At 40.6% G+C, this 57,671-nt stretch carries 58 protein-coding genes (2 of these 58 cut by a window edge); 27 read left to right on the forward strand and 31 right to left on the reverse strand.

Going from position 1 to position 57,671, the window contains the following annotated elements:
* From EQG61_RS04645 to EQG61_RS04660, 4 genes are all read left to right on the forward strand, one after another.
* Positions 1-641, forward strand: partial view of a S8 family serine peptidase gene (locus tag EQG61_RS04645; RefSeq protein WP_129460745.1) — the 3' portion only. Its footprint begins 958 nt before the window's first position; 641 of the gene's 1,599 nt are visible here — the last part of the coding sequence; its start codon lies beyond the left edge, outside the window; its stop codon occupies positions 639-641.
* A 10-nt stretch (positions 642-651) separates the two neighbouring features.
* Positions 652-1,590 (forward strand): NAD(P)H-dependent flavin oxidoreductase, encoded by a 939-nt coding sequence (locus EQG61_RS04650; RefSeq protein ID WP_129460746.1) that lies wholly within the window; start codon positions 652-654, stop codon positions 1,588-1,590.
* Between the two features lies 1 nt (position 1,591).
* On the forward strand, positions 1,592-3,199 hold the full coding sequence (pafA, locus tag EQG61_RS04655) for an alkaline phosphatase PafA (RefSeq protein ID WP_129460747.1): 1,608 nt from the start codon (positions 1,592-1,594) through the stop codon (positions 3,197-3,199).
* A gap of 78 nt (positions 3,200-3,277) precedes the next feature.
* Positions 3,278-4,186, forward strand: coding sequence for a YitT family protein (locus EQG61_RS04660; RefSeq protein ID WP_129460748.1), 909 nt, complete (start codon positions 3,278-3,280; stop codon positions 4,184-4,186).
* A gap of 35 nt (positions 4,187-4,221) precedes the next feature.
* On the opposite strand, the gene lysA is transcribed toward EQG61_RS04660, so the two are convergent.
* On the reverse strand, positions 4,222-5,427 hold the full coding sequence (lysA, locus tag EQG61_RS04665) for a diaminopimelate decarboxylase (protein ID WP_129461016.1): 1,206 nt from the start codon (positions 5,425-5,427) through the stop codon (positions 4,222-4,224).
* Positions 5,428-5,766: 339 nt separating this feature from the next.
* On the opposite strand from lysA, the gene sucC reads away from it, so the two are divergent.
* A complete protein-coding gene (sucC, locus tag EQG61_RS04670; protein WP_129460749.1) occupies positions 5,767-6,960 on the forward strand; it encodes an ADP-forming succinate--CoA ligase subunit beta in 1,194 nt (397 codons plus the stop codon).
* A gap of 212 nt (positions 6,961-7,172) precedes the next feature.
* On the opposite strand, the gene EQG61_RS04675 is transcribed toward sucC, so the two are convergent.
* From EQG61_RS04675 to EQG61_RS04690, 4 genes are all read right to left on the reverse strand, one after another.
* Positions 7,173-8,147 carry a hydrolase gene (locus EQG61_RS04675; protein ID WP_129460750.1) on the reverse strand — a complete coding sequence of 325 codons (975 nt, stop codon included), beginning with the start codon at positions 8,145-8,147 and terminating at the stop codon, positions 7,173-7,175.
* A 95-nt stretch (positions 8,148-8,242) separates the two neighbouring features.
* Positions 8,243-8,446 carry a YgaP family membrane protein gene (locus EQG61_RS04680; protein ID WP_129460751.1) on the reverse strand — a complete coding sequence of 68 codons (204 nt, stop codon included), beginning with the start codon at positions 8,444-8,446 and terminating at the stop codon, positions 8,243-8,245.
* Positions 8,447-8,538: 92 nt separating this feature from the next.
* Positions 8,539-8,943 carry a DUF1456 family protein gene (locus EQG61_RS04685; protein ID WP_129460752.1) on the reverse strand — a complete coding sequence of 135 codons (405 nt, stop codon included), beginning with the start codon at positions 8,941-8,943 and terminating at the stop codon, positions 8,539-8,541.
* Positions 8,944-9,100: 157 nt separating this feature from the next.
* The gene (locus EQG61_RS04690) at positions 9,101-9,901 is read right to left on the reverse strand and encodes an alpha/beta hydrolase (protein WP_129460753.1); all 801 of its coding nucleotides are present in this window, start codon (positions 9,899-9,901) and stop codon (positions 9,101-9,103) included.
* 50 nt (positions 9,902-9,951) lie between these two features.
* Between EQG61_RS04690 and EQG61_RS04695 the strand changes: the two genes are divergently transcribed.
* Together EQG61_RS04695 and EQG61_RS04700 are read left to right on the forward strand one after the other, a co-directional pair.
* A complete protein-coding gene (locus EQG61_RS04695; protein WP_129460754.1) occupies positions 9,952-10,353 on the forward strand; it encodes a TerB family tellurite resistance protein in 402 nt (133 codons plus the stop codon).
* Positions 10,354-10,502: 149 nt separating this feature from the next.
* Positions 10,503-10,934, forward strand: a complete 432-nt coding sequence (locus tag EQG61_RS04700) for an Hsp20/alpha crystallin family protein (protein WP_129460755.1) — start codon at positions 10,503-10,505, stop codon at positions 10,932-10,934.
* A gap of 44 nt (positions 10,935-10,978) precedes the next feature.
* On the opposite strand, the gene EQG61_RS04705 is transcribed toward EQG61_RS04700, so the two are convergent.
* The 6 genes from EQG61_RS04705 to EQG61_RS04730 all read right to left on the reverse strand — a co-directional run bounded on the left by EQG61_RS04705 (position 10,979) and on the right by EQG61_RS04730 (position 18,471).
* Positions 10,979-11,416, reverse strand: a complete 438-nt coding sequence (locus EQG61_RS04705) for a PaaI family thioesterase (RefSeq protein WP_129460756.1) — start codon at positions 11,414-11,416, stop codon at positions 10,979-10,981.
* Positions 11,417-11,419: 3 nt separating this feature from the next.
* Complete coding sequence (locus EQG61_RS04710) at positions 11,420-12,235, reverse strand: peptidase associated/transthyretin-like domain-containing protein (protein ID WP_129460757.1); 816 nt, start codon at positions 12,233-12,235, stop codon at positions 11,420-11,422.
* Between the two features lie 29 nt (positions 12,236-12,264).
* The gene (gene uvrB, locus EQG61_RS04715; RefSeq protein ID WP_129460758.1) at positions 12,265-14,265 is read right to left on the reverse strand and encodes an excinuclease ABC subunit UvrB; all 2,001 of its coding nucleotides are present in this window, start codon (positions 14,263-14,265) and stop codon (positions 12,265-12,267) included.
* Between the two features lie 244 nt (positions 14,266-14,509).
* Positions 14,510-15,172: a thiamine diphosphokinase gene (locus tag EQG61_RS04720; RefSeq protein ID WP_129460759.1), complete on the reverse strand. Its 663-nt coding sequence runs from the start codon at positions 15,170-15,172 to the stop codon at positions 14,510-14,512.
* 106 nt (positions 15,173-15,278) lie between these two features.
* A complete protein-coding gene (locus EQG61_RS04725; RefSeq protein ID WP_129460760.1) occupies positions 15,279-16,097 on the reverse strand; it encodes a DUF4249 domain-containing protein in 819 nt (272 codons plus the stop codon).
* Positions 16,098-16,101: 4 nt separating this feature from the next.
* Complete coding sequence (locus tag EQG61_RS04730) at positions 16,102-18,471, reverse strand: TonB-dependent receptor (RefSeq protein ID WP_129460761.1); 2,370 nt, start codon at positions 18,469-18,471, stop codon at positions 16,102-16,104.
* Between the two features lie 126 nt (positions 18,472-18,597).
* Here EQG61_RS04730 and EQG61_RS04735 point away from each other — a divergent pair, with 126 nt between their 5' ends.
* A complete protein-coding gene (locus EQG61_RS04735; protein ID WP_129460762.1) occupies positions 18,598-19,308 on the forward strand; it encodes a hypothetical protein in 711 nt (236 codons plus the stop codon).
* A gap of 50 nt (positions 19,309-19,358) precedes the next feature.
* Here the strand turns inward: EQG61_RS04735 and EQG61_RS04740 are convergent, their stop codons facing one another.
* The 4 genes from EQG61_RS04740 to EQG61_RS04755 all read right to left on the reverse strand — a co-directional run bounded on the left by EQG61_RS04740 (position 19,359) and on the right by EQG61_RS04755 (position 22,491).
* Entirely contained in the window at positions 19,359-20,582 is a 1,224-nt protein-coding gene (locus EQG61_RS04740) for an NADP-dependent isocitrate dehydrogenase (RefSeq protein WP_129460763.1), read from the reverse strand.
* Positions 20,583-20,798: 216 nt separating this feature from the next.
* Complete coding sequence (gene rplS / locus EQG61_RS04745; protein ID WP_129460764.1) at positions 20,799-21,149, reverse strand: 50S ribosomal protein L19; 351 nt, start codon at positions 21,147-21,149, stop codon at positions 20,799-20,801.
* Positions 21,150-21,308: 159 nt separating this feature from the next.
* Positions 21,309-21,986: a tRNA (guanosine(37)-N1)-methyltransferase TrmD gene (gene trmD, locus EQG61_RS04750; protein ID WP_129460765.1), complete on the reverse strand. Its 678-nt coding sequence runs from the start codon at positions 21,984-21,986 to the stop codon at positions 21,309-21,311.
* A 55-nt stretch (positions 21,987-22,041) separates the two neighbouring features.
* On the reverse strand, positions 22,042-22,491 hold the full coding sequence (locus EQG61_RS04755) for a DUF1569 domain-containing protein (protein ID WP_129460766.1): 450 nt from the start codon (positions 22,489-22,491) through the stop codon (positions 22,042-22,044).
* A 73-nt stretch (positions 22,492-22,564) separates the two neighbouring features.
* Here EQG61_RS04755 and EQG61_RS04760 point away from each other — a divergent pair, with 73 nt between their 5' ends.
* The gene (locus EQG61_RS04760; protein ID WP_129460767.1) at positions 22,565-23,497 is read left to right on the forward strand and encodes a peptidylprolyl isomerase; all 933 of its coding nucleotides are present in this window, start codon (positions 22,565-22,567) and stop codon (positions 23,495-23,497) included.
* A 61-nt stretch (positions 23,498-23,558) separates the two neighbouring features.
* On the forward strand, positions 23,559-23,855 hold the full coding sequence (locus tag EQG61_RS04765; protein WP_129460768.1) for a c-type cytochrome: 297 nt from the start codon (positions 23,559-23,561) through the stop codon (positions 23,853-23,855).
* A 51-nt stretch (positions 23,856-23,906) separates the two neighbouring features.
* Here the strand turns inward: EQG61_RS04765 and EQG61_RS04770 are convergent, their stop codons facing one another.
* Both EQG61_RS04770 and EQG61_RS04775 read right to left on the reverse strand, forming a co-directional pair.
* Positions 23,907-24,275: a PUR family DNA/RNA-binding protein gene (locus EQG61_RS04770; protein WP_129460769.1), complete on the reverse strand. Its 369-nt coding sequence runs from the start codon at positions 24,273-24,275 to the stop codon at positions 23,907-23,909.
* A gap of 67 nt (positions 24,276-24,342) precedes the next feature.
* The gene (locus EQG61_RS04775) at positions 24,343-26,106 is read right to left on the reverse strand and encodes an ABC transporter ATP-binding protein (protein WP_129460770.1); all 1,764 of its coding nucleotides are present in this window, start codon (positions 26,104-26,106) and stop codon (positions 24,343-24,345) included.
* A 193-nt stretch (positions 26,107-26,299) separates the two neighbouring features.
* Here EQG61_RS04775 and EQG61_RS04780 point away from each other — a divergent pair, with 193 nt between their 5' ends.
* The 3 genes from EQG61_RS04780 to yajC all read left to right on the forward strand — a co-directional run bounded on the left by EQG61_RS04780 (position 26,300) and on the right by yajC (position 28,721).
* On the forward strand, positions 26,300-27,403 hold the full coding sequence (locus tag EQG61_RS04780; RefSeq protein WP_129460771.1) for a Glu/Leu/Phe/Val dehydrogenase dimerization domain-containing protein: 1,104 nt from the start codon (positions 26,300-26,302) through the stop codon (positions 27,401-27,403).
* Between the two features lie 88 nt (positions 27,404-27,491).
* Entirely contained in the window at positions 27,492-28,427 is a 936-nt protein-coding gene (gene nusB / locus EQG61_RS04785; RefSeq protein ID WP_164974889.1) for a transcription antitermination factor NusB, read from the forward strand.
* An 18-nt stretch (positions 28,428-28,445) separates the two neighbouring features.
* Positions 28,446-28,721 (forward strand): preprotein translocase subunit YajC, encoded by a 276-nt coding sequence (yajC, locus tag EQG61_RS04790; RefSeq protein ID WP_129460773.1) that lies wholly within the window; start codon positions 28,446-28,448, stop codon positions 28,719-28,721.
* Between the two features lie 29 nt (positions 28,722-28,750).
* Here the strand turns inward: yajC and EQG61_RS04795 are convergent, their stop codons facing one another.
* The 11 genes from EQG61_RS04795 to EQG61_RS04845 all read right to left on the reverse strand — a co-directional run bounded on the left by EQG61_RS04795 (position 28,751) and on the right by EQG61_RS04845 (position 43,743).
* Positions 28,751-29,329, reverse strand: a complete 579-nt coding sequence (locus EQG61_RS04795; protein ID WP_129460774.1) for a YdeI/OmpD-associated family protein — start codon at positions 29,327-29,329, stop codon at positions 28,751-28,753.
* A gap of 345 nt (positions 29,330-29,674) precedes the next feature.
* Positions 29,675-30,484, reverse strand: a complete 810-nt coding sequence (locus EQG61_RS04800; protein WP_129460775.1) for a hypothetical protein — start codon at positions 30,482-30,484, stop codon at positions 29,675-29,677.
* A 157-nt stretch (positions 30,485-30,641) separates the two neighbouring features.
* Positions 30,642-31,208, reverse strand: coding sequence for a hypothetical protein (locus tag EQG61_RS04805; RefSeq protein ID WP_129460776.1), 567 nt, complete (start codon positions 31,206-31,208; stop codon positions 30,642-30,644).
* Positions 31,209-31,387: 179 nt separating this feature from the next.
* The gene (gene pepT, locus EQG61_RS04810; RefSeq protein ID WP_129460777.1) at positions 31,388-32,635 is read right to left on the reverse strand and encodes a peptidase T; all 1,248 of its coding nucleotides are present in this window, start codon (positions 32,633-32,635) and stop codon (positions 31,388-31,390) included.
* A 115-nt stretch (positions 32,636-32,750) separates the two neighbouring features.
* The gene (gene secA / locus EQG61_RS04815; protein ID WP_129460778.1) at positions 32,751-36,098 is read right to left on the reverse strand and encodes a preprotein translocase subunit SecA; all 3,348 of its coding nucleotides are present in this window, start codon (positions 36,096-36,098) and stop codon (positions 32,751-32,753) included.
* Positions 36,099-36,198: 100 nt separating this feature from the next.
* Positions 36,199-36,420 (reverse strand): DUF2795 domain-containing protein, encoded by a 222-nt coding sequence (locus tag EQG61_RS04820; RefSeq protein WP_073362738.1) that lies wholly within the window; start codon positions 36,418-36,420, stop codon positions 36,199-36,201.
* Between the two features lie 154 nt (positions 36,421-36,574).
* Positions 36,575-37,144: a cob(I)yrinic acid a,c-diamide adenosyltransferase gene (locus EQG61_RS04825; protein ID WP_129460779.1), complete on the reverse strand. Its 570-nt coding sequence runs from the start codon at positions 37,142-37,144 to the stop codon at positions 36,575-36,577.
* 108 nt (positions 37,145-37,252) lie between these two features.
* Positions 37,253-40,183: a M16 family metallopeptidase gene (locus EQG61_RS04830; protein ID WP_129460780.1), complete on the reverse strand. Its 2,931-nt coding sequence runs from the start codon at positions 40,181-40,183 to the stop codon at positions 37,253-37,255.
* 46 nt (positions 40,184-40,229) lie between these two features.
* Positions 40,230-40,919: an ABC transporter ATP-binding protein gene (locus EQG61_RS04835; RefSeq protein WP_129460781.1), complete on the reverse strand. Its 690-nt coding sequence runs from the start codon at positions 40,917-40,919 to the stop codon at positions 40,230-40,232.
* 86 nt (positions 40,920-41,005) lie between these two features.
* Positions 41,006-41,791, reverse strand: coding sequence for an O-methyltransferase (locus tag EQG61_RS04840; RefSeq protein ID WP_129460782.1), 786 nt, complete (start codon positions 41,789-41,791; stop codon positions 41,006-41,008).
* Between the two features lie 86 nt (positions 41,792-41,877).
* Positions 41,878-43,743, reverse strand: coding sequence for an ABC-F family ATP-binding cassette domain-containing protein (locus EQG61_RS04845; protein WP_129460783.1), 1,866 nt, complete (start codon positions 43,741-43,743; stop codon positions 41,878-41,880).
* Between the two features lie 111 nt (positions 43,744-43,854).
* Here EQG61_RS04845 and EQG61_RS04850 point away from each other — a divergent pair, with 111 nt between their 5' ends.
* The 12 genes from EQG61_RS04850 (at position 43,855) to EQG61_RS04905 (ending at position 53,001) form a co-directional block, all read left to right on the forward strand.
* Positions 43,855-44,994, forward strand: a complete 1,140-nt coding sequence (locus tag EQG61_RS04850) for a glycosyltransferase family 2 protein (protein ID WP_129460784.1) — start codon at positions 43,855-43,857, stop codon at positions 44,992-44,994.
* Positions 44,995-45,078: 84 nt separating this feature from the next.
* Positions 45,079-46,383 (forward strand): dihydrolipoamide acetyltransferase family protein, encoded by a 1,305-nt coding sequence (locus EQG61_RS04855; protein ID WP_129460785.1) that lies wholly within the window; start codon positions 45,079-45,081, stop codon positions 46,381-46,383.
* Positions 46,384-46,510: 127 nt separating this feature from the next.
* Entirely contained in the window at positions 46,511-47,284 is a 774-nt protein-coding gene (locus EQG61_RS04860) for a 3'-5' exonuclease (RefSeq protein ID WP_129460786.1), read from the forward strand.
* A 62-nt stretch (positions 47,285-47,346) separates the two neighbouring features.
* The gene (locus EQG61_RS04865; protein WP_129460787.1) at positions 47,347-47,958 is read left to right on the forward strand and encodes a fumarylacetoacetate hydrolase family protein; all 612 of its coding nucleotides are present in this window, start codon (positions 47,347-47,349) and stop codon (positions 47,956-47,958) included.
* A 29-nt stretch (positions 47,959-47,987) separates the two neighbouring features.
* Complete coding sequence (locus EQG61_RS04870) at positions 47,988-48,332, forward strand: Hpt domain-containing protein (RefSeq protein ID WP_129460788.1); 345 nt, start codon at positions 47,988-47,990, stop codon at positions 48,330-48,332.
* An 18-nt stretch (positions 48,333-48,350) separates the two neighbouring features.
* Positions 48,351-49,601: a CinA family nicotinamide mononucleotide deamidase-related protein gene (locus EQG61_RS04875; RefSeq protein ID WP_129460789.1), complete on the forward strand. Its 1,251-nt coding sequence runs from the start codon at positions 48,351-48,353 to the stop codon at positions 49,599-49,601.
* 74 nt (positions 49,602-49,675) lie between these two features.
* Positions 49,676-49,909, forward strand: coding sequence for a 50S ribosomal protein L28 (rpmB, locus tag EQG61_RS04880; protein WP_129460790.1), 234 nt, complete (start codon positions 49,676-49,678; stop codon positions 49,907-49,909).
* A gap of 26 nt (positions 49,910-49,935) precedes the next feature.
* On the forward strand, positions 49,936-50,118 hold the full coding sequence (gene rpmG / locus EQG61_RS04885; RefSeq protein ID WP_073362761.1) for a 50S ribosomal protein L33: 183 nt from the start codon (positions 49,936-49,938) through the stop codon (positions 50,116-50,118).
* Positions 50,119-50,165: 47 nt separating this feature from the next.
* On the forward strand, positions 50,166-50,318 hold the full coding sequence (locus tag EQG61_RS04890; protein WP_129460791.1) for a DUF4295 domain-containing protein: 153 nt from the start codon (positions 50,166-50,168) through the stop codon (positions 50,316-50,318).
* A gap of 100 nt (positions 50,319-50,418) precedes the next feature.
* A complete protein-coding gene (ftsY, locus tag EQG61_RS04895) occupies positions 50,419-51,372 on the forward strand; it encodes a signal recognition particle-docking protein FtsY (RefSeq protein ID WP_129460792.1) in 954 nt (317 codons plus the stop codon).
* Between the two features lie 62 nt (positions 51,373-51,434).
* Positions 51,435-52,709 (forward strand): hypothetical protein, encoded by a 1,275-nt coding sequence (locus tag EQG61_RS04900; protein ID WP_129460793.1) that lies wholly within the window; start codon positions 51,435-51,437, stop codon positions 52,707-52,709.
* Positions 52,710-52,809: 100 nt separating this feature from the next.
* A complete protein-coding gene (locus tag EQG61_RS04905) occupies positions 52,810-53,001 on the forward strand; it encodes a hypothetical protein (RefSeq protein ID WP_129460794.1) in 192 nt (63 codons plus the stop codon).
* A 9-nt stretch (positions 53,002-53,010) separates the two neighbouring features.
* Here EQG61_RS04905 and EQG61_RS04910 read toward each other — a convergent pair whose 3' ends face one another.
* The gene (locus EQG61_RS04910) at positions 53,011-54,099 is read right to left on the reverse strand and encodes a serine hydrolase domain-containing protein (protein ID WP_129460795.1); all 1,089 of its coding nucleotides are present in this window, start codon (positions 54,097-54,099) and stop codon (positions 53,011-53,013) included.
* Between the two features lie 99 nt (positions 54,100-54,198).
* Between EQG61_RS04910 and EQG61_RS04915 the strand changes: the two genes are divergently transcribed.
* Both EQG61_RS04915 and EQG61_RS04920 read left to right on the forward strand, forming a co-directional pair.
* Positions 54,199-54,618: a lipocalin family protein gene (locus EQG61_RS04915; protein ID WP_129460796.1), complete on the forward strand. Its 420-nt coding sequence runs from the start codon at positions 54,199-54,201 to the stop codon at positions 54,616-54,618.
* Complete coding sequence (locus tag EQG61_RS04920; protein ID WP_129460797.1) at positions 54,615-54,911, forward strand: DUF721 domain-containing protein; 297 nt, start codon at positions 54,615-54,617, stop codon at positions 54,909-54,911. Before EQG61_RS04915 ends, EQG61_RS04920 begins: the two co-directional genes overlap by 4 nt.
* Positions 54,912-55,021: 110 nt before the next feature.
* Here the strand turns inward: EQG61_RS04920 and aceA are convergent, their stop codons facing one another.
* Positions 55,022-56,299, reverse strand: coding sequence for an isocitrate lyase (aceA, locus tag EQG61_RS04925; RefSeq protein WP_129460798.1), 1,278 nt, complete (start codon positions 56,297-56,299; stop codon positions 55,022-55,024).
* A gap of 76 nt (positions 56,300-56,375) precedes the next feature.
* Positions 56,376-57,671, reverse strand: the 3' portion of a protein-coding gene (gene aceB, locus EQG61_RS04930; protein WP_129460799.1) for a malate synthase A. It continues 288 nt past the right edge of the window; the window shows 1,296 of its 1,584 coding nt (coding positions 289-1,584); its start codon lies off the right edge, out of view; the stop codon is at positions 56,376-56,378.

Below are 57,671 nucleotides of genomic sequence, written 5' to 3' on the forward strand. Positions count from 1 at the left end.
GAAATTCAGGTAATACAACCGAACCCCATGTGGGTGTTCCCGCAGAAGCCACGCATGCTCTCGCCGTTGGCGCCGTGGATGCCGCAGAAGTGAAAGCCGGTTTTAGTTCGATCGGCCCGAGTTTCGACGGACGCATCAAACCCGATGTCATGGCCTTGGGGGTAAGTGCCGCCGTTTCCAATCCGCAAGGAAATTTGGTGTATGTTAACGGAACTTCGCTATCATGTCCCATTTTATCAGGTTCGATTGCCTGTCTATGGGCTGCTGTGCCCCAGTTAACCAATCAGCAGGTAGTGGATATGGTCAAACAATCTGCCGATCGGTATACAGCGCCCAACAATCAGTACGGCTATGGAATCCCCGATTTGAATGTAGCGCTAACAAATGCACTAGGAAATACTGCTTTTACCCCTACTAATTTCCAAGTATATCCCAATCCCGTTGCCCATGAATTTTCGATTGTCGGCATTCAAAATCCGGGAACAATTCAATTGATCAACACACTGGGACAAGTGGTGCTAACTCAAAAAATCAATACATCAACAACAGCAATAGAGGTAGGCGAATTGCCTAGCGGAATCTATTGTTATCAAATAATTCAAAACCAACAAGTGATAACCGGTAAAATCATTAAAAAATAACCGGAAAACTATGAATCGAATTACCCAACTTTTTAACATCCAATATCCGATTATTCAAGGTGGAATGATCTGGAATTCGGGTTATAAACTCGCAAGCGCTGTAAGTAATGCCGGCGGATTAGGTCTCATCGGCGCAGGTTCAATGTATCCTGATGTCTTGCGCGAACATATTCAAAAATGCAAAAAAGCGACGGATAAACCTTTTGGTGTGAATGTTCCGATGTTGTACCCCAACATTGAAGAAATCATGAACATCATTGTGGAAGAAGGCGTGAAAATTGTCTTTACTTCGGCGGGTAATCCCAAAACGTGGACCGCGTTTTTAAAAGAACACGGTATTACAGTTGTCCATGTGGTGAGTAGTTCCAAATTTGCATTGAAAGCTCAAGAAGCAGGGGTGGACGCCATCGTTGCCGAAGGGTTTGAAGCAGGAGGCCACAACGGACGTGAGGAAACAACAACGCTCACCTTGATTCCGATGGTGCGCGAGCAAATTCATTTGCCCTTAATTGCCGCAGGTGGAATCGCAACCGGAAAAGGTATGCTAGCCGCCATGGTACTCGGCGCTGACGGGGTGCAAATGGGTAGTCGTTTTGTTGCTTCAGAAGAGAGTTCGGCTCATGCCAACTTTAAACAAACCGTCGTCAATACCCAAGAAGGCGATACACTTCTCACGTTGAAAGAATTAGCACCCGTTCGTTTGATCAAAAATAAATTCTTCCACGATTTACAAGCATTGTACGCGCAATGTCCGAGTGTAGATGATTTAAAAACCTTATTGGGTCGGGCTCGTGCCAAACGTGGTATGTTTGAAGGAGATTTAGAAGAAGGCGAATTGGAAATTGGACAAATCGCCGGATTAATACATGAGATCAAACCCGTAGCTCAAATAATAACCGATGTTGTTTCTGAATTTGAAACAGCCAAACAACAAGCAATACAATTATAAAATGAAAAAATACTTTTTTGGGATTATCGTTTTGTCCCAACTTGCATTCGCCCAAAAACGGCCCAAATTAGTAGTCGGAATCGTAGTTGACCAAATGCGCATGGAATACTTATACCGTTTCCAAAATGATTTTTCGGAGACGGGTTTTAAACGTATTATGAACAACGGATTTACGTTTCACAACGCGCATTATAACTACATGCCGACCTATACCGCGCCTGGTCATGCGAGTATTTACACAGGAACAACGCCTTCTGTGCATGGAATCGTAAGTAACGAGTGGTTCAGTCGCACCAAAGGAAAAGAAAAATATTGCACGGAAGATAGTTCGGTAACTGCGCTGGGTGAAGTGGCTGGTACCGAAGGGTTGATGTCTCCCAAGAATTTATTGGCCACAACAATAACCGATGAATTACGCATGGGAACCAATTTTAAAGGAAAAGTCATCGGCATGAGTATCAAAGACCGGGGTGCTATTTTACCTGCTGGACATTTTGCGAATTGGGCGTTTTGGTACAGTAAAACGGGAAGTTTTATTTCTAGTAATTATTATGGTGAAAAACTACCCGACTGGGTAACGGAATTCAATGCTAAAAAAGGTTATATGAATTACATCAATCAAGGGTGGAATTTGATGAAACCTTTGGCTACTTATAACGAAAGTGATCCCGATGATTCACCTTATGAAGGTAAATTATACGGCGTAGAAAAACCGGTATTCCCATATGATTTAAAAGCGATGGTGGCTAAAAACGATCCAGGTGTGTTGCGAGCAGTGCCCTTTGGAAACGATTATTTAGCCGATTTTGCCAAATTAGCTATCGCCAAAGAACAATTGGGTAAAGATGAAAATACGGATTTCTTAGCCGTCAGTTTTTCGTCTACAGATTATGTTGGCCATATTTTGGGTCCGCGCTCCATGGAATTGCAAGATACCTATTTACGTTTGGATAAAACATTATCCGATTTTCTTGCGTATTTGGATGTAACCGTAGGGAAAGATCAATACATGGTTTTTATCACCGCCGATCATGCGTGTTCGGAGAATGCTGCGTTTATGCACGACCATAAATACAACGTGACAAATTTGGATTACAAGGCCATAGAAGCCAGTTTGAAGAAGTTTTCTACCGACACGTTTGGTGCCGATTTAGTGTTGAATTACTCCAATTTCAATGTGTATTTGGATATGGCAAAAATCAAAGAAAAGCAATTGGATTACCCAAGTGTAGTGTCCCAATTAAAATCCTTTTTGTTGGAACAAGAGCATGTAAAAACCGTGTATACGCAGGAGGAAGTCGAGCATTTTTGTGCCGGTGATTATTACAAAGAAATGGTCGCACGCGGTTATGATGTTCATGAAAATGGGCAGTTGGTTGTCTTGGATAAACCCGGTTATATCGAGTACGGCAAAACAGGAACTTCCCACGGAACACCCTATGCCTACGATACCCACGCGCCATTGTTATTCTACGGTTGGGGCATCCGAAAAGGGGAGAGTCATGAAAAGCGGTTCATCACGCAAATAGCGCCAACCGTTTGTCAAAAAATTAACATTACCTTTCCCAACGGCTCGGAATGCGAAGTGCTGCCCGAACTGTTTCGCTAGTATTAAATTCCTGTTAAACGCATAGAAGCCCTTTCTCCAAAGGGCTTTTTTTTGTATTTTGTCTAAAAATAATAGCCTATGAAAGTATTGATTAAAACCTTATACAAAGAAAGCACCCGCATCAAAGAACTCGTTTTTGAACGCTACCTCAAAGACTTTGTCCTGATTTCCATTGGGATAACCATGGCAACCATCGGGTTAAAGCAATTTTTACTGCCCAATGATTTTCTCGATGGGGGAGCGATGGGATTGTCGTTATTGACAGAACGGGCAACGGGGGTCGACTTATCTTTATTAATTGTATTAATCAATTTGCCTTTTATTTTCATTGGCGCCAAACAAATCTCCTGGGAGTTTGCCTTCAAAAGTATGGGCGCTATTTTAGCCTTGTCATTGCTCGTCCATTTTGTCGATTTTAAAGTAATCACCAGCGATAAACTATTAATTTCTGTGTTTGGCGGATTTTTCTTGGGTGCCGGTATCGGGTTCACCATTCGGGGTGGCGCCGTCATTGACGGTACCGAGGTTTTGGCCATTTATGTGAGTAAAAAAACGAGTCTTACGGTGGGCGACTTTATCTCGGTTTTCAATATCGGTGTGTTTGCCTGCGCCGCGTTTTTGTTCAATGTAGAAACGGCCATGTACAGTATGTTGACCTATTTCTCCGCTTCCAAAACGGTGGATTTTATTATCAATGGTATCGAAGAATACATCGGAGTAACTATCGTTTCTCGTAACGCCGATGAAATCAAACAAGCAATTATTGATAAATTGCAACACGGTGTTACGGTTTATAATTCGGAAAGCGGCTATGGGAAACGCGGTATCGACCACAATGAAAATAAAGTTTTGTATTGTGTCGTGACCCGCTTGGAAGTCACCAAATTAGTTTTGGAAATTCAAAAAGTGGATGAAGGAGCTTTTATTGTCCAACACTCGATAAAAGATACCAAAGGCGGGATGATTAAAAAACGTCCGTTGCATTAAAAACGAAAGGCTGTCCGTTACGACAGCCTTTTTTATTAAATATCCAAAAGAATTTGATTTTGGAGTAAATCTTCAAACGTTTCCCGCTCCCGAATCAAGTGGCCTTGACCGTCTTTCCATAAAACTTCGGCTGGCTTAAATCGCGAGTTGTAGTTGGACGACATCGAGAAACAATACGCTCCAGCATTCTTAAAACACAACACATCGCCTTCGTTTATTTCGGCGATTCGACGGTTGTTGGCAAACGTATCCGTTTCACAAATGTAACCTACCACAGTATAAAATCGTTCCTTGCCTTTGGGATTGGAAATATTTTCAATCGTGTGGGACGACCCGTAAAACATGGGTCGAATCAAATGGTTAAATCCGGTATCGATACCCGCAAATACAGTCGAAGTGGTTTGTTTGACAACATTGACTTTGGCCAAGAAATACCCCGCTTCACTCACTAAGAATTTTCCCGGTTCAAAAGCCAAGGTCAACGGTTTTCCGTATTCTTTTTCGAAGGCCAAAAAGCGTTTGGTTAATTTTTTTCCTAATTCTTCAATGTTGGTTTCAATGTCGCCTTTTTTGTAGGGAACTTTAAAGCCCGAACCGAAATCCAGGAATTCTAAGTTGTTGAATTGTTTGGCGGTATCAAAAAGGATCTCAGCGGCATACAAAAACACTTCGATATCCAGAATATCCGATCCGGTATGCATGTGGATGCCGTTGATGGTCATGCCCGTATTTTCAACAATGCGCAAAATATGCGGCACTTGATAAATCGAAATTCCGAATTTACTATCGATATGACCCACGGAAATATTTTCGTTTCCTCCTGCCATGACATGCGGATTAATGCGAATACACACCGGCGTTTTGGGATGCTTGGTACCAAAATGTTCCAAGACCGATAAATTGTCAATATTGATTTGTACACCCAAAGCCGCCGCTTGTTCCAGTTCTTCAAACGAAACGCCATTGGGGGTGAAAATAATTTTATCCGGCGTGAAACCCGCATGGAGTCCGAGTTGCACTTCTTGAATCGAAACGGTGTCCAGTCCGGACCCCATCTTTCGGAACAGCTTCAAAATCGAAATGTTGGATAATGCCTTCATTGCATAGTTGATGCGTAACGATTCCACCTTGGAAAAGGCGTTGGTAAGGCGTTGGTATTGGTGTTCGATTTTGTGGGCATCATACACATACAGCGGACAGCCGTAGGTTTCAGCCAATGCGAGTAACTCAGTAGTTTGCATGCTGTTCAAAAAAATTAAATTTAAAATTATACGCTGCAAAGATACCGCATAGCGTGCAGGGAGTCAACCGTGTAGCCGATTTATAGGAATATTTTAACAAAGCAGGGGCGGGATTGGGAATACGGAATTTTTTTAGCCCCGATAGAGCCGATATCCTATTTTTTTGGCCTATTCGTCGGTTTTAAAGGGCCAAAAAAATAGATAAAGGCGAAAGCGGGAAATAGCTCCAAAAAACTTACTAAATTGATATACATTTCTTTTTTGTTTTGGTCGATTTACTTACATTTGTGGCACTTAATATCGGACCCGTTCCGAATACAACTAAACTTATTCTTTATTATGAACATACACGAATATCAAGGAAAAGAGATTCTCGCAAAATATGGCGTTCGCGTACAACGTGGTATTGTTGCCAATAATCCAGTGGAAGCGGTAGCAGCTGCCAAACAATTAACAGCCGATACCGGAACTTCTTGGTATGTGGTGAAAGCACAAATTCACGCTGGAGGCCGCGGAAAAGGCGGAGGTGTGAAATTGGCTAAAAACCTCGATCAAGTTACTGAGATTTCAGAACAAATCATCGGTATGATGTTGGTGACGCCACAAACACCACCAGAAGGAAAGAAAGTACACAAAGTATTGATTGCTGAAGATGTATACTATCCTGGGGAAAGCGAAGTTTCTGAATTCTACATGTCGGTATTGTTAAACCGCGCCAAAGGAAGAAACATGATTATGTATTCAACTGAAGGTGGGATGGATATTGAAGAAGTAGCTGAAAAAACACCGCATTTGATTTTCACCGAAGAAATCGATCCAAACATTGGATTGCAAGGTTTCCAAGCGCGTCGTATCGCCTTCAACTTAGGGTTGTCAGGGAACGCGTTCAAAGAAATGGTGAAATTCGTAGATTCATTATATACGGCTTACATCAACAGTGATGCGTCGTTGTTTGAAATTAATCCAGTTTTAAAAACATCCGATAACAAAATTTTAGCGGTTGACGCTAAAGTAAACATCGACGATAACGCGTTGTACCGTCAAGCAGCGATTGCTGAAATGCGTGACATCCGTGAGGAAAATCCGATCGAAGTGGAAGCGAAAGAAGCGGGATTAAACTACGTGGATTTGGACGGAACTGTAGGTTGTATGGTAAACGGTGCTGGATTGGCGATGGCTACTATGGACTTGATTAAGTACGCAGGTTTTGAGCCGGCTAACTTCTTGGACGTGGGGGGAACTGCCGATGCTAAACGTGTGGAGACGGCCTTCCGTATCATCTTGAAAGATCCAAACGTGAAAGCGATTTTAATCAATATTTTTGGGGGTATCGTACGTTGTGACCGTGTGGCGCAAGGTGTAGTTGATGCCTACAAAAATATGGGTGACGATATCAAAGTGCCAATCATTGTTCGTTTACAAGGAACCAATGCTGAGGTGGCTAAAGAATTAATCGACAACTCTGGAATGCCTATTTTATCGGCAGTACAATTCCAAGAAGCAGCAGATCAAGTTAAAGCGGCTTTGTCGTAACGATAAATTAACGAAAGTGACGAAAGTTCCGATGACGCAAGTTGTCGGGATTTTTTTTGGCATAAAAAAACGCCCAGCTTCAAACTGGGCGTTTTGTGTTTTATAGTTTGGGCGCTCCCCGAAGGGTCAGGCTATCCGTTGCAAGTCCGTTGCCTTCGTTCCTCCGGCATCCGGGCTTTCCACTGCTATCCTTAGCGCAATTAGTGCTGCTATTATAGTTTTGCTAACCAAAGGGAAGCATTCATGTGCAAACGCGAATGGGATACCAATTCGGTCCAACCCGGATACAATGTATCGCCCGGTGTTCCAGTGCCGTCATCCGCGGGCGAACTGTCGCAAATCGCAAATACACGTCCCGTACCAAATGTTGCGCTAGCACACATCACATTCGTTGTGCCTTGTGTTGAAGTCGAACGCCAGATTAATCCTTTCACTGTGGTGTTTGCCGTGGTGTTCAAACTTAGGGTCGAACCCGCAGAGAATTTTAAATTGGAAACCACACCTTGTGAACCATTCAAAATAGGATCGGTAGTCGCACTTAAGCGATTGGTTGTCGTTTCAGAAATGTTAACCGCATTAAATGTAAATCCGAACGGATTGGTTTTTACCGTATTGGTACTCATTAAATCGTTCCAAACTTTTACCGCATCGTAGCCATCGTTATTACGGTCGGCACCGTTATGGTTACCTATGATAAACAAACCGCCACCGTTTTGTACAAATCGTAAAATGGCCGTTTTTTCTGCAGCTGTAAATCGGATATTAGGCTCAGTAACCACATAAACATCATAATTTTTTAAATCTTGAACACCGGTTCCTCCATAAGTAATCGCTGTTCCCGAAGGTAAGGTTTCTACAGTATGCCCCAATTTTGCTAAGGCAACGCCCCATGAAGACAATCCGCCACGCCAATAACTTTCAGGCGTTGTCGCAGTAATGCCCGATTGTGCCGGAGTTGGAATACGTTGTGGATTAGTGGAATCAGCATCCAAAATCCAATCCGCATTACCCGCCGTTTCGGCTTTGGTCGCGTCAAATAAGAATTTTTTGGGTGTAGTAGCCAATGTCGTTGTTGAACCTGTGGTCACTTTTGCCGAAGTTGCGGCAGGTGTTGTTTCAGCCTCTTGCGTACAAGCTACATTAAGTAACCCGACTATGGCTAAGAAGGATAATGTGATTTTTCTCATTGTAATGAACTGTTTAGAGTGCTGTAAACATAAAAAAAAATCAGCATAAACCGCTGATTTTTAAATCCTATTCTGTGAAAATTATTCACAAATTGTTAATTTTTTTTGGATGTATTTAATCCGAGTAAAGTATAGAGCGGACAAAAACTCACCAAAGAAGTCAATGTAAATACACCCGCAAACACGAGGCCTATAGTTCCTAAAGTACCCGAAATTACTTCTCTACTGTAAAGTAAAACCAACGCAGCTGCAATGATTAGTCGAATCGCACGGTCTGCAAAACCCATATTTTTTTTCATCGTTTTTGTTTTTTTAAATTGTCATAGTAAAGGTAACCGTATAAAAAACAGGAAAACGTGACCTAGGTTACAAACCGTTGGGAAAGAAAGTGTTACTTTTCTTTCTTCTTGCCGTTTTTGTAGTTGACTTTCTCCACAATAACCGGTTTGGCATTGAATTTCTTGGCTGGTTTTTTGCCAAACGATTTGGGAGCAGTTCCTTTTGGCTTTTCGCTGACTTCTTTCTTGGGCGGTGTCTTTTTATGTGTGGCAATCACCTCCAGTGGATTCTTAGGCGCGTCTTTGGGTCCGCGCAAATGGATAATCAATCCGTTTAAGAAATTGCGTAGAATTTGGTCGCCACAATCCATATACTTCGGATGTTCCGTATCCCGGAAAAAGTTACCCAATTCGCCTTTTGAAATGCGGAAATCCACCAATTCCAAAATTTCTACAATTTGGTCATCGCGCAACTGTAAGGCTACTCGGAGTTTTTTAAAGATATCGTTGTTGTTCATCTTTTCAGTAATCAGTTTACAGTAATCAGTATTCAGTGTTCAGTATTCAGTGTTCAGTATTCAGTGTTCAGTATTCAGTATTCAGTGTTCAGTATTCAGTGTTCACTCATCAGTATACGAACGCTAGTCACTAAAATCTAAAATCTAAATTCTAAATTCAAAACAGCCAAAGGTACGCTTTTTCAAACTGTTCACTCCACATTTTCTCGTTATGTTGGCCGCCTTTGATAATCACGCTTTTGTTCATTTTTTTACACGAACAGCGTTGGGTATTGATCCAATATTCGGTGGCTTGCATATCCTTGACCATATCGTCATCGCCTTCTTGATCGCCGCACAACAAATAAATTCTCGCTTTGTACTCTTTTGTTGCTGTAAGGAGTTGGTTTAAGGGTTCGCGATTGATCCAAAAGGCAGGGGAGAAGCAACCCACTTTTCCAAAAACATCAGGATACTTTATCGAAGCGTAAAACGCCATTAATCCGCCCAGCGAACTTCCAAAAATCGCGGTGTTTTTGGCGTTGGTTTTTGTGCGGTAATGGCTATCGATATACGGTTTTAAGGTTTGTACCAAAAAGGCCAAATACGCATCGCCTTTGCCACCGCCGTATTTTGCATTGGGAAAGGGCGTCAATTCTTCCAGACGTTTTTCTCCGCCGTGTTCGATACCTACTACAATCACTTGGGCGTTCAAACGGTCCAATGTTTCGTCAATCTTCCATTCGCCAACATACGAAGTTTTGGCATCAAATAAATTTTGACCATCGGGCATGTAAATCACAGGATAGTATTGCTTCGATTGGACGTAATCTTTGGGAAGGTATAACCAAATTTTCTTGGTAGTTTGCAATTGTGGCGCTTCGAGGGTAAAGGTTTGAACTTGCGGAGAAGCCGTACTTTCTTGCCCAAAATGAGGGAGGGAAAAAACAAGGAGTAGGAAAACGACTATTTTTTGCACAGAATTCGAATTTAAGATTTTTTTATATTTTAGCTAAAAATACGGAAATCATGAACACCCAAGCCGAAAAAATCAGTTTATTGTCCGATATGATTGCCTTTGCCATTGTCGATGGTGAATTGCATGAACGCGAATATGCTTTTTTGACGATTATCGCCACGGAATTGGGGATTTCCAAAGAGGAACTGCGCCAACTTTTTCACGAAGAACACCGCAGTGAAATTATCAAATCCGAGTTTGAACGCGTGCAACAATTTTACCGTTTGGCCTTACTGATGCATTGCGACGGAATCTTACACGAACGCGAACAAATTAAAATTCGGGAAATCGGGATTAACATGGGACTCAATCCCCATGCGATTAAACGCGTATTGAAAGCCATGGAAGATTCGCCCACGCGCATGATTGATCCCAATTTCTTACTCGAAGTCTTTCAAGAGCAACACAACTGAAAATTAGTCAGTTAACATTTTCTTAAATCGGTCAAAATTTCTTTTTTTTCGTATCAAAAAATGTCAAAATGACTTTTTTTGGGTAGTGGTCTATTCTTTGTCTAGAGTGAATTATACTTTTAAAAATGTTTAATTAAAAAAGAAAAGATATGACACTTGTAAAAAGAAATGCCGTGAGTTTTCCATCCGTTTTTGATGAGTTTTTCAAACCCGATTGGATGGGAGGAATGCAAAATTTTGGGGCAAACGTTCCTGCCGTAAACATTAAAGAAACCGAAACTGCTTTTGGGATCGAATTGGCCGCTCCTGGAAAAAACAAATCCGATTTTAACATTGAAATTGATTTGAATGTATTGACGATTTCCTCAGAAACAAAAGCACAACGGGAAGAAAATCAAAATGAAGGACGCTACACCCGCAGAGAGTTTAGTTATTCCTCTTTTAAGCGTTCCTTCACCTTGCCGGATAGCGTGAATACCGAGGCCATTCAGGCTAATTATGAAAATGGGGTGTTGCACATTACCTTGCCCAAACGCGAGGAAGCTTTACCCAAACCCAAACGATTGATTGAGATCGGTTAATTATAGCGATACTAGCAATTAAGCATCCTTCGGGGTGCTTTTTTTTATTGATAGCCCAAACTTTCATCCAACGCCAAGCCACTTTTCATAAAATTACCCGTGCCACGCGCTACTTCACGTCCTTTGCTATCGTATAAAATAGCATCGCCAATAAATAAATTGCGCGATACAAATTGCACCGTCCCAATGGCTGTAATTATGCCGGTTTTCACCGGGCGTAAAATTTGGATATGAAATGAAGTTGTGTACACAAAACTATCGGTGATCTGGGAATTGACAGCAAAATAGGCGGCATCGTCTAGCATTTTAAAGTAGACCGAACCGTGGAGCGATTGGCCCGCATGAAAATAATCGGGTTGTACCGTAAGGGAAATTTCTGCCCGACCTTCGGATACCGTGAGTTGCACATCGGGATAAATTTTTTGATTGATGGGGCCCGAATGGTACATGTTTTCTAATTTGCGGTAATGGGTTTCGTTCATCTATTAGTCCGTTAATTCAACGCCTAAATTTAAGGAACGAGTGGGATATAATTTCCATTTTTCATCATAAAAACACCAAGAATCTTTAATGTCGGTTTCCTCTGAAAAATACAGTCCGGGTTCATAGAAAAAAGAAAGTGATGTGGCATTTTTATCTTGCGAGTACTTTTTATTGTCTTCAATTAATAAATGTTGTAGTCCCACATAAATACCTTCTTTAGGAAGTTCAATCGCATAGTCTACAAGATCTACCCGCGTTTCTTTTGTCCCTTTTTTTAAATTACAAACAATCGTTTCGGTGTTTAAAAGTTCGCCCGGTTCCCCTTTTTCATTTACGCTGTAAAAGATCAGCGCAATTTTACGGTTGTTCGAACTCGTTTGTGTATAAAAGGCAATCGATTTTAAAAATTTTTGTGTGGATTCCCCTTTAATAAATTTCACAACACTAACCGATCTTGCATCGTATTGAACAAATAAGGCTTGACCTTTTCGACTCGATTTCGATACAACCGTTGGATTCGTATTTTTAGGTTTACGAATAACAACTTCATCGAGAAGATACGGAATAGGTTGAAGTAGAATAGGATTTTGATTGGTTCGAAATACTTTTTCTTGATATCCAATAGCCGTAATTTTTAATGGTTTTTTGTCGGCAATGGACGCTTCAAAATTCCCCAAAGAGTCAGAATTTCGAATAATTTGTTTCTCATTCCAAATGTTGGCATAGCTTACCGGTTGACGGGTAATGGAATCTAAAATTTGGAATTTAGTTTGACCAAAACTAGAAAAGGCGAGTAGAAGGATACATAGATTTTTCATGAAACAAAAACGTTTCGATTTGAAAAATATTATACTTTGGCCAATTGGGTTTCTAACACTTTAATCGCATCCCGTAATTTCGCTGCTTGCATAAAATCCAATTCTTTAGCTGCTTTTTCCATTTCTTTTCGGGTGTCGCGAATGCGTTTTTCGATTTCCGATTTGGATAAATATTCCGTTTTGGGTTCGGCTGCTTTTTGAATGACTTCCTCGTAATTGTAAGTGCCGCCCAATTGATTTTTGGTCAACGGATTGCTTAGTTTTTTATTGAGTGCTTGTGGCGTGATGTTGTGTTTACTATTGTAATTCATTTGTTTTTCCCGACGGTAGTTGGTTTCATCGATGGTTTTTTGCATCGAATCGGTAATCTTGTCGGCATACATAATGGCTTTACCATTTACGTTACGTGCAGCCCGACCTACCGTTTGTGTAAGTGAACGGTGACTGCGCAAGAAGCCTTCTTTGTCGGCATCCAAGATGGCTACTAAGGAAACTTCGGGCAAGTCCAATCCCTCACGGAGTAAGTTCACCCCAATCAACACATCAAACAATCCTTTGCGCAAATCTTGCATAATTTCTACGCGTTCCAAAGTGTCGACATCACTGTGAATATAACGGCAACGAATGGATACTTTCGTCAAGTATTTCGTTAATTCTTCAGCCATGCGTTTGGTCAACGTAGTAACCAAGGTGCGTTCATCCAATTCGCATCGTTGTTGGATTTCTTCGATCAAGTCGTCAATTTGGTTGAGACTGGGACGAATTTCGATAATGGGATCCAGCAAACCTGTTGGGCGGATAATTTGCTCCACATAGACGCCTTCCGATTTTTGCAATTCATAATCGGCGGGTGTTGCCGACACATAAATGACTTGGTTTTGCAAGGATTCGAATTCCTCAAATTTCAGCGGACGGTTGTCCATGGCTGCGGGGAGACGAAAACCGTATTCGACCAAGTTTTCTTTACGGCTGCGGTCGCCACCGTACATGGCGTGGACTTGCGAAATGGTCACGTGACTTTCGTCGACGACCATTAAAAAGTCTTCTGGAAAATAATCGAGCAAACAGAACGGACGCGTTCCGGGTTGGCGGCGGTCCAGATAGCGCGAATAATTTTCAATACCGGAACAATAGCCGAGTTCGCGTATCATTTCCAAATCGAAATTGGTGCGTTCTTCCAAGCGTTTGGCTTCGAGGTGTTTCCCAATTTCTTTAAAATAATCGACCTGTTTGACCAAGTCTTGTTGGATATCCCAAATCGCGGATTGCAACACATCAGGAGAGGTCACAAACATATTCGCGGGATAGATATTCAGTTTGTCGTAGCGTTCAATGACTTTCGAACTTTGGACATCAAAACATTCAATTTCTTCGATCTCGTCTCCAAAGAAGTGGATGCGAAAGGGATCGTCGGCGTAGCTGGGGAAAATTTCTACCGTATCGCCTTTGATGCGGAAGGTTCCTGGCGTAAAGTCGGCTTCCGTGCGGGCATACAAACTTTGCACGAGGCGGTGCAGTAATTTGGTACGCGATATCGTTTGGTCGCGGTGAATGGAAATCACATTTTTTTGAAATTCGACCGGATTTCCGATACCGTATAAGCAAGAAACCGAGGCGACTACCAACACATCGCGCCGACCAGAAAGTAAGGCAGATGTTGTGCTCAAGCGCAGTTTCTCCAGTTCTTCGTTGATGGATAAATCCTTTTCAATATAAGTTCCTGTTACGGGAATATAGGCTTCGGGTTGGTAGTAGTCGTAATAGGAAACGAAATACTGCACCGAATTATTGGGGAAAAATTGCTTGAATTCCGAGTACAATTGCGCGGCCAAGGTTTTGTTGTGTGCTAAAACCAAAGTTGGACGCTGCACTTCTTGCACCACATTAGCGATGGTGAATGTTTTTCCCGAACCCGTCACTCCGAGTAAGGTTTGGTACTTTTCCTCGGCTTCAATACCGGCGGCTAATTTTTTAATTGCCTGGGGTTGGTCGCCTGTGGGTTGGTATTCGGAAATAACTTGGAATCTCATAGCCGTAGTCACTTAATTTTGATGGAAAGGAAGAACAAAAATAACGAATAATTCGCGTGAAAATGGGGGAATCAAGAAACGATTTTTGAAAAAGGTACTTGATTTTTAGCCTCGACTTGCCTACCGGCAGGCAGGTGGAAGCGGTATCCCCGTAACGCAGTGAAGGGATTTAGCGGACTGCGGGAAGGCAGGTGAAAAGGAATCGAAAGGGCTACTCCTTATTCAAAAAAGGACTTTTCGCCCGTTAGTCCATGGACTCCACTAACAGTAAATCGCCCGTTTCGTGGATAATGGTCACGATGCCGTCTTCGGCGACATGGTTGCTGCTTCCTGTGCGGTAACCCAACTGCAGGTTTTCCCGCTTTAAAGGATAAAATAAATTGGTAGTGCTAATGTTTTCAACAGTTCCAATGGGTAGTAATGACAGTATCGTGTTTTTTGGATACCATTTTTGGTAATTATGCGGAATGATGAAAGCTTTGGAATGATCATCCAAAACCACAATTTTGAGTCGGTCACGGTAATGAGCCAAAATCGTCAAATTGTGCAAGGTATGATCGATGCGGCGTCCCGTAGCCCAAATGACATTGACAGCTTTATGGCCGCGTGCAATCAAATAATCGAAGGCTTTTTCCAAATCCGTTTTGTCTTGATCGGGCACATGGATAATTTCTAGCGGGTATTGTTTTTTTTTGTACGAATTGGGGTCAAAGTCGCGGTCGAAGTCGCCCAACAACACATCGACTTTAATTCCGAGTTCGACCACGCGCTCCATCGCCGAATCGAGTACGATCACCAGCGGTTGCCATTCCAGCAATTGATTCATGAGTTCGATAGAACAAGCCGCACCGTTGGCGATGATTAAGGCTGGTTCTTGGTCGTCACGAACGATGTGGTGGGAAGACATGGAGGAAAATTATGAGTTATAAATTATGAATTATGAATTTGAGATTTGAGATTTGGAATTCGCTCAAAATTAAAAATTAAATTCAAATAACTTCTCAATATCTTGGTTATTCCACGGTGTAATCCACTTCATCAATTTCAGACAAATGGAAATAGCCTAGGGGATAATTGTTTTCGTCGGTTTGGTTGATGATGTTGCCGCGTAGAGTAGCGGGGGGTGTAGAAAACGGACTCCCGCCTTGGTTTCCGGCAATATTCAACAGTTTGTTCATGTAATTGTAATACCGTTCTGTGATGCCCATGAGTTTGAAATGTAGTTGCACATTGGCTTCCAGGTTTTCGTTGGTGTAGAATCCGAACATTTGGTTGCCTTGGAAAAACTCGTCGGAGATCACGCCGTATTCGGGAATGGCAAGCAATGAATTTTTGGCGCCAACCAAATAGAAATTGTCTTCGGCACCGTTGTCCTGGTAAAAGAATTTCACCTGAATTTCGTCTCCACCAAAACCTTGTACGGTGGTTTGTTGTACGTTGTCAATCGTAGGTGTTGCCAATAACGGCGCAGTGGCGCGATAGGTCATGCCGTTGTATTGCACAGTTAAGGTGTAATTTTCATTGATAACAGGTACGAAAGTCGAACATTTGTATTCACCTGAATTGGGTACTGTTTCCACAAACGGGAAAACGGTATTCGTTGAATTGGTGATGTAAACGGTAGCGCCTGACACTTTTGGGGTTTCGGAAGAGTAATAACCTGTTGTGGTGGAGAGTTTGATGGTTTGTTCGTTCCCAACTGTGCCTTTGTTCCAAAGAATATTGGCATCAATTACCAATTTAGGGGCAGCCGTTTCTAAGTCGACGTTGACCACATCTTCACAACTAATGAATATTAAAGCTAAAACGAAAAGTGAGATATATTTTTTCATGGAATTAAAATTTAAAGTTATAGGTTACCGAAGGCACAAGTCCGAAAATGGATAAGCGAACGGCTTCATTTTGTCCGCTATCTTGATTTTGACGGAAACTGATGCTGGCTGCATTTTTACGTCCGTACAAATTATAAATACTAAATACCCATTCACCCGACCATTTTTTACTGGTTTGTTTTGGTGTTAACGTGGCAGAAACGTCCAAGTGGTGGTACAATGGCAACGTGTTTTCATTGCGGGTTCCGTAGCTTGGAACGGTGATACCCAAATAGGTATATTGCCCGTTGGGATAGGTTACAGGCTGTCCTGTTTGCAGGACAAAGTTGGCACCAAAGCTCCATTTTTTGGAATATTTATAGGTAGAAGTAAGGGCTAGATTGTGACGTTTGTCATAGCCTGAGCGGTACCATTGACCGTTGTTGATGCCGGTTTCACCTTGTGCTCTTCCGGGAGTGCGTTGTTCAGATTTGGATAAAGTGTAAGCGATCCATCCGGTCCAGTTTCCGGTGTTTTTTCGGAAAAGCACTTCAAGACCGTACGAGCGCATTTCTCCATTGAGAATCACTTGTTCAATTGCTTCGTTCGCGATCAAGTCGGCACCATCAATATAATCCATGCGGTTTTTGACTTTTTTATAGAAGGTTTCCACTTCGAGGGAGTAGTTGTCGTCGTTTAAATTAGAAAAATAGCCCAAAGCAATTTGGTCGGCGATTTGGGGTTTGATGTATTGATCGCTGGGCGTCCAAACGTCTAGAGGTGTGGGCGATGCAGTATTGGAAACCAATTGCAGGTATTGAACCATACGGTTGTAACCAAGTTTGATCGAACTCTTCGATGTCAATTCATAGGACAAAGCCAAACGCGGTTCGAGGTTGTTATAGTCGGCCATGATTTTATTGGAGCCGTAATATTTAGTACCAATAGGTGTGGCTTTTTCATAAATTTTTAACTCGTTGTCAAAGGTCACCGGATTGTTGTTGGCATAAAGATTTAGTGTTGAGCTTCCCAAACGGTAGAACCAACTGTAACGGAAACCGTATTCAATATTCAAACGGTCGCCAATCTTTTGTTCGGCACTTAAATACAGGGCAGGTTCAAATGCAAATTTCTTTTCCAACTGGCGGTAATTGATTCCTGAATCACTGCGTGAGGGTTCGATAGTCCCCGGATTAAAGTCGTAATACATCCCATTCACCCCATAAAACAATTTGATTTTGTCGGTGAGGTAATGACGGAAATCGTATTTGAGGTTATAATTTTTAATTCCCGAGTCCCAATTGAATCCGACGAAATCCAAGTTTAACCCGTAGTAATAATCGCTATAGATAAGGGATAAATTGGAAAATAATTTATCGGAATACAAGTGGTTCCATCGCAAATTAAGGGTAGCATTTCCGTAGGTATTGGTAAAACTCTGGTTAATGTCAAATACATCGCGGCCAAAATAGCCCGATACAAAAACCGTATTGTTTTTATTGAATTTGTAATTGATTTTGGTGTTTAAATCATAGAAGTAGGCCGAATTGTCGTTGTTGGATAATTTTAAAAACAAATGGGCGTACGAACCGCGACCGGCCACCACAAATGAACCTTTTCCTTTTTGAATCGGACCCTCTGCCATCAAGCGGGAAGAGATGAGTCCGATTCCCCCATTCATGTGAAACCCTTTACTGTTTCCTTCTTTTTGGTAGATGTCTAAAACGGAGGAAACGCGACCTCCAAAGCGGGAGGGAATTCCGCCTTTGTACAATTTCAAATCTTTAATGGCATCGGGATTAAATACAGAGAAAAAGCCAAAAAGGTGAGAGGAATTGTAGATGGTAGCTTCATCGAGGAGAATTAAATTTTGGTCGGCGCCACCACCGCGCACGTTGAATCCTGATTGCCCTTCACCCGCATTGGTTACACCAGGTAGGAATAAAAGCGATTTAATGATGTCGACTTCACCCAAAACAACAGGCATTTGTTTGATGGTTGCGGTTGTGAGTTTGTTGACACTAATTTCGGGTTTGCGAATATTGCTTTTAGTGTCATTGGAAGTGACTACTACTTCTTCTAACAGTTCGCCCTTTTCTTTTAATTGAATATTCAATTTTTGATTTTGCGTCAAATCAATCTTTTGCACTTGTGTTTCATAGCCGAGGTAACTGAATTCGATGTCATAAGTTGCCGCTGGAAGTGTGAGCGAATAAAATCCGTATTCGTTGGTTACGGCAAATGATTTGGTTCCTTTGACAAGGATATTGACACCAATTAAAGTTTCATTGTTTTTCTCATCGGTAAGGGTTCCGCTCAAAGTAAATTTTTCTTGCGCATGGATTCCATAGGTGAAAAGGCAAAAAATGAAGGCGAATCGTAAATATTTAGGCATGGTCTTTGTGAAATTTTTTGCAAATTTGACGAATCTAGTGACAGGTTGTTACAAGACGAATGTTAACATAGGGTTAAACTCGTAAGGTGCAACTGATTTACTTCTAAATTTACTCAAAATTCTCGCATGAAAAGCCGCTTATTGCTTATTGCATTTCTAATCACTTTTTCCGGATGGTCCCAGTTGGAATCCCGTCGGAAGAAGATTCAGATTAAAGCGGTTCCCGATAAATTAGCCAAAAAGAAAGCTGACGTGGCTACCACGCCAACGGTTGTACCAGCTTTTAAATTGAATACTCCCAAAGCGAAGACTTCGGATGATATTATCTTTCAAAGTATGCCACAGATTCCAAAAATTGGTGACATACCCGATAAACAATACGAAGCACCTCGAAATCCGTCTGAGCTCTATACAGACCGTTTTAACAATCAATTAAAAGAAGAAGGGGTTAGCCCGGAACTATTCAACCGCGACATGGATTTGGGAAAAGCGATTGTGTTTACCAAAACGATTGAATTAGCGAACCGCGATTATGGTTTGATTGATGGCGATAATATTCGGGTGTGGTTGAATGGAATTTTAGTGAATCCATCCATCATTCTTAGAGATGATTTTCAAAAATTCACCGTGGAATTGAATCCAGGGATGAATATTATTGAAATTGAGGCGTTGAATTATGGCGAACTCTCCCCGAATACGGGTCAGTATAATTTCTATGATGCTAATGGAACCTTATTTTCAATGAAATATTGGAACTTAGGAATCGGGTATAAGGCTCGATTGCAAGTTGAATATGTAGAAAAAATGGATCAGTCGAATGCTACTCCAAAAAAATAAAAAGGCAGTTAACTACTAACTGCCTTTTTTTATGAAATTTAAAATGAAATTTAAGCTAGTTTAGCATCCAAGTTCACTTTCAACGTTTGCAAGAAATCTTCAGTTGTTAAGTAATCCGCATCCGTAAGCCCTTCAGGTTTTACCAACATCGCCAAGTCTTTTGTCATTTTACCGCTTTCAACCGTTTCGATACATACGGCTTCCAAAGCATGACAGAAGTTGATTAATTCTTGGTTGTTGTCTAATTTACCACGGTGCTCCAAACCACGTGTCCATGCAAAAATCGATGCGATAGGGTTGGTCGAAGTTTTTCTGCCTTGTTGGTGTTGTCTGTAGTGACGTGTAACTGTTCCGTGAGCCGCTTCTGCTTCTACAGTTTTTCCGTCAGGAGTAACCAAAACCGAAGTCATCAATCCTAACGAACCGAATCCTTGTGCAACCGTATCCGATTGAACGTCGCCGTCGTAGTTTTTACAAGCCCAAACGAAGCCTCCGTTCCATTTCATTGCTGAAGCCACCATGTCATCAATTAAGCGGTGTTCGTAAACAATACCTAATGCTTCAAATTGTGCTTTGTAATGTTGTTGGTAAACTTCTTCGAAAATATCTTTGAAACGTCCATCATACGCTTTCAAAATGGTGTTTTTAGTAGAAAGGTATAGTGGCCATTTTTTAGTCAACGCCATTTGGAAAGAAGAGTGGGCAAAACCGTAGATCGATTCATCGGTATTGTACATACACATCGCCACTCCGTCATTTTTAAAGTTGAAAACTTCCCAAGAAGTTGTTTCACCGTTTTCATCTGTAAAGGACATGGTTAATTTCCCTTTTCCTTTGATAACTTTATCGGTAGCTTTGTATTGATCCCCAAAGGCGTGACGTCCAATTACAATAGGTTGGGTCCAACCTTGAACATAACGCGGTACGTTACTCATGATAATTGGTTCGCGGAAAACTGTTCCTCCCACGATATTACGAATCGTACCGTTGGGTGATTTCCACATTTCTTTTAACTTGAATTCTTCCACACGTGCTTCATCTGGAGTGATGGTTGCACATTTAATACCAACATTGTATTGTTTGATGGCTTCTGCCGCATCAATAGTTACTTGGTCATTGGTCGCATCTCGGTGTTCGATGCCTAAATCATAATATTTGATGTCAAGATCAAGGTAAGGTAAAATCAGTTGTTCTTTAATAAAACTCCAGATAATTCGTGTCATTTCATCGCCATCCAATTCGACAACTGGATTAGCCACTTTAATTTTTGCCATATTAAAAGTTTTAGTTTGCGTAATTAAACAAAATCCCACAAATATAAGAAGATACGCCCGAAGGAGCATGAATTTTGCTAGCGAAATCGATTGAATTACGAATTTGTGATTTAAAGGTTTGAAAAATAGAAAATTGATAATTTGAGGGGTAATTTTTTTTCAAAAAAAAAGTCCCGATGAAAAAATCGGGACCCTTTTATAGCTTCAGAATGAAGATTATCTTCTTCTTTCTTTGATTTTAGCTTTTTTACCTGTAAGCTCACGGAAGTAGAAGATACGTGCTCTACGAACTTTACCTCTTTGGTTTACTTCAATTTTTTGTAAAGCAGGCATGTTTAAAGGGAAGATACGCTCAACACCTACAGCACCTGACATTTTACGGATAGTAAAAGTTTCAGTAACACCAGCACCTTTGCGTTGGATTACTACACCTTTAAAGAACTGTGTTCTTGTTTTTTCACCCTCTTTAATTTCGTAGTACACAGTGATGGTATCACCTGCTCCGAACTCAGGGAAATCTTTTTTTGCAACGAATTCGTCTTGAACGAATTTTAATAAATCTGCCATTGTAAAAACGTTTTATGGTTTAGTCAGAGCAACATTCACGATTCTCGTCAGAGGTTGGTCCAATGCGGGTGCAAATGTAATTAATTATTTTAAATTAAAAACGGGGGATTATAATTTTTTTGGGTACTTGTGTATTTTTTTGTTCCAAGTGCTAATTACTTAGCGATCAAGTAAATCGGGTCGGCGGTTTTTGGTATGTTCGAACGCTTTTTCCTCCCGCCATTCATCAATTTTTGCCGCATGGCCACTTAATAAAACCTCTGGAACTTTCCAGCCGTTGTAGTCGGCAGGTCTTGTATAAATGGGAGGGGAGAGTAAATTGTCTTGAAAACTGTCGGTCAATGCAGAAGTTTCATCACTCAAAACGCCAGGAATTAAACGAATCAAAGCATCCGAGAGAATGATGGCTCCCAATTCGCCCCCCGACAACACATAATCGCCAATGGAAATTTCTTTGGTGATAAAATGGTCGCGTACCCTTTGATCGACTCCTTTATAATGCCCACAAAGAATGATGATGTTCTCATACAACGACATTGCATTGGCCATGCCTTGGTTTAACGTTTCACCGTCGGGCGTCATGTAAATGATTTCGTCGTAGTTGCGCTCACTTTTTAATTGACTAATGCATTTGTCGATGGGTTCGATCATCATCACCATTCCGGCCCCGCCTCCATACGGATAATCGTCCACACTTTTGTATTTATTGGTGGTATAATCGCGAAGGTTGTGAAAATGTACTTCAACTAAACCTTTGTCAATAGCGCGTTTCATGATAGACGCTTCAAACGGACTGCGAAGTAATTCGGGTAAAACGGTAACGATATCAATGCGCATAACTCAATTTTGGGACAAAGGTACACAACCTGAACGTGACGAAGCAATGTTTTTTTTACACGCCAAATTGTTCCAAATGGTGATTCAAATGTTTCCACATCAACATATCCCATTCGTCGATAGTAAGTGGGCCCCAAAAAGGGTGATTGTGGAGTTGGATGCAGGTCGGACCCTCATTTGCAAATCGTTGAATTCTCGAAATCAATGCCGCTTGGGCTTCTTGGAAATCGGTGTGGTCTGTGATGACAAATTCTTTGGCTGTCGGACTGTTTTTGGATAATTCCCCTTTCACGATGACTTTGTTTTTTAAAAGTCGTCCCAACAGTTTGAATATGAAATTCACCTTTAAAGGGATCGTATTAAAGGCCACATCAATGGCTTTGGAACAATGTACAAACATTTGGTCCACACTCATTTTTCCCCAAAGGGCTTTCGATTCAGGGGTGAGTTGTTGAATACGCGCAACCATTTGTTGGTTGTCATCTGGATTAAAAATAGAAGGCATGGTGTTTTGGTTTGGTGTTTCAAAGTTAAAAGAATAAGTTTACCTTTGCCCCGCAATTCAAATAAAAAACACAATGGAAAACGGAATATACGCTAAATTCAACACCTCTCGCGGTGCTATTTTAGTAAAATTAACCCACGATTTAACGCCCGGTACGGTGGGGAACTTCGTAGGTTTAGCAGAAGGTCAATTGGAAAATGACGCACGTCCGATGGGCAAGCCGTATTATGATGGATTAAAATTTCACCGAGTGATTCCTGACTTTATGGTACAAGGAGGTTGTCCACAAGGAATTGGTTCGGGCGGACCGGGATATAAATTTGATGATGAGTTTCATCCCGATTTAGTGCACAGCGGTCCGGGTGTATTGTCTATGGCGAATGCAGGACCTGGAACCAATGGCTCCCAATTTTTTATCACACACGTTGCAACACCATGGTTGGACGGTAAACATACCGTTTTCGGGCATGTGGTAGAAGGACAGGATGTGGTTGATGCGATTCAACAAAACGATTTGATTGAGAGTATCGAAATCATTCGCGAAGGCGAGGAAGCCCAAAAATGGAATGCGATTGAAGCCTTTCGTGTGTTTGAAGGTTCGCGTGTGAAGCGTTTGGAAGAAGCCAAACAAAAAGCGGAAGCGGCTATTGAAAAATTAGCGGCTGGTTTCCAAAAAACAGAAAGCGGTTTACGTTACCAAATTATCCAAAAAGGAAATGGCAAACAAGCTGAAAAAGGAAGAACAGTTTCGGTTCATTATACAGGAGCTTTGGATAATGGTAAAGTATTCGATAGTTCGTACGGACGTAAAAAACCCATCGAATTTCCATTAGGAAAAGGTTATGTAATTGAAGGTTGGGATGAAGGCATTGCTTTATTGCAAGTAGGGGATAAAGCCCGTTTTGTGATTCCACCACATATTGGATACGGTTCAGCTGGTGCTGGAGGGGTAATTCCACCGGATGCCATCTTGGTTTTTGATGTCGAATTAATGGATGTTAAATAATTTGAAAAGCGGTCTTCGGACTGCTTTTTTTGTGTAGTTTTACTTACCAAAACTAATAAATATGAAAACAAAAGTACTTGCTTTGGCTGTAGTTGCAGGTTTTGTCTTTGCCTGCGGTTCGAGCAAATCAGCGCCAGAAGCAGCAAAGCCCGCTCCTAAAAAAGAATTAACGCCAGAATTGGCTGAAGGCAAAAGTTTATACGAAGGCAGTTGTGCCCGTTGCCACCAATTGTACAAACCGACGGATTACAATGCTGAAGCATGGAAACCGATTGTGACTCGAATGCAAAAGAAAGCCCGTTTAAGTGATGAACAAGGGATGAAAATATACAATTACCTGACCTCAGGAGCTGAATAATAAGTAGCATAAAAAAAAATCCGAAAGCCATTACTTTCGGATTTTTTGTTTTTAAATATCGTCGAAGTCTATATCGGTAAAACTTCTTTCGTTGTTTCCTGACTCTTCTGCAGGATATTCTTTCTTAAAGTCTTTTTGGTGACGTTCAGAGATTACTTCTTCTCCTTTGGATGACAAAACGAAATGGGTCATTTCTTCTAAAATTTCATGGAAGGCAGCAAAATCCTCTTTGTACAAATAGATTTTGTGTTTTTTGAAATGAAACGATCCATCTTCTTCGGTAAATTTTTTACTTTCTGTAATCGTGATATAGTAGTCGTCTGCTTTTGTCGAACGAACATCAAAAAAATAAGTTCTTCTACCGGCTCTTAAAACTTTGGAAAAGATTTCGTCTTTTTCCAACATATCATTTTCTCTCATAATTCATTCAGTCAATTACTAATTTTCTATCTACGAAAATGAAAAAAAAATGAATATAATGCAAGTATTATTGTACTTCTTTTTCAGAAAGTTGTTTCTCATAAAGTTCCTTATAATAGCCGTCTTGGTTTACTAATTGATTATGAGAACCTTGTTGAATAATCCTTCCTTCTTCCAAAATAATAATTTGATCCGCATTTTTGGCTGATGATACCCGATGGCTTACAATGATGGTGGTTTTGTCCGCCGAAATTCGATTCAAATGGCCTAAAATCTTCTCTTCGGTTTCTGTGTCGACAGCCGATAGACAGTCATCCAATAATAGTATTTTAGGGTCTTTAATAATGGCGCGAGCAATGGAAACCCGCTGCTTTTGGCCACCCGATAACGTAATTCCTCGTTCGCCCAAAATAGTTTCATATTGCTGATTGAATTGGATGATGTTATCGTGAACAACTGCTAGTTTTGCTGCACTTTCCACTTCTTCTTGGGAAGCGTTTTCTTTTCCAAATTTGATGTTGTTACTAATCGTGTCCGAGAATAAAAAGGCATCTTGCGGAACAATCCCAATGGCGTCGCGTAAACTAACTAAGTTTACTTGATCAATCGGCTGTGCATCGATTAAAATCGCTCCTTGTTCGATGTCGTGTAAACGGGTTAGTAGTGTTAAAATGCTCGATTTTCCAGCGCCTGTTTTTCCGAGAATGGCTAATGTTTGTCCTTTTTCAACGGTAAAAGAAACGTTTTTCAAAGCTTCAATTTGGGTGTCCTCATACGTGTAGCTCACATTCTTGAATTCAATCCGTCCTTGAATAGGCGTGATTTCAGTTGCCTTGTTTTGAATCTCAGGCTGGGTTTTTAAAAACTCATTGATGCGTTTTTGAGATGCTGCTGCTTCTTGAACTAACGAGGAAACCCAACCAATAGAAGCCACTGGCCAAGTGAGCATATTGACATACAAAATAAATTCTGCAATGACACCGATACTCTGTATATGCGGGTCGCCATTGATGTACATCATTCCTCCAAAATAAATAACCGCCAAGTTACTAATCCCAATCAGGGTGATCATCAACGGACCAAATAAGGATTGTACTCCCGCCAATTGCAAACTCTTGGCTTTGCTTTCCTCAGCGAGAGCCGCCATTTCTTCTTGGTTTTTATTTTCTAAAGCATAGGCTTTAATAACCCGTACGCCGGAAAACACTTCCTGACTGTAACTGGAAACTTTGGATAAAAATTGTTGGAATAAGGTACTTCGCTTGTTGATTTCCACACTCAATTTAAAAATAACATAGGAAAGCAAAGGCAAAGGAAGTAGCGTATACAGCGTCAATCGTGGTGAAACATTATACATATAAATAATAACCACGCCAAATCGTATCAAGGTGTTGATGGTGTACATTACGGCTGGGCCAACGTACATGCGCACTTTAGCCACATCTTCGGTGATGCGATTCATTAAGTCGCCCGTACGGTTGCGTTTGTAAAAGCCTTGATCCAATTGTTCGTAATGACGAAAGACTTCGTTTTTTAAATCAAATTCGACATGCCGCGACATTACGATTAAGGTTTGGCGCATTAAAAAGGTGAGAAACCCTGCAATCAATGAAGTTCCAATGGCTAAGGAGATGTTTTTAATAAGCAATTTCAAGACCTCCGACTTTTGTAAACCATTTTGTGGATAATTTTCAATGATTTTAAAAGAAGCGCTAATCAATTTTGGAGTGTAAGAAAAGAAGATTTGGGCAATGATAGTAATGAAAATACCCGCTAAAAAGTGGTATTTGTATTTTATAAAATATTTATTTAAATATTGAAGTTCTTTCATGAGTTATAGACGACTCGTTGTTATTTTTTAGAAATTATGTTAAAAAACGTGTTATAATGTAATTTAAAAATATTCAGCGATTCCTGTTTTTATTAACAATATGCTAATTAAACCATAATTCGATGAAATATCTTGAATAAAACGTTAAATTTGTCTCGACTTATTGATAAAGTCGCAACACAAAATTAATTTTATGACTGCAGAAATCACTACAGCACAGGAGCTTCAGAAAATGGACCCTGTATTTGGCCAACTTTCGTTTGACAACCACGAACAAATCGTTTTTTGTCACGACAAAGATACAGGTTTAAAAGCAATAATCGGAATTCACAATACCGTTTTGGGTCCGGCTTTGGGCGGTACGCGTATGTGGAAATACAATAATGAGTGGGAAGCCTTGAATGACGTTTTGCGTTTGTCGCGTGGAATGACATACAAGTCAGCCATTTCTGGATTGAATTTGGGTGGGGGTAAAGCCGTAATAATCGGAGATGCTAAAACCGACAAGAATCCGGAGTTGATGCGCAAGTTTGGTGAATTCGTAAATTCCCTTTCAGGAAAATACATCACTGCAGAAGACGTAGGAATGGTTACCGCTGACATGGACACCGTGCGCGATGTGACGCCTTACGTAACAGGTATTTCAGAAGCCCGTGGAGGATCAGGTAATCCTTCTCCTGTAACCGCGTATGGGGTGTACATGGGGATGAAAGCCGCTGCCAAATACCAATTTGGTTCGGACAATTTAGCCGGAAAAAAAGTATTGGTTCAAGGTATCGGTCACGTGGGTGAAACCTTAGTAAGTCACTTGTGTAACGAAGGTGCTTTGGTTCAAATCGTGGATTTGAGTGAGCAACGTTTGGAAGAAGTAAGTAAAAAATACGGCGCTTCTATCTTTACAGGTGAGGATTTATACAGCGCTGATGTAGATATCTATGCACCATGTGCTTTGGGAGCAACCATCAATGATGATACCGTTTACCGAATTAAAGCGAAAGTAATCGCAGGTGCGGCCAACAACCAATTGGCTAACGAAAATGTACACGGACCTATCTTGCAAGAGCGTGGAATCGTGTATGCGCCTGACTTCTTAATCAATGCAGGTGGCATCATCAATGTATATGGTGAAATTGCCAACTACGGCAAAGAAGAAGCGATGCGTCGTACCGAAAATATCTACAATACAACCTTAGAAATTTTCGACTATGCAGTGAAAAACAACTTGACCACGCAAAAAGCAGCGATGGCCATTGCAGAAAACCGTATCGAACAACGAAGAAAAGAAAACGCGAAATAAACGCGTTTCCCAAAAAATAATTTTATTTTTGCAAAGCGAAAGAGCACTTCTTTCGCTTTGTTATTTTTAACCCAAAAGTTCTTATTCCGTGTTAAACAGAAGACATATCCGAATTAAAGTGATGCAAACCATTTACGCTATGCATCAAAGTGGAAGCGATGACCTCACCAAACAAGAGAAATTTCTCAAAGCCAGTTTGGACAACATCCTCGACCTTTATCTCATCCTCTTGTCTTCGTTGGTCGAACTCCGTAAAAAGGAGGCAACCTACATCGAATTGGCCAAGAACAAACACTTAGCCACCCCAGAAGAACGCAATCCCAATACTCGTTTTATCAATAATACCGTGTTGCTCGCTTTGGAAAATAATCCGTCCTTGCAACAAGCTTTGGAATACAACCACATCAACAACTGGCAGAATAACGATGATACTATTATCTATATGTTGCAAGATGTGAAGAACAGTGCGTTGTATCAAAAGTACATGGCCAAGCCCACGGTGACTTTTGAAGAAGAACGTTTCTTTGTAATGGATTTATTCACTGAAATCATTGCGCCCAATGAAAAGTTGTATGCCTATTTAGAAGACTTTAAACTGACGTGGGTGGATGATATTCCTGTGGTGAACACTTTGATTCAAAAGCAATTGCGTCATTTCACAAGCGAAGAGTTTCGCGTACCGAAAATCTTTAAAGATGCGGAAGATGCCGACTTTGCTGTCGATCTATTGCGCAAGACCTTATTAAACGAAAAAGAATTCGGGAAAGAATTTGAAAACAAAACCCCCAATTGGGACTTGGAACGGATCGCTGAATTGGATACCATTATTTTAAAAATGGCCATTTGCGAATTCATAAAGTTCCCGTCCATTCCAGCCAAAGTAACCATCAACGAGTACTTGGAATTGGCCAAAGAATATTCAACCCCGAAGAGTAGTCTCTTCATCAACGGAATCTTGGACAACTTGGTCAAAGAATTCCAAGCTAATGGAAAAATGAAAAAAGCCGGTCGCGGTTTATTATAACAAACAAATTATTCAATTATGGGTCAATTAACACAAATGTTGCCGTTTTTATTGATGTTCGTAGTCATCTATTTCTTTATGATTCGTCCACAACAAAACCGCATGAAAAAAGAAAAAGAATTTGAAAGCGCCTTGAAAGTCGGGGACCGCATTATTACCAAAAGTGGGATTCACGGTAAAATTGTCGAGCTGGCTGAAACCACAGTAATCATCGAAACCATGTCCGGGAAATTAAAAATGGAACGTACCGCCATTTCGATGGAATTGAGTGCTGCCTTGAACAAAAAAGCATAATTAAAAATCCCGATTTCTTCGGGATTTTTTTATTTTCGGTACCGATCGTTCAAACCGCGTCCTTCCAGGATGAGTGGTTTTATTTTTTCCATCCGACTCACTTGCGTTTTTTCCTGTTTCGCTGTGGCGATGTATTCCAAAAATTCATTTTGCTTCGAAAGCGTAAACCCCTCAAAAGCCGTGCGTAAGGCAGCATCCTTAGCGAGTTCGGCATCGAGAAAAGCACATTCGATGCGTACTTTCTTCTCGGGTTTGATTGCAAGTCCGGCGCGTTCATTGGCGATAGCTTCATTCACGTAATGCAACACGTTTTTTTCGTTAACATCCTCCCAACGGGTAAACCGCCATTGCCGGAGACCTTTCGTGACTCCTTCATTGGCATTCACCAGCACACCCAATTCGTCCTTCAAAAAAACACCGTTAAAAAACCAAATGGTAAAGTAATTTTTGAACCCGCCCAAGCCCAGCACATTCTTCCCGTTGAGCGTATATACAATTCCGCCCCATTTGGTCGTTTCCACCAACTCAGTCGTTGCAAGAATAGCCTTTAAGCCCTCAAGTTCCTGTTGCCAAAAGGCGTTGCGATTCCACGTTTTTTGTTCACTCATAACTCATAATTCATAACTCATAATTCATAACTCATAATTCATAACTCATAATTCATAATTTCTTTTGGCCCCCGGCAAGCCGCCGCGCTTTCCGCTGTATCTTTGCCTTCGCTAACGCTCCAGCAAAGGATGCCGCTGCAATCGCTGGTACGGGTTACTGCTAAAATACAGGTTTTTATTAAAGGTTTCCATTTCGGTGATAAAAAGCAAATAGATCGTTAACCAAAGTATAAACGGTTTTTTGCTTAGGTTGATTCACCGCAATGTGATTTAGCTTGTATATAAAAAAACGCAACGAGTTGAATCGTTGCGTTGTATGATAGTTTTCTATTTAGGTTTTTGTAATTACCCTTTTTTTCTCAACCACCCTTTCTTCGGACTCACATTTAAACTCAATCCATAAAAGTTATTGCGAATGATGAAATCTCCCGTTTTGCTTGGGCTGTTCTGTAAATTATTGATATGATATTCTCCTTCTACATAGTCTGGAAATAAACTATTATTAATGAAAAAGGAGAGGTCAATTAAAGCCCATTTGCTTTTGTGTTGAATTCCCATAGCTAGTTCATATGAAAAGTTGATTGCTTGATGACCATTGGAATAAGCATCATAAATCAAAACTTCTTGACCTTGTTGATTGTCAATGTTAATCAAGGTGATGACTTCATCATTTGCTCCAGTGATTAAATTTAAGTTTAATCCAGCACCAAACGTTAGATTGAATTTTTGATTCAATTTTAAATAGTAATCGGTTTTTATTGGAATGGAGATAATAAATTGATTGTAGGGATCGAACTGAGTCAGTAAATAATCCACATTACCCAATTCAGCATTGTCGATATTCAAATCAAACTTGGGTATGAATTCTTTGGCGATCACTCCGGTTTTAAAATTAAAATTACCCGATTGCGCAAAATTGTAGTAAAACCCAAACTGGTACGAAAAGTCATTGGTGAATTGCATGCTGGGGTAGGTCGATCCGTCACGATTCCAAGCATCACTTTTTTTAAGGATGGATGGTTGAAACACAAAACTAAGTTTGGAGTACTGTTTGTGAAAAAGGTTCTCGGCCTCTTGGGCGTAACCTAAATTGGCCAGAAATACAAAGTAAAGAATCCAGAAACAGTTAGGAACAAGGCGAATAAATTTTAACATCATCATTTGGTTTTGGTACGACCCTAATCGCAAAGATGTAATTGTATTAGGGCTGTATGGTGGTTACTAATTGATTACAAGAATACAAATTTTTTTTCTGGTTGAAAGAAGATGAATGGCGAATCTTTTCACTGACAAAGACAATAGCATTGTTCTGTTAAGAGTCTAAATGCTTTTTATTTCTCCTTTCGAAACTTGATAAAACAGCCAACACCACCAGCGTAATAAACACCATATAAAAGCCCCACTTCAATTGCTGCAATTCCTCCAACGTTTTGTCATAAACCCATAGCCCAACGGCGGTTACAAGCAAGGCAATGTTGATCAACGAAATCCTGAAAACACTTGCAAAACGTTGCCGAACAGCATGATAACATAGCAATACGGTAAACAATACTACGCCCGTAAAACAAAGAAACGGATAGGTGCCCCGTTCCTTTAAATCGGCTACAGTATCTATTTGAAAGCTTTTCAAAGCAATTTCATACGTCGTAAAAGTCCATTCGGCTCGTGCCGCATCCCAGCCAACTTGTGTAGCATTCCCCTTTTCTTTCCATAAATGGGTAGGTTTGATTTGTTCTGTTTTGGAGGGAGCTGCAGGTTCCAACTGGCGTGTTTCCTGATGCCTCCTTTTCAATAACGAAGCATCCGAACACATTTGAAAACAGGGAAAAGTAAAGCTTATAAATAAAGAAAACGAAAGGAGTGGGATGGCTTTTTTCATGGCGAGTTGATTTAATTTTTATTTGAGGATTAGTCTTTTCTTTTCCAATTATGATGCCAACGCTTTTTCAATTTTCGACATAGTGGACATTTCTAGTCGGAGTAAATACTTTTTTAAAATAGTTCCACAAAAAAACGGCGCACTACCGTACGCCGTTACTTTTATTTATGTTGATAGATTTACTCAAATTTCGTCGTTGCCGTTAACTCCGCAATCTTCACAATCACGTCCACCGCTTTTTGCATGCTTTCTACGGGTACGTATTCGTATTTGCCGTGGAAATTGTGGCCGCCTGCAAAGATGTTCGGGCAGGGGAGTCCCATGTACGACAAACGCGATCCGTCCGTGCCGCCACGAATGGGTTTAATCAAGGGTTCGATTCCCAACTCGCGCATCGCCTGCTCCGCCAAATCCACAATAAAGTACATCGGTTCGACTTTTTCCCGCATGTTGTAGTACTGGTCTTTCACCTCGGCAATACAAATATCTTCGCCAAACTGTGCCGCAAAACGCGCGTTGATGTCGGCCGCAATTTGTAGTACCATGGCCTTGCGCGCTTCAAACTTCGCCCGGTCATGGTCGCGGATAATCAGCTCCAAATGGGTTTCTTCCAAACTACCGGTCAAGCCCGTCACGTGGAAAAAGCCTTCGTAACCTTCCGTTTCTTGTGGGATTTCGTGTTTCGGTAAGGCATTAATAAAATCGTTGGCAATCAACATGGAGTTGATCATCTTGCCTTTGGCATAACCCGGGTGCACGCTTTTTCCTTTGAAGGTAATTTTCGCACCCGCCGCGTTGAAGTTCTCATACTCCAATTCGCCCAACTGACTCCCGTCCATCGTATAGGCCCATTGCGCGCCAAATTGCTCCACGTCAAAAAAGTCGGCACCACGGCCAATTTCCTCATCCGGCGTAAAACCGACGCGAATTTTCCCGTGTTTGATTTCAGGGTGTTGCACCAAGTATTCCATCGCGGTTACAATCTCTGTAAGTCCGGCTTTGTCGTCGGCACCCAACAAGGTGAGTCCGTTGGTGGTAATCAAGGTTTGTCCTTTGTACAACAACAAATCTTCAAAATAAGAGGGCGAAAGCACGATATTCTTTTCGGCATTCAACACGATGTCACCACCGTCGTAATTGTGTACAATTTGTGGCGTTACGCCTTTACCTGTAAAATCGGGCGAAGTATCGTAATGTGACACAAAGCCGATGGTCGGTACCTCATGGTCCACATTCGAAGGAAGGGTACCCATCACATAGCCTTTTTCATCGATGGTGACTTCGGTGAGTCCGATGTTTTGTAATTCTTGCACCAGTAAGTTGGCCAAGTCAAATTGTTTGGCGGTACTGGGTGTCGTCGGTGAGTTGGCATCCGACTCGGTATCGATCGTGACGTAGCTGATAAAGCGGTCAATGATATGTTGCATAGTTGGAAATTTTGTGTCACAAATATAACAAATCGGGGAGGAGCTGCGGTGGATTTTGGGCAAAAAAAATCCCCGCATCGGTGGATACGGGGAAGATTTTTCGAGTGGTAATGTATTATTCGTTTACGATAACCCATTCGCCTGTAGCAATCATCGATTCGGCTTTTTTGTACTTCATCGATTCGGTTTTGCCACTTAAAATATGTTTGATGGTAACGGTATCGTTACGGTTAATTTTTGGCATTTCGCGCACTACCGTTTCCGTGCGTTGCGGTTGGGTTTCTTGCTGCGCTTGAGCATTGTTTTCCGCTACTTCATTTTCGTTACGCGATTCGGTGTACTGCTCGCGTGGACGGTCCTCGATGCGCGCTTCGTGAATTTCTTGCGACACTTGTTGTTGGGGTAAATCGCCTTTGAACAAGAACGAAATCACTTCTTTATTCACAGCATTCAACATTGTACGGAACAAGTTGAAGGCTTCCAATTTATAAATCAACAACGGGTCTTTTTGTTCGTGAACCGCCAACTGCACCGACGTTTTCAATTCGTCCATTTTGCGCAAGTGTTTTTTCCAGGCTTCGTCCACAATAGCTAAGGTGATGTTCTTTTCAAAATCAGCCACCAATTGTGCACCTTGCGTTTCGTAGGCCTTTTTCAAGTCGGTCACCACATTCAAGGATTTGATACCATCGGTAAACGGTACCACGATACGCTCAAATTGGTTCCCCGGATTCTCGTATACATTCGCGATAATCGGGAAGGCTTCACGGGCAGAACGTTCGCATTTCTCTGTATAATATTGGTACGCCGCTTTGTAGAGACGACCTGTAATTTCCATTTCGTTTAATTTCTCAAATTCACTTTGCGTAATCGGCGAAGTGATGGAGAAGTAGCGAATAATTTCAAATTCAAAGTTTTTAAAATCGTTCACCCCTTTGTTGTCGGCTACAATCACTTCACAGGTATCGTACAACATGTTCACGATATCCAGTTTCAAACGTTCCCCGTGTAAGGCGTGACGACGGCGTTTGTACACCACTTCACGTTGCGCATTCATCACGTCATCGTATTCCAACAAACGTTTACGAACTCCAAAGTTGTTTTCTTCTACTTTTTTCTGGGCACGTTCGATCGACTTCGTCATCATCGAGTGTTGGATCACTTCCCCTTCTTTCAAGCCCATACGGTCCATGATTTTGGCCACACGCTCCGAACCGAAAAGACGCATCAAGTTATCTTCTAACGATACATAGAATTGCGAACTTCCTGGATCCCCTTGACGACCAGAACGACCGCGTAACTGACGGTCTACACGACGCGAATCGTGACGCTCTGTACCGATGATGGCCAAACCACCTGCAGCTTTTACTTCAGGCGTCAACTTAATGTCGGTTCCACGTCCAGCCATGTTGGTGGCAATGGTTACGACCCCTGGTTTACCTGCTTCGGCAACGATATCGGCTTCTTTTTTGTGCAATTTCGCATTCAAGACGTTGTGCGCAATGTTGCGAATTTTCAACATACGACTCAACAATTCCGAGATTTCAACCGAAGTGGTACCGATCAAAACAGGGCGACCTTCTTGCGAAATTTTCACCACATCTTCAATGATGGCATTGTATTTTTCACGCACAGAACGGTAGATCAAATCGTCTTTATCGATACGTGAAATTCCACGGTTCGTCGGAATCTCAACAACGTCTAATTTGTAGATTTCCCAGAACTCGCCGGCTTCCGTTACAGCGGTACCGGTCATCCCTGCCAACTTGTTGTACATACGGAAGTAGTTCTGTAACGTAATCGTAGCAAAGGTTTGCGTAGCCGCTTCAATGGTCACATTTTCTTTCGCTTCAATCGCTTGGTGTAAACCATCGGAGTAGCGACGACCGTCCATGATACGACCCGTTTGTTCGTCAACGATTAAAATTTTATTGTCCATGATCACGTATTCCACGTCTTTTTCAAACAAGGTGTACGCTTTCAATAATTGGGTTAAGGTGTGAATACGCTCACTTTTTACCCCGAAATCTTGGAACAAACGCTCGCGGGCTTCCGCTTCTTGGTCCTTGTCCAAATTCATTTTTTCGATGTTGGCGATTTCAGTTCCGATATCCGGTAATACGAAGAAATCGTCAGAGGTATCTTGGGATAGGAATTTGATACCGTTATCGGTCAATTCCACTTGGTTATTTTTTTCTTCAATCACGAAATACAACGCTTCATCCACTTTGTGCATTTCGCGGTTGTTGTCTTGCATGTATTGGTTTTCCGTTTTTTGCAACAATTGTTTTACACCTTCTTCACTCAAGAATTTGATCAACGCTTTGTTTTTTGGAAGCGCACGGTAAGCACGCAACAATTGGAAACCGCCGTCTTTGGCATTGCCTTCTTTGATTAATTTTTTAGCTTCCGCTAAGAAACCATTTGCCAATTGACGTTGCAGGTTGTATAAGTTTTCGATTTTTGGTTTTAATTCGTTGAACTCGTGACGATCGCCATCAGGAACCGGTCCTGAGATGATCAACGGTGTACGTGCGTCGTCGATTAATACGGAGTCCACCTCGTCGACAATCGCATAATTGTGTTTGCGTTGAACCAAATCTTCGGGCGAGTGCGCCATGTTATCACGAAGGTAGTCGAAACCAAACTCGTTGTTAGTTCCATAAGTGATGTCGGCATTATACGCTTTACGACGGGCAGCGGTGTTGGGCGAGTGGTTATCGATACAATCAACAGTCAATCCGTGGAATTCGAATAAAGGCGCTTTCCAAGTGCTGTCACGTTTAGCAAGGTAGTCGTTCACGGTCACTAAGTGTACGCCATTTCCAGTCAAGGCATTCAAGTACAACGGAAGGGTAGCTACTAAGGTTTTTCCTTCCCCGGTTTGCATCTCTGAAATTTTTCCTTGGTGCAATACGATACCCCCGATCAACTGTACATCGTAGTGGATCATGTCCCAAGTAATTTCTTTTCCAGCCGCATTCCACGAGTTAGCCCAAACGGCTTGATCACCTTCTAGGGTAACATAGGCCTTGGAACCCGAAAATTCGCGGTCCATAGGCGAAGCGGTTACGGTAATGGATGTGTTTTCTTTGAAACGTTTTGCCGTTTCTTTCACCACAGCAAAAGCTTCGGGTAAAATATCGTTAAGTGTTTTTTCTGAAGCTTCGTAGGCTTCTTTTTCTAACGCATCGATTTTGTTGTATAGGTCTTCACGAGCATCGATATCCTGTGTAGCTTCGGCGTCGGCTTTAAGTTTGCTGATTTCTTCATCAAATTTAGCGCGAGCGTCTTTGATTTTGGCTTTGAATTCAGCGGTTTTCGCACGCAATTGATCGTGGGAGAGTCCGGTCAACGAACCTTCCATCGCTTTGATTTTCGCTACAATAGGTTGGATTGCTTTAATATCTTTTTCGGATTTATCTCCGACAAACATTTTAAGTATGCTGTTAATGATACTCATGGTATAATAATTTAGTTTTTGCCCCTTTCGGGGTGTGCAAATTTAAACAAAAAAAAAGCCCCAAATGAGACTTTTTTTCAGTTGTGAATGTTTTTATTTCTTAGTATTCGTCCTCGTTCCACAGATAATCTTCATCCGTAGGGTAATCTGGCCAAATTTCTTCCATAGACTCGTAAATTTCGCCTTCGTCTTCGATGGATTGAAGGTTTTCAACCACCTCAAGAGGCGCTCCGGTTCTGATGGCAAAATCGATTAATTCATCTTTAGTAGCAGGCCACGGTGCATCACTTAAATACGATGCTAATTCTAATGTCCAATACATCTTCTTTCGATTTTTAGATTTACTGCAAAAATAAATTTTTAACTGAAAAAGTCAAGTAAAAATTGATTTATTTTAATTTAAAAGTTAAGAACGTAAAAAAGTGGGTTTTCACGGGACTTGCGACTTGATTTTTATTCAAAACAAAGGTTGAAAACTACTTTCTCGGTATCCAAGGTGTTTCCTCGGCGTTCAAGTCAAGGGACAACTTCCGTGCCAACACAAAAAGGTAGTCAGAAAGTCGGTTCAAGTACTTAATTACAAGCGAATCTGTCGGTTCGATGTCATTCAAATGCACCGCTAAACGCTCGGCTCTACGGCATACACAGCGCGCTACATGACAATATGACACCGTGGTATGCCCACCCGGTAACACAAAGTGTGTCATGGGCGGTAATTCGGCATCCATTTTATCCATTTCCATCTCCAAATAGTCGATATCCGCTTCGGTGATACCTAAGTTTTGCAAACGTTTTTCTCCGTTTTTCAACACTTCTTTCGCGGGTGGTGTGGCCAAAATCGCCCCAACCGTAAACAAACGGTCTTGCACTTCGACCAAAACGGCTTTGTACAAGGGATTCATTTCTTGATCGCGCACGAGTCCGATGTAACTATTGAGTTCGTCCACCGTACCATAACTTTCAATACGAATATGGTGTTTGGGAACGCGGTCTCCACCAAATAGGGAAGTAGTTCCAGCATCCCCAGTTTTTGTATATACTTTCATAGCTGCTTTCGCTTTTTTCAATCGTTTTCAAAAGTAACAAAAAGGCCCGACTAATAATTAAAAAAGCTGTCTTTTTAGGGACAGCTTTATGATTAGGAAGGTTCGGAATTAATACCCAAACAATTCTTCTAAAGTGATTTTTTTCACTTCACCCAGTTTTTTCAAATCTTCCAAGTTGATTCGTATTTCTGAACCAACAATGGCATAAGTATACGCTTTATTGGCCAAATGACTTTGATGATACGCTTTCACGTCTTTCATTTGGATGCTGTCCACCTGATTGTACATTTGTTGGCGTGCGTCAGCAGTCAATCCCAATTGTTTGGCATTTAAATAATTGAAAATGATACCGTCTTGTGTAATGCGTTCGGTTTGAATGTCTTTTTTGATTTGTGTTTTTGCCAATTCCAGATTTGCTGGTAATTCAGGCATCACGTTCAATAACTCATTCATGGCCACAGTCGCTTCGTTGAATTTGTCGGCCTGACTTCCCACATAGGCTAAGATTTGGAAGTGATCTTCAGCTTTTTGTGGTTCCATGATGTATCCGTATGTGCTGTAGGCTAAGGCTTTACTTTCGCGAATGGTTTGGAAAACCAGCGAACCCATTCCGCCGCCAAAATAATTGTTGAATACATTCACAATTGTTTTTTGATTGGGATCGAACGCTTCTAAATTGCGAACCCAACGTGTTTCCGCTTGCACCATATCGTAGTCGGTAAACAAGACTTGGTTGGAATTTTGCGTGGTTAACGTAAACTCTTTTGCCGGAGCAGGTTTTGAAAATTGAGTCGGTACTTTGTGTAAACCTTTTAATTTTTCTGTTAAAGAGGTTAAAGAAGCGGGTCCGTAATAAATTACCGTTTGTTCGTAGTTGTTTAGATTTTTAATACGATCGACCAATTCTTGCGCCGTAAGGGCTTCCAATTCGGTATTGCTGAACGTATTGTTGAATTTGTTCACCGGACCGTAGGTGGCATAACTCGTTAATCCTTGTAAGATGGCGCCTTTGTTGGCTTTGGCATCTTTTCTCGATTTGTTAATGCGCGCTTTTAAGGCTTTTAAAGCAGTTTCATCGGCTTGAATGTTAGCGATAACCTCTTCATATAATTTTACGGCCGCTTCAAAATTATCCTGCAACCCTTCAATGGTCACTGTGGTATAATTTTCATTGGCATTAATGTTGAAACTACACGCGATTTTGTAAAACTCTTTCGTGATTTGTTCGGCAGATTTTTTATCTGTACCCAAGAATTGTACAAATTGAGTAGCAATACTTTGTTTGTTATCGTTCAACGTTCCGATGTTGTAACGGTAACGCAAACGGAAAATCGAATTGTCTTTGTTCGGGACATACAGCACTTCCGCATTTCCTAATTTTGCTTTTTGAATGGCGGTGTTGTAATCTAAAAATACGGGCGTAGCGGCAGTGGCTGGTAGATCATCCACCATTTTCACAAAAGCCGATTGTTTGTCGGCATTGGTTTCCACTGGCGTAATTTGTGGTTTTTCAATTTTTTGCGATTGGGGTGCATCCCCTTTGCGTTTGAAAATACACACATAATTAGTACCTAAATATTTATTCGCGAAAGCGACAATATCTTCTTTTTTAATTTTAGAAAGATTGTTCACATACGCCACTTGATCTTTCCAATCCAATTCCGAAGTAAAAGCATCCATCAAAACACTAGCGCGTTCGCCATAACTCTCGGATTCGGTAATTTTATTTTTCTTGATGTTATTGATAATCGAAGCAATCAAATCATTGTCGAAGTTTCCTTTTTTCAAATTGTCGATTTCGCCCAATACCAAGGCTTTCACGTCTTCCAAAGATTGTCCGTTGGTTGGAGAAGCTGAAAAATACAAAACACCATAGTCAATCAAACTGTAGGTGAAGGCGTTGGCGCGGAGCAGTTTTTGTTTTTTGACCAAATTCAAATCCAATAAACCGGCTTTTCCGTTGGTTAAAATTTGTCCTACCAAATCAGCCAATAAGGCATCTTTGTCTTTATTTCCGGGTAGGCGATACCCGAGGGTCAAACTTTCAGCATCGGGACCTACGATTTCTTTTTGAATCGGAGCGGTGATGGGCGCTTCGGGTTCGAATTTATATTTGTCAAACGGTTTGGCTTGCATGTACCCAAACATTTTGTCAATGGTGGCAATTACTTTATCCGCATCAAAGTCACCGGATAAAATGATACCCATATTGTTAGGAACATAATATTTGTTGAAATATTTTCGGATTTCTACTAACGACGGGTTTTTCAAATGTTCAACCGTTCCAATCGTTGTCTGTAAGCCGTAATTGTGTTTTAAGAATAAATTGGAAAATAAGGTTTCAAACACCTTGCGTCCGTCGTTGTCCAGCGAACGGTTTTTTTCTTCATAAACCGCCTCTAATTCAGTATGGAAAATACGCAAAATAGGGTTACGAAAACGCTCGGCTTGCACCGTTAAATATTTGTCGATGGCACTCGCAGGAACATCATCCGTATACACCGTTTGCTCAAATGAAGTGAAGGCATTTGTGCCTTGCGCTCCCATCGAAGTCATCATTTTGTCGTATTCATTTGCAATCGCATATTTACTAGCCACTCCCGAAATGGAGTCGATTTGGTGGTAAATGGCTTTGCGTTGCGCTGCATCGGTCGATTTGTTGTATTTCTCGTAAAGGGCATCGATTTTGTCCAATTCCACTTTTTCTTTGGCCCAATCCAAACTTCCGTATTTGTCGGTTCCTTTGAACAACATGTGCTCAAGATAATGCGCCAATCCGGTATTGGTAGCCGGGTCGGTTTTACTTCCTGCTTTCACTGCCACATAAGCTTGGATACGCGGATCTTTGTTGGTCGGACTCAAAATTACCGTCAAGCCATTTTTTAAGGTGTAAAAACGGGCTTTCATCGGATCGTTGGTCACGTATTTGTACTTGTAGCCACCCGATTCAGCTTCTTTCCATTGGAAGCCCGTTTGCTGGCCAAATACTACTGCCGAAACGGCTAGGAAAAATAAGGTAAGGTTTAGTTTGTTTTTCATAAAAATAGAATTGGTGTGTAATTAACTAAAAAAAGGAAACCCCAACTTATCGGTTTGGGGTGTCGCTTTCAATGATTCCGTCTCTTAAACGGATAATACGGTGGGCATATTGTGCAATGTCTTCTTCGTGAGTAACCAAAATTACGGTGTTCCCATTGGCATGAATATCGTCAAACAACTTCATAATCTCAACGGAAGTTTTACTGTCTAAGTTTCCTGTGGGTTCGTCGGCCAAAATAATAGAAGGCTTGTTGACCAATGCTCGGGCAACGGCTACCCGTTGACGTTGTCCTCCCGAAAGTTGGTTGGGTTGGTGATCCATACGGTCAGCCAATCCCACTTGGGCCAACACTTCTTTGGCGCGTTCGTGACGATCGGATTTGGAATAACCGGCATAGACCATTGGTAACGCCACATTATCCAAAGCGGTGGTACGCGGTAACAAATTAAAGGTTTGAAAAACGAAACCAATTTCTTTGTTGCGCACTTCGGCTAAATCGTCATCGTGCATTTTGGAAACATCTTTACCATTAAGAATATAGGTTCCAGACGTTGGCGTATCCAAACATCCCAAAAGATTCATCAGGGTGGATTTTCCCGAACCCGAAGGTCCCATCAAGGCTACATATTCTCCTTTGTTGATGTTTAAATCAATTCCTTTGAGTACATTAATGGTTTCACTTCCCAGTTGGAAATCCCTTTTGATATCGGTTATTCTAATTAATGATTCGGCCATGAGTATGAGTATTCTTTGAAATGCCTAATTGCAAGTCGAAAGATAAGTAATCGTTGCCCGGATTTTGTTACAAGAAACCTAAAATTTTAGGTACGTAGGATAAAATGTTCTTTGGCTAATTGTTGTTCGTGGCGAAAGAAAACCAATCCCCATTGAAAGGTGTCGATGGTTACAGTTACCGCGGGATGGTTTTTAATGGTTTCCCAAGCTTCTTCCATGTCGGATGACCAATGAATATCATCAAAAATCCACACGGAATCGTTGGTGGCTGTGGGCAATAACTGTTCGAAATACGCTAAGGTGGCGGCTTTTGAATGGTTACCGTCAAAGTAAATACAGTCAAATTGTGTAGTGGCTTCCAAGGCATTCAAGTAAGCCGAAAATTCGATGGTGATCCACGCAATGGAATGGGAAGAGGGAAACAACTTTTGGAATTCAGATTGAGCGATACGTTGCGTATTTGGGCAACCTTCGAGGGTAATCAATTGGGCGTTGGACTTCCCCAAATGCAGGGCTGCAGTTGCTAGTCCGAGGGAAGTGCCAATTTCCAATACCGATTCCGGTTGAAAATACTGTGCGAGTCGGAATAACAATTGTGCTCTTTTGGGCGAAATTCCTGCGTTTTTCGCAATGGCATTTATCGCTCGCGTATTGGTTTTGAACACCCGCGAGCCCGCACCGAAGTCGGTTACTTCAATGGTGTTGGAGTTTTTTAAAAGTTGGTTTCGGTAGCTAGCGAGTTTTTCATACGCGGGGTATTTTTTTTTATCATAAAAACATTGGGTCACCAAATCAAATACAAACGGCGAATGGACTCCATGTTCGTTTTTGGAGTGCCATAAGAATTGGATGTATGCTAAAATTTGGTTCATAGTTTTACGACTGTTTTCTTCAATTACTGCACACTGAATACTGATTACTGATTACTGATTACTGATTACTGTATACTGCCAACTGCTCACGATTCCATCTTCGCAGAAAGTTCAAACCAGCGTTCTTCTTTCTCTTCCAAGGATTTGATAATTTTTTGCAATTCCAATGCTTTGGATTCAATCGCGTCAGGGGCGAGCGAACCTTCAGTGAATTGCTGTTCGATTTGTTTTTTGGTGTATTCTAAATCTTTGATTTCGCGTTCAATTTTCTGGAATTCCTTTTGTTCGTTAAAGGTCAAGCCTTGTTTTACTTGCTTTTCTTTCCAATTTTTGGCCGTGTTGCCGTCTGTTTTCTCCTCTTTCTCAGGAGCAGCACTGTCTTCATAAGCCCGAAAATCGGAGTAGTTGCCCGGAAAATCTTCAATTTCACCTTGTCCTCGGAAGACAAATAAATGGTCGACAATTTTATCCATGAAATAGCGGTCATGGGAAACGACCAATAGACAGCCGGGATAATCCAACAAGAAATTTTCCAACACATTCAAGGTCACAATGTCCAAGTCGTTGGTGGGTTCGTCCAGAATCAAAAAGTTAGGGTTCTGAATCAACACGGTACATAAATACAAGCGTTTGAGTTCGCCCCCACTTAATTTCTCTACATAATCGTGTTGCTTTTTACGGTCAAATAAAAAGCGTTCGAGTAAGCCTCCAGCAGAGATGGTCCGACCTTTGGTCAGCGGAATGTATTCGCCGTATTCTTTAATGATATCGATGACTTTTTGTTCCGGTTTGGGGTTGATACCACTTTGGGTGTAATAGCCAATTTTAATGGTGTCACCAATCACCACTTTTCCGCCATCGGGTTGCAGTGTTTGGGTTAAAATATTTAAAAAGGTCGACTTGCCGGTTCCATTTTTTCCAATAATTCCGATGCGTTCGCCGCGATTAAACGTGTAATCGAAACCGTCCATGATGATTTTATCTTGGAACTTTTTGGACACTTTGTGTAATTCGACCACTTTGCTGCCCATGCGTTCCATGTTGATTTCCAGTTCCATCACGTGTTCCTTCCGACGGGAATGTGCTTTTTCTTTAATCACATAAAAGTCGTCGATACGCGATTTGGACTTGGTCGTACGGGCTTTGGGTTGACGGCGCATCCAATCCAATTCTTTGACAAAAAGGTTTTTTGCTTTTTCAACCGAAGCATTTTCACTGGCGATGCGTTCTTCTTTTTTCTGTAAATAATAGGAGTAATTCCCTTTGTATTGGTAGAGTTTGCCGTTGTCTAGTTCGATGATTTCATTGCACACCCGTTCCAAGAAGAAACGGTCGTGCGTCACCATGAACAGCGTCATATTTTCTTTAGCAAAATAATTTTCCAACCATTCGATCATTTCCAAATCCAAGTGGTTGGTGGGTTCGTCCAAAATCAATAAATCGGGACGGTTAATCAAAATGATGGCGAGTGCCAAGCGTTTCTTTTGTCCCCCCGATAGATTTTTGACTTTCAATTTCAAATCGTCGAGTTTGAGTTTGAACAAAATCTGTTTGTATTGTGTTTCAAAGTCCCACGCATTATGCCGCTCCATGTTTTCAAAAGCCTTTTGGTAGGCTTCTTCGTCTTCCGGGTTTTCGAGCGCTTTTTCGTACTGTTCGATGATTTTTAGCGTATCGTTATCGCTAGCGAAAATACTTTCCTCGATGGTGAGTTCGGGTTGCAAATTGGGTTCTTGCGACAAAAACGCCATTTTGATGTCTTTGCGCATCACGATTTGGCCTGCATCTGGAGTGTCTTCACCGGTGATCATTTTGAGTAAAGACGTTTTCCCTGTTCCGTTTTTGGCCACAAAAGCAATCTTTTGGTCTTTGTTGATCCCAAAGGATAAGTTTTCAAAAAGGGTGCGTTCACCGTAGGATTTGGCAATATTTTCTACCGATAAGTAATTCAAAATTCGAGGATTTTAGTTGGCAATTTTGCGGTACAAAAGTAACGGATTGATGGGCAATCACCAATTTTATTTCAGCGGTTGATTATTACGGGCAATCTGTATCTTTGTGGCATGCAACTCTCCGTCGTCATTTTAAACTACAAGGTGCGGTACTTTTTGGAACAATGTTTATACAGTGTTCAAAAAGCTACGGCGGGATTGGAAGCAGAAATCATTGTAGTCGATAATGCATCGTCCGATGACAGTTGTGCGATGGTTCGGGAACGTTTTCCGGAGGTCAAGTTAATCGCCAATTTAGAGAATTACGGTTTTCCAAAAGGCAATAATATAGGTGTGGCCGAAGCCAAAGGAAAGTACCTGTGCATTTTGAATCCCGATACCGTGGTGGCCGAAGATACCTTTACCAAGATTTTTTCGCATTTGGCATCCCATCCCGATTTGGAAGCAAATTTAGGGATTTTAGGATGCAAGTTGATTGATGGAACGGGACATTTTTTACCCGAATCCAAACGCGGTGTGCCCACACCTTGGGTGGCTTTTACGAAGATTTTTGGGTTGTATAAATCATTTCCAAAAATCCCCGTATTTACGAAATATTACGCCGAACATCTTACCGAAAATGAATCGGGACCTGTGGATATATTGGTAGGCGCTTTTATGGTAATGCCTCGCGAAGTGTATTTGGAGTTGGGCGGATTTGATGAAAATTGCTTTATGTACTCAGACGACATTGACTTGAGTTATCTGAGTTTGAAGTCGGGTCGCACCAATTATTACTTCCACGATACTACGGTGGTTCATTATAAAGGAGAGAGTACCGTTCGCGATGGTCAATACATGAAGCGTTTCCGTGAAGCGATGCAGTTTTTTTACCAGAAGCATTTTCGCCGATCTTTCCTTTTTGATGTTATGATGAAAGTTGGAGCGTTTTTGTTTTCGCTTTTCAAAACAAAACAACAGAAGAATCGTTCGGTGGCTCCTGATTCGGTGCTTGTTTTTACAAAAGATAAACTTGAAATAAAAAGTGCTGTTCCGGTTCGCTATGAAACCCATTTAGAAGTAGGAATCCCCGAAAATAAAGGAACTATCCGGGTTATTTTTGATACCCGTTATTATACGTATCAATCCATTTTGGCCTTTATGCAAAAGCACAAAAATGAAGGCGTGCAGTATCGCAATTACCTTGCACCCTTTGATGGAATCATCGGGAGCGATAACGCAAACGATGTAGGAGGTGTCGAATTTTTATGAAAAATTACGAAATTCATTATATAGGCTCGGAAGAATTAGTATTTTTGCAATCCAAATTATAGAACACAACGTCACACTAATAATATGGCAAAGTTTGAATTGAAATTACCCAAAATGGGGGAAAGTGTTGCGGAAGCAACTATTACCAATTGGTTGAAAAATGTGGGCGATACCATTGCTGCGGATGAAGCGGTTTTGGAAATCGCTACGGATAAAGTAGACAGCGAGGTGCCGAGTGAAGTTTCGGGAACGTTGACTGAAATCCTTTTTCAAGTAAACGATGTGGTAAAAGTAGGTCAGACGATCGCTATTATTGAAACCGAAGGTGGCTCACCTGCTGCTGAAGCACCTAAAGCGGAAACGGCTCCTGTGGTTGCTGCTGTTGCTGCTACCGTTGAAGTGGCCAAAGAAGTGGCTGCACCTGCCGATTTTTCAGGTTCGGATAAATTTTATTCTCCTTTGGTAAAAAACATTGCCAAAGAAGAGGGAATTTCAGTAGCTGAGTTGGATACCATCTCGGGTTCGGGGAAAGAAGGACGTGTGACCAAAGAGGATATTTTAAATTATATTAAAAATAAAGGAAATCAACCCGTTGCTGCAGTGGCAGCTCCAGCTCCAGCGGTGGCAGCTCCAGTAACACCAGCTCCAGCGGCACAAGCTGTTCCTGTTTCGGTTAACGGTGGGGATGAGATTGTGGAAATGGACCGCATGCGCAAGTTGATTTCGAAATATATGGTAGAATCCGTGCAAACTTCGGCACATGTGCAGTCGTTTATTGAAGTGGATGTAACCAACATCGTGAAATGGCGCGACAAAGTGAAAAATGCATTTGAAAAGCGTGAAGGCGAGAAATTGACCTTTACACCAATTTTCATGGAAGCCGTAGCCAAAGCGTTGAAAGATTTCCCGATGATGAATATTTCCGTAGAAGGGGAGTATATCGTGAAAAAGAAGAATATCAATTTGGGAATGGCCGCTGCTTTACCGAATGGGAACTTAATCGTACCCGTAATTAAAAATGCCGATCAATTGAACTTGGTAGGTATGGCCAAAGCGGTAAATGATTTAGGAAACCGTGCAAAAGCCGGTAAATTAAAACCAGACGATACCCAAGGAGGTACCTATACAGTTACAAATGTGGGAACTTTCGGTTCCGTTTTTGGTACACCTATTATTAATCAGCCACAAGTGGGAATTTTGGCACTAGGTGCGATTCGTAAAGTGCCTGCGGTTATTGAAACACCAGAAGGAGACTTTATCGGAATCCGTCAAAAGATGTTTTTATCCCACAGTTATGACCACCGTGTAGTCGATGGTGCATTGGGTGGAAGCTTTGTAAAACGTGTTGCGGATTATTTAGAAGCTTGGGATCTTAATAGAGAAATTTAGTACAACTTCATAATCAACCCTTTCCACTTTTAGGAAAGGGTTTTTTTATAGGAAATGTTTAAAAAAATAAAGGTATCGATGAACGGTACATGCAATGCCTTATATTTGTCCGCTTGAATACTAGAGAATGGAATTAAAATTAAACCGTCCGATTTGTTTTTTCGATTTAGAAACAACGGGAATCGATGTGGCTAGAGACCGCATAGTAGAAATATCCATCGTAAAAGTATATCCTAACGGGAACAAAGAAAGTCGGACCTGGTTGGTAAACCCTACCATTCCGATTCCTGCACAAGCTACAGCCGTGCATGGAATTTCCAATGAGAAAGTTGCCCACGAACCCACTTTTAAAGAACTCGCACCCCAAATTCATGCTATGATTAAAGATGCCGATTTGGCGGGATTCAATTCCGATCGTTTTGATATTCCCTTATTGGCTGAAGAACTATTGCGTGCGGAGGTTGATTTTGACATGAAGAATCGGGTGTCGGTGGATGTGCAGACTATTTTTCATAAAAAAGAAGAGCGAACGTTGAGTGCGGCCTACAAGTTTTATTGCAATCAAACGTTGGAGAATGCTCACAGTGCCGAGGCAGATACCTTGGCAACTTATGAAATCTTGAAGGCGCAACTGGAGCGTTATCCGGATTTACCCAATGATATGAAGGCGTTATCGGAATTTACAACTCGTAAAAAAGCGGTTGACTTCGCTGGTTTTATCGCTTTGGATGATCAGGGTAGAGAAATTTTCACGTTTGGAAAACACAAGGGCGCTTTAGTAGAAGAAGTTTTTGACAAAGAACCCGGCTATTTTGGTTGGATTCAAGGGGCAGAATTTCCATTGTACACGAAGAAAGTACTGACAGGAATCAAGTTACGCAAGTTAAATACCAAATTATAAATCGAAATTAAGGAAGTCTTAAGTGAATTTTGACTTAGGGAATTTATTTTAGAACTGTTATTATGAAAATCATTTGTATCGGTAGAAATTATACCCAACACATTGCGGAGCTGCATAACGAGCGTCCGGATGCGCCTGTGGTTTTTTTAAAACCCGATTCATCGATATTGTTAAAACAACATCCTTTTGTGATTCCTGAATTCACCAACGATGTACATCACGAAGTTGAGGTGTTGGTGAAGATCAATAAAGTAGGGAAATACATCGATCAAAAATTTGCATCGAGTTATTATGACGAAATAGGATTGGGAATCGATTTTACGGCACGTGATGTGCAAGACGAACTCAAAAAAAAGGGTTTACCTTGGGAAAAAGCGAAAGCATTTGACGGTTCAGCGGTTATTGGTGAATTTTATCCGAAATCTGATTTTCAATCTATGGAAAACATTAACTTTGAGTTGCAACGCAATGGGGAAGTGGTTCAAAAGGGAAATACCTCACATATGTTATGGACCATAGACGCATTAATTTCGTATGTATCACAATATTTCACTTTGAAAAAAGGGGATGTAATATTTACGGGAACACCGGCTGGCGTAGCCAAAGTCCAACCCAATGATATTTTGGAGGGCTATTTAGAAGGTAAAAAAACATTTAGAATACAAGTAAAATAAAAAGGCAATAAATACGAATACTACGAATAATGGCAATTAATTATAACCTCGCAAAAGTTTACGCATTATCGGACAATGATCCTGAATTTGTAATGCAAATTATCACGTTGTTTGTGACTGAAGTTCCCCAAGATCTTCAACAAATTGATTTAGGGATTAAAGCAAAAGATCACAAATTAGCCTACTCTTTCGCACATAAAATAAAACCTACGTTAGATTTATTAGGCATGTCTATGGCGCATGAAGAAATTCTTCAGGTAGAAGCGTGGACCAAAGTTGAAGGGAAGCGCAAAGAGATTGAAGCTACTTTTGAAAGCATCAAAGACCAAGTAGAAAAAGCGGTTAAAGAAATCAAGAAAGATTTCGATTTATAATTCACTTACTATTTAATTATGAAAGCTGCCATTGTTACCATTGGAGATGAGATTCTAATTGGTCAAATTATTGATACCAATTCAGCTTACATTGCCAAGTCACTGGATCGTATTGGCGTGCAAACGTATGAAATGCGTTCAATTAGTGATCAACGCGAGCATATACTGCAGACTTTTCAGGAATTACAAAATCAATTTGACATTGTCATTCTCACGGGAGGTTTGGGTCCGACAAAAGACGATATCACCAAAAAAACCTTGTGTGATTATTTTGAAGATACCTTTGTTCGCAATGCCGAAGTTGAAGCCCATGTGGTGGCTTTGATTGAAAATGTACTTAAGCGACCCGCTTCACAAATAAACAAAGATCAAGCTTTAGTGCCCTCCAAAGCCGAAGTACTCTTTAATCAAGTGGGTACCGCTCCCGGCATGTGGATTCAAAAAGAAAATACCGTTTTTATTTCCATGCCCGGTGTTCCTTATGAGATGAAATACATCATGGAACATGGAGTACTGCCAAAAATTGTATCAACCTATCAACGCCCCTATATTCTCCATAAAACATTATTGACTTACGGACAAGGCGAAAGTGTGGTGGCCGAGCGTATTGAAGCTTGGGAAAATGCCTTGCCTGATTTTATCAAGTTGGCCTATTTACCAGCGCCCGGGCGCGTTCGTTTGCGTTTAACAGCACGTGGTACCGATCAGCAACAACTTGAAAGCGAAATTCAGCGCCAAGTGGAATTGGTTTCAGCGATTATAAGCGATATTATTGTGGGCTATGATGAAGACGAAACTTTGGAAGTAGTTGTTGGTGGTTTGTTGAAGCAAAAGGGTAAAACGGTGGCAACGGCTGAGAGTTGTACCGGCGGTAAAATAGCGCAAACAATTACTTCGGTGGCAGGATCTTCGGCCTATTTTAAAGGAAGTGTTGTGAGTTATGCTACTGAAGCCAAAGTGGATCTTTTAGGTGTCGATCCGCAACTAATTGCAACCCACAGTGTGGTGAGTGCAGAAGTAGCAATGGCTATGGCAAAAGGAGCACAGCGTCAATTAAAATCGGACTATGTTTTGGCGACTACGGGCAATGCCGGACCTGCAAAAGGCGATTCGGATGCAGAAGTGGGTACGGTGTTCATTGCATTGGCAACGCCGGAAAATGTTGTGGTTGAGGGGTTTAATTTTGGGCAGCCTCGAGAAAAAGTAATCGATCGAACCGTGAATAAAGCCCTGGAAATACTGCAAAAAGAAATTTTAAAAAATCTATAATATTTTTTTGTGTATAAGGTTTCTTTTTTGTTTCTTTGCACCCTGATTTTGAATAACGATAAAAGAAAAGCATAATGTCAAGAGTTTGTGACCTTACAGGTAAGAGAGCGATGGTAGGAAACAATGTTTCTCACGCGATGAACAAAACGAAGAGAAAGTTTTCTGTGAACTTGGTTAAAAAACGTTTCTACCTTGCTGAAGAAGACAGATGGGTTACTTTGAGAGTAGCTGCATCTACGATTAAAACAATCAATAAAAAAGGAATTGCTGCTGTATTGAAAGATGCTAAAGCAAACGGATTTATTTAATCTGTAACCTATAAAAATAAAGAACAATGGCAAAGAAAGGTAATAGAATCCAAGTAATCTTAGAATGTACTGAGCACAAAGAGTCTGGTATGCCAGGTACTTCACGTTATATCACTAAGAAAAATAAGAAAAATACTCCAGATCGTATGGAATTGAAAAAATTCAATCCGATTTTGAAGAGAATGACTGTTCACAAAGAAATTAAATAATACGAGATTTTTATTGTTTTAAAAATTTCAAAATACCCTTTTGAATCATGGCAAAGAAAACCGTAGCAACGTTACAAACCGCTTCAAAGAGATTGACAAAAGCCATTAAAATGGTAAAATCTCCAAAAACAGGTGCTTATACTTTTGTAGAGTCTATTATGACTCCAGAAGAAGTTGATGAGTATTTGAAAAAGAAATAATTGTAAGTGCACAACAAACATATCAAAGCTACTTTCTCTTGAAAGTAGCTTTTTTATTTATATTTGTATCCAACAAAACAGCATACTTTAGTAGAAACAGATGAGTTTTTTCAAACGATTATTTTCCTCTGAAAAAAAGGAAACCTTAGATAAAGGACTAGAGAAGTCAAAAACATCATTTTTATCCAAATTAACCAAAGCCATCGCAGGTAAATCCAAAGTGGATGATGAGGTTTTGGATAATTTAGAAGAGATTTTGGTATCTTCCGATGTAGGAGTAAATACCACCTTGAAAATTATTGAACGCATTGAAGTCCGTGTTTCTGAAGATAAATACATGGGAACTGATGAGTTAAATCAGATTCTACGTGAAGAAATTGCAGGTTTACTTTCAGAAACCAAGTCGGGTGAAGAAACCGAATTTACGATTCCTAGTAACACAAAACCTTATGTGATTATGGTCGTTGGTGTGAATGGAGTGGGTAAAACAACAACGATTGGAAAATTAGCCTACCAATTTAAGAAGGCTGGATATAAAGTTGTTCTGGGTGCCGCGGATACGTTTAGAGCCGCTGCCATTGATCAATTACAAATTTGGGCGGATCGAGTAGGGGTTCCAATTGTAAAACAGCAAATGGGTTCTGATCCGGCTTCGGTAGCATTTGACACCCTGCAATCAGCAGTGGCTCAAAATGCCGATGTTGTGATTATCGATACAGCAGGTCGTTTGCACAACAAAGTGGGTTTGATGAACGAATTGTCTAAAGTGAAAAAAGTAATGCAGAAAGTGGTAGGCGATGCGCCTCACGATGTGTTATTAGTTTTGGATGGATCGACTGGACAGAATGCTTTCGAACAAGCCAAACAATTTACTGCTGCTACTGAAGTAAGTTGTTTAGCCGTTACCAAACTAGACGGTACGGCCAAAGGAGGTGTTGTAATTGGTATTTCGGATCAATTCCAAATTCCTGTAAAATACATCGGAGTTGGTGAGGGAATTGAGGATTTACAAGTCTTTAATAAATACGAATTTGTGGATAGTTTTTTTAAATAAAATAACAATCAGTTTTCCTTTTTTTGCCTAATTTTTTAGCCTAATTAATATTTATTTATATCATGAGAAAGTTATTAGCCTTAGTTTTATTGTATACTGTGCATTTAAACGCACAAAAATTTGCCCCTGGTTATTATATAGATAATTCGGGGATTAAGCACGAAGGTTTTATTGAAGATTCCAATAACTTCAATAGTCCGGAGAAAATATTTTTTAAATCAAATGAATCCGATCCCATTCAAATCATTACTATAGAGAAGGTACAAGCCTTTAGAATAAATGCCAATTATAAATTTGAGCGCCATAATGTAGAATTTGATGCTGATCAAACTCAAATAAAGGACGAGACAAAAATATTGGGAGCAAATCCATCAATAAATCGTAAGCAAGCTTTATTGAAAGTCTTGGTTGAGGGTAATTTAGTGCTTTATAAAGGTGTATTTGATGAAGTGACTTTTTATTACGCCAAAAGAAATACTGAGGAAACTCCTCAATTATTACTTTACCGACGCTATTTTACGGATGAGGGTGTACGTTCAGTAAATAGTTATCAATTACAATTGTTTCGTTTGCTAAGTACAGATGTAGCTGAATTGCCTAAGTTTAAAGACTTAGCGTATGATGAAGATGATTTAGTTAAATTGATTACGAAATATAATATTGCAGATAATTCTTTATCGCAATCAAAGGTTGATAAAAAAAAATATTCAGGAATTTTTTCAAAGCGCATTTTTGCAGGTACAGCGATAGCTATTGGAGATTTTGAAAGAGCTAATTTTTCACCATCACAAGATAAATCATCACTAGGTAATTTATTAATCGGTGGAGAAATTGCTTATCGAAGTGGTTACGATTTTAAGCGATATGAAATATATAGTAAACTTTACTATAATTCCATACAGTTGGAAGGAAGCTATAGCCGACCAGTTACTTTAAGTACCTATGGTTATGATGGTGTTTTTAAAGGTAAAATCAACATGGTAAATTTGTCAGTTGGTGCTCGTTATGCCCTTTTTAATACTGAAAAGCATCGTTTAAATTTAGGTATAGGCGCTACATTTTCAAAAACAGTGAGTGGAGATTTTACAGTCAAAGAACAAAGAAAAGGCTATATAACTGTTGATCCACCTACTTATCAAATAGTTGAAACTAATTCGGTGATAGATCTAAAGTCTAGTGCAATATTTTTTAATACTGGTTTGCAGTATATGTTTAATAATCGATACGGAATAGAATTCGAATTCCAACTTCCAAGAAATTATGTAGAAAATGGAAATCAGCCCAATTTTAAAGTAGATGTAACTTCATTTTACTTATCATTTATTTATGGATTTTAATAAAACATAATTTAATAAAAAAAAGGCAGTCCAAGAGGTTGCCTTTTTTTATTTCATAATCTTTCAAATAATGTATATTTACATTTCTAAATTTCACATCATGCGCAAAATTTGGGATTTCTATAAAACTACACCAGCATTTGTATTGATATTGATAAGTTTTGGAATCGGTTTACTTTCAAAATTAGTTGAGATTAAGTTTGAAGATTTAGCGATGGGGCTTCAACTTATTGCCTTTTTCTTTTTGATTTCAGGCTTGATTCGGTTTTTTGATAAAACTGTTTTTAAATAAAAAATGCGCTTAAAAAAGCGCATTTATTTTTCCCCATAATTCATTGTCAAATCCTGACAATGCGAAGGTTGGATTGTTCGGGTCTGAAACTTCCCCCATCCGAATCACAACCATTTTTTTACTCGGAATGACATATATTTTTTGGTCATTTTTACCCAAGGCACAAAACATATCTGCAGGGCCATTCGGAATTAAAGTGCCATTAAACTGCAATTGTAAACCTGGCAATCGATAGGTTGATTTTCCATTGAGCCACCACAAATAGCCATACGCTTGATTTAGATTTTGAGAAGTTGATGTAGCTTCATTATAATACGCTTCATTAACGATTTGCGTACCGTTCCATTTTCCTTTATTTAAAGACAATAATCCAAAACGTGCCATATTGCGGGTTGTACTCCAATATACACTTAAACCACTGCCATCTTCAATCCAAGCGCCTCCCGTCATTCCAATGCGATCACGTAATTTGGTGTTAAAATAACTAGACCACGTTTGACCACTCGCTGCGGCAACCACATCTTGCATTTTTACATAGACATTGTGATAGGCCCAACGGGTTCCGGCATCGGCTACATATTGTAGATTGCCCGGACTCACATCATCGCCAGTAGTATCATCCAATCCAGAAGTCATCGAAAGTAAATTTTTACAGGTAATTAAATTTTCTTTGGCTAATGGAATACTTGTCCAACCCGTTCCCAAATAATCGGATACTTTATTATTGATATTAATTAAGCCTTCTTGTTGAGCAATCCCAGAGGTCATTGCTGTTAATGTTTTGCCCGCACTCGCCCAATACCAGGGAGTAGTAGCTGTATGTCCGTTCAAATAGTATTCCATTACGATACGACCGTTAACTAAAATCATGAACGATTTGGTGTTTTTTAGAGTCAAATAATCGACTAGCGGTTGAACAGCCGCTTGATTCCATCCTAAAGAAGCTATAGATTTTGTTTCCCAAGTATTCGTGCCATCGCTGGGAGGGAAATACATGGTTTCTTCAGGAGTAGAGGGAGTACTGGCGGAATCGTCTTTAGAACAGCTTGTTAGGGCAATTAGGCCTAGACATGCGAAAAGGTAGGTTTTGAACTGCATAGGGTTATGTTTTTGGGTAAGACCACCGATTTAAAAAAAGGTTTAATCAAATGTAGGTTTTAATCCTGAATTTTCGGTACCTTTAGGTTTTATTTTACTATGAAAAAAGTTTTACTTTCTGTTGTCTTAATAGCTTTGTTTTCAGCTTGTAAGCGGGCTATAATCGAGACTGATTTGTCCAAAATGAATGGGTATTGGGAAATTACTAAAGTGGAAATGAAAGAAGGAGAGGACAAAGATTATAAAGTAAATCCAACCGTCGATTACATTGAAATTAATGGGAAATCAGGATTTCGACAAAAGGTGATGCCGCAATTAGATGGTACTTTTCGAACAAATAATCTTCAAGAACAAATTACCCTTACTGCAAATGATGGCAGTTGGTTCCTCAATTACAAAACAGCATATGGAACTTGGAAAGAGGAATTGGTTGAACTAACTGATTCGGTACTTGTGCTTAAAAATCAAGCAGAACTGGAGTACCATTATAAAAAATTTAAACCCTTTTCAAAGAAATAATGAAACGTCAAAGCAATGAAAACTCCATTTCGGAAGTCTTAAAAGCTTTTATTCAAACGAATAAATTAGAGGCTGGATTGGAGCGTGTGGATGCAGAGAAAGTTTGGCGAACAATTTTAGGGAATGGCGTCAATAGCTACACGCGGGAAGTAAAGTTGAAAGGAACTACGCTTTATGTCTCGTTATCTTCTTCCGTTTTGCGTGAAGAATTGAGTCATGGAAAATCCAAAATTATTGGGATGTTAAACGAAGAATTGGGAAAAGAAGTAATCAAAGAACTCATATTACGTTAATTGAACAGCCATTTAAATTGAACTTTTTTTCGCCAATTGAAAATGGGCTATTTATAAAGAAAAACGCCCCCGGCAAAAGGAGCGTCTTTACAAACTAAAACTAAAAAAACTTAGAATTGTGCAACTTCAGTCGAGTCTTTCATAGCAACTGTTGACGCTAAACCTAAAGTGACAGTATCTTGAACGGCATCAAAGTAAGATGTCCCTACAAAATTTTGATGCTTAACGGCTTTAAATCCTTCTTTTTGTAATGCAAATTCGCGTTCTTGTAACTCAGAATACCCTGCCATACCTCTTTTTTTATACGCCAATGCCAATTCGAACATTGATGTATTTAAAGCATGGAACCCTGCCAAGGTGATAAACTGGAATTTGTATCCCATTGCTGCTAAATCTTCACGGAAAGTTTCCATTTCTGATACGGATAATTTTGCCGCCCAATTAAAAGACGGGGAGCAGTTATAAGCCAGTAATTTTCCTGGAAATTCGGCATGAATTGCTTCAGCAAATTGGCGGGCTTGATTCAAATCGGGTGTGGATGTTTCTAACCAAATTAAATCCGCATAGGGAGCATACGATAAACCGCGATCAATTCCTTGTGCAATTCCGGCATTGACATAGTAAAAACCTTCCGCAGTGCGCTCCCCAGTAACGAATTTTTGGTCACGTTCGTCAATATCGCTAGTTAATAAGTTGGCTGCATCCGCATCAGTGCGAGCGATAATTAATGTTGGGACGCCCATTGTATCCGCTGCTAGACGCGCTGCGATGAGTTTGTTGATCGCTTCTTGGGTTGGGACTAATACCTTTCCTCCTAAGTGCCCACATTTTTTGGCCGACGACAATTGATCTTCAAAGTGAACCCCTGAAGCACCAGCTTCAATCATGCTTTTCATCAGTTCAAAAGCATTTAAATTACCGCCAAAGCCAGCTTCTGCATCAGCAATTATCGGAACTAAATAGTCTTTCTTTTCGCTAACTTTGTTTACGGACTGTATTTGATCTGCACGTAAAAGTGCGTTGTTGATTCGTTTTACGACCAACGGAACACTGTTTGCAGGGTAAAGTGATTGATCAGGGTACATTTCACCAGCTACATTGGCATCAGCAGCCACTTGCCAGCCACTCAAATAGATAGCTTCTAATCCGGCTTCCACTTCTTGTATTGCTTGGTTGCCTGTTAATGCGCCTAAACCAGCTACCCAACTTTGATGGTTTAATTTATGCCATAATACCTCAGCACCACGGCGGGAAATACTGTATTCAATTTGATAGGAACCTTGAAGTTCTACTACTTTTTCAGCACTGTAGGGTCGTACTATCCCATTCCATCTTGGATTTGTTGACCAATCGTGTTGTAATGCTTGAATTCGTTCAGATGTTTTCATACTTTTGAAAAGTTTTTGATAGTGATTCATATTTATTATTGAAAATGTGTACCGGATGTTGCCGCATCCGGTTTTTTTATTCTAAAAATTCGTAAGCTTCTAGGGTTAAGAATTCTGCAAGATCGTCTGCAGTAATCATTTTGAAAAAGAGTGCTGAAGCCAATTCAAATCGCCCCGACTCATAGCGAGAATCTCCAATACTGATTTTGATTTTTTCGAGTTCTTCTTGCACTAATTTTTGGTAATACGATGATGAGCATATTTCATTGTTTTCCAATACGACTTCTTTATTGCGCCAATGCCAGAGTTGAACTCGAGAGATTTCTGCTGTTGCCGCATCTTCCATCAAATGGTATAAGGCTGCAGCACCTGTGCCCATTAGCCAAGATTCTAAATACAAAATACCGACATGGATGTTTTTGCGAACTCCATTCTCGGTGATGGTTCCCTGAGGCAGTTCAACCAACATTCCCTCTGTAATTTGAAGTTCATTTCGTTTGATATGAAGGTGGTTTTTGGTAGGCATATGGGTATTAAAAACTTTCAACACTGGGGCAACCAAGCCTGGATGTGCGACCCATGTTCCATCATGGCCATTTCGAACTTCCCGTTCCTTATCGGTTATGACTTTTTGAATGGCAATCGTATTGGCATCTTCATCATTTTTAATTGGAATTTGAGCAGCCATACCACCAATTGCTAGGATATTGCGTTTGTGACAAACTTGTATCACTCGCAACGCGTAGGCTTGCATGAACGGACTTGTCATGGTCACTTGATCACGATCGGGGACGAGAAATTGGTCGTGTGTTTTTAATTTTTTGATATAAGAAAAAATATAATCCCATCTACCACAATTTAATCCAGCAATATGATCCCGTAATTCATAAATAATTTCATCCAGTTGAAAACTTGCTGTTATGGTTTCAATCAAAACAGTAGCTTTAAATGTTCCCGTTGGGATTTTTAAATATTGCTGAGCAAATACGAAGACTTCATTCCACCAGCGTGCTTCTAAGTAATGTTCCAATTTTGGGATATAAAAAAAAGGACCTTCTTCGTGTTGGTAGGCGTATTGTGCATTGTGAAATACAAATAATCCAAAATCGACCAAAGAAGCCGATAGCCGCTCATCTCCATAATAAAGATTTTTCTCTTCCAGATGTAAACCTCGGGGTCGAACCAATAATGTAGCAGTTTTAGGACCGAGTTCGTAGGTTTTGGTAGGGGTTTCTAAGCGTAAAGTTTTACGAAGGGCCGCGTGTAAGTTGAGTTGTCCATCCATGAGGTTTTTCCAAGTAGGCGCACAACTGTCCTCAAAGTCAGCCATGAACATGGAGGCACCAGAATTTAACGCATTAATAATCATTTT

It is taken from the genome of Flavobacterium stagni, assembly GCF_004122105.1.
GTDB classification, from domain to species: domain Bacteria; phylum Bacteroidota; class Bacteroidia; order Flavobacteriales; family Flavobacteriaceae; genus Flavobacterium; species Flavobacterium stagni.

Bases quoted from the DNA above. Each gene is read 5' to 3' on its own strand.
- EQG61_RS04650 (WP_129460746.1), top strand. From the start codon at position 652: ATGAATCGAATTACCCAACTTTTTAACATCCAATATCCGATTATTCAA.
- pafA (WP_129460747.1), top strand. From the start codon at position 1,592: ATGAAAAAATACTTTTTTGGGATTATCGTTTTGTCCCAACTTGCATTC.
- EQG61_RS04660 (WP_129460748.1), top strand. From the start codon at position 3,278: ATGAAAGTATTGATTAAAACCTTATACAAAGAAAGCACCCGCATCAAA.
- lysA (WP_129461016.1), bottom strand. From the start codon at position 5,427: ATGCAAACTACTGAGTTACTCGCATTGGCTGAAACCTACGGCTGTCCG.
- sucC (WP_129460749.1), top strand. From the start codon at position 5,767: ATGAACATACACGAATATCAAGGAAAAGAGATTCTCGCAAAATATGGC.
- EQG61_RS04675 (WP_129460750.1), bottom strand. From the start codon at position 8,147: ATGAGAAAAATCACATTATCCTTCTTAGCCATAGTCGGGTTACTTAAT.
- EQG61_RS04680 (WP_129460751.1), bottom strand. From the start codon at position 8,446: ATGAAAAAAAATATGGGTTTTGCAGACCGTGCGATTCGACTAATCATT.
- EQG61_RS04685 (WP_129460752.1), bottom strand. From the start codon at position 8,943: ATGAACAACAACGATATCTTTAAAAAACTCCGAGTAGCCTTACAGTTG.
- EQG61_RS04695 (WP_129460754.1), top strand. From the start codon at position 9,952: ATGAACACCCAAGCCGAAAAAATCAGTTTATTGTCCGATATGATTGCC.
- EQG61_RS04700 (WP_129460755.1), top strand. From the start codon at position 10,503: ATGACACTTGTAAAAAGAAATGCCGTGAGTTTTCCATCCGTTTTTGAT.
- EQG61_RS04705 (WP_129460756.1), bottom strand. From the start codon at position 11,416: ATGAACGAAACCCATTACCGCAAATTAGAAAACATGTACCATTCGGGC.
- EQG61_RS04710 (WP_129460757.1), bottom strand. From the start codon at position 12,235: ATGAAAAATCTATGTATCCTTCTACTCGCCTTTTCTAGTTTTGGTCAA.
- uvrB (WP_129460758.1), bottom strand. From the start codon at position 14,265: ATGAGATTCCAAGTTATTTCCGAATACCAACCCACAGGCGACCAACCC.
- EQG61_RS04720 (WP_129460759.1), bottom strand. From the start codon at position 15,172: ATGTCTTCCCACCACATCGTTCGTGACGACCAAGAACCAGCCTTAATC.
- EQG61_RS04725 (WP_129460760.1), bottom strand. From the start codon at position 16,097: ATGAAAAAATATATCTCACTTTTCGTTTTAGCTTTAATATTCATTAGT.
- EQG61_RS04730 (WP_129460761.1), bottom strand. From the start codon at position 18,471: ATGCCTAAATATTTACGATTCGCCTTCATTTTTTGCCTTTTCACCTAT.
- EQG61_RS04735 (WP_129460762.1), top strand. From the start codon at position 18,598: ATGAAAAGCCGCTTATTGCTTATTGCATTTCTAATCACTTTTTCCGGA.
- EQG61_RS04740 (WP_129460763.1), bottom strand. From the start codon at position 20,582: ATGGCAAAAATTAAAGTGGCTAATCCAGTTGTCGAATTGGATGGCGAT.
- rplS (WP_129460764.1), bottom strand. From the start codon at position 21,149: ATGGCAGATTTATTAAAATTCGTTCAAGACGAATTCGTTGCAAAAAAA.
- trmD (WP_129460765.1), bottom strand. From the start codon at position 21,986: ATGCGCATTGATATCGTTACCGTTTTACCCGAATTACTTCGCAGTCCG.
- EQG61_RS04755 (WP_129460766.1), bottom strand. From the start codon at position 22,491: ATGCCTTCTATTTTTAATCCAGATGACAACCAACAAATGGTTGCGCGT.
- EQG61_RS04760 (WP_129460767.1), top strand. From the start codon at position 22,565: ATGGAAAACGGAATATACGCTAAATTCAACACCTCTCGCGGTGCTATT.
- EQG61_RS04765 (WP_129460768.1), top strand. From the start codon at position 23,559: ATGAAAACAAAAGTACTTGCTTTGGCTGTAGTTGCAGGTTTTGTCTTT.
- EQG61_RS04770 (WP_129460769.1), bottom strand. From the start codon at position 24,275: ATGAGAGAAAATGATATGTTGGAAAAAGACGAAATCTTTTCCAAAGTT.
- EQG61_RS04775 (WP_129460770.1), bottom strand. From the start codon at position 26,106: ATGAAAGAACTTCAATATTTAAATAAATATTTTATAAAATACAAATAC.
- EQG61_RS04780 (WP_129460771.1), top strand. From the start codon at position 26,300: ATGACTGCAGAAATCACTACAGCACAGGAGCTTCAGAAAATGGACCCT.
- yajC (WP_129460773.1), top strand. From the start codon at position 28,446: ATGGGTCAATTAACACAAATGTTGCCGTTTTTATTGATGTTCGTAGTC.
- EQG61_RS04795 (WP_129460774.1), bottom strand. From the start codon at position 29,329: ATGAGTGAACAAAAAACGTGGAATCGCAACGCCTTTTGGCAACAGGAA.
- EQG61_RS04800 (WP_129460775.1), bottom strand. From the start codon at position 30,484: ATGTTAAAATTTATTCGCCTTGTTCCTAACTGTTTCTGGATTCTTTAC.
- EQG61_RS04805 (WP_129460776.1), bottom strand. From the start codon at position 31,208: ATGAAAAAAGCCATCCCACTCCTTTCGTTTTCTTTATTTATAAGCTTT.
- pepT (WP_129460777.1), bottom strand. From the start codon at position 32,635: ATGCAACATATCATTGACCGCTTTATCAGCTACGTCACGATCGATACC.
- secA (WP_129460778.1), bottom strand. From the start codon at position 36,098: ATGAGTATCATTAACAGCATACTTAAAATGTTTGTCGGAGATAAATCC.
- EQG61_RS04820 (WP_073362738.1), bottom strand. From the start codon at position 36,420: ATGTATTGGACATTAGAATTAGCATCGTATTTAAGTGATGCACCGTGG.
- EQG61_RS04825 (WP_129460779.1), bottom strand. From the start codon at position 37,144: ATGAAAGTATATACAAAAACTGGGGATGCTGGAACTACTTCCCTATTT.
- EQG61_RS04830 (WP_129460780.1), bottom strand. From the start codon at position 40,183: ATGAAAAACAAACTAAACCTTACCTTATTTTTCCTAGCCGTTTCGGCA.
- EQG61_RS04835 (WP_129460781.1), bottom strand. From the start codon at position 40,919: ATGGCCGAATCATTAATTAGAATAACCGATATCAAAAGGGATTTCCAA.
- EQG61_RS04840 (WP_129460782.1), bottom strand. From the start codon at position 41,791: ATGAACCAAATTTTAGCATACATCCAATTCTTATGGCACTCCAAAAAC.
- EQG61_RS04850 (WP_129460784.1), top strand. From the start codon at position 43,855: ATGCAACTCTCCGTCGTCATTTTAAACTACAAGGTGCGGTACTTTTTG.
- EQG61_RS04855 (WP_129460785.1), top strand. From the start codon at position 45,079: ATGGCAAAGTTTGAATTGAAATTACCCAAAATGGGGGAAAGTGTTGCG.
- EQG61_RS04860 (WP_129460786.1), top strand. From the start codon at position 46,511: ATGGAATTAAAATTAAACCGTCCGATTTGTTTTTTCGATTTAGAAACA.
- EQG61_RS04865 (WP_129460787.1), top strand. From the start codon at position 47,347: ATGAAAATCATTTGTATCGGTAGAAATTATACCCAACACATTGCGGAG.
- EQG61_RS04870 (WP_129460788.1), top strand. From the start codon at position 47,988: ATGGCAATTAATTATAACCTCGCAAAAGTTTACGCATTATCGGACAAT.
- EQG61_RS04875 (WP_129460789.1), top strand. From the start codon at position 48,351: ATGAAAGCTGCCATTGTTACCATTGGAGATGAGATTCTAATTGGTCAA.
- rpmB (WP_129460790.1), top strand. From the start codon at position 49,676: ATGTCAAGAGTTTGTGACCTTACAGGTAAGAGAGCGATGGTAGGAAAC.
- rpmG (WP_073362761.1), top strand. From the start codon at position 49,936: ATGGCAAAGAAAGGTAATAGAATCCAAGTAATCTTAGAATGTACTGAG.
- EQG61_RS04890 (WP_129460791.1), top strand. From the start codon at position 50,166: ATGGCAAAGAAAACCGTAGCAACGTTACAAACCGCTTCAAAGAGATTG.
- ftsY (WP_129460792.1), top strand. From the start codon at position 50,419: ATGAGTTTTTTCAAACGATTATTTTCCTCTGAAAAAAAGGAAACCTTA.
- EQG61_RS04900 (WP_129460793.1), top strand. From the start codon at position 51,435: ATGAGAAAGTTATTAGCCTTAGTTTTATTGTATACTGTGCATTTAAAC.
- EQG61_RS04905 (WP_129460794.1), top strand. From the start codon at position 52,810: ATGCGCAAAATTTGGGATTTCTATAAAACTACACCAGCATTTGTATTG.
- EQG61_RS04910 (WP_129460795.1), bottom strand. From the start codon at position 54,099: ATGCAGTTCAAAACCTACCTTTTCGCATGTCTAGGCCTAATTGCCCTA.
- EQG61_RS04915 (WP_129460796.1), top strand. From the start codon at position 54,199: ATGAAAAAAGTTTTACTTTCTGTTGTCTTAATAGCTTTGTTTTCAGCT.
- aceA (WP_129460798.1), bottom strand. From the start codon at position 56,299: ATGAAAACATCTGAACGAATTCAAGCATTACAACACGATTGGTCAACA.